The 57,322-nt window shown below is 72.5% G+C and carries 52 protein-coding genes and 2 tRNA genes (2 of these 54 running past the window's edge); 28 read left to right on the forward strand and 26 right to left on the reverse strand.

Translation table 11 applies throughout. From position 1 onward, the window contains the following. From malQ to LUM46_RS18010, 3 genes are all read right to left on the reverse strand, one after another. Positions 1–993 carry the beginning of a 4-alpha-glucanotransferase gene (malQ, locus tag LUM46_RS18000; RefSeq protein WP_274995869.1) on the reverse strand. 1,254 nt of this gene lie to the left of the window's left edge, so 993 of the gene's 2,247 nt are visible here — the first part of the coding sequence; it begins with the start codon at positions 991–993; its stop codon lies beyond the left edge, outside the window. Between the two features lie 152 nt (positions 994–1,145). Beyond that, positions 1,146–2,177, reverse strand: a complete 1,032-nt coding sequence (locus LUM46_RS18005; RefSeq protein WP_274995689.1) for a mechanosensitive ion channel family protein — start codon at positions 2,175–2,177, stop codon at positions 1,146–1,148. Between the two features lie 158 nt (positions 2,178–2,335). Further along, positions 2,336–2,569 (reverse strand): PTS sugar transporter subunit IIB, encoded by a 234-nt coding sequence (locus LUM46_RS18010; RefSeq protein WP_274995691.1) that lies wholly within the window; start codon positions 2,567–2,569, stop codon positions 2,336–2,338. A 144-nt stretch (positions 2,570–2,713) separates the two neighbouring features. Here LUM46_RS18010 and LUM46_RS18015 point away from each other — a divergent pair, with 144 nt between their 5' ends. Both LUM46_RS18015 and LUM46_RS18020 read left to right on the forward strand, forming a co-directional pair. Continuing rightward, positions 2,714–3,106: a globin gene (locus LUM46_RS18015; RefSeq protein ID WP_374726938.1), complete on the forward strand. Its 393-nt coding sequence runs from the start codon at positions 2,714–2,716 to the stop codon at positions 3,104–3,106. 29 nt (positions 3,107–3,135) lie between these two features. Then, entirely contained in the window at positions 3,136–4,095 is a 960-nt protein-coding gene (locus LUM46_RS18020) for an acyl-CoA thioesterase (protein ID WP_274995695.1), read from the forward strand. On the opposite strand, the gene LUM46_RS18025 is transcribed toward LUM46_RS18020, so the two are convergent. After that, entirely contained in the window at positions 4,092–4,742 is a 651-nt protein-coding gene (locus tag LUM46_RS18025; RefSeq protein ID WP_274995696.1) for a hypothetical protein, read from the reverse strand. The two genes, LUM46_RS18020 and LUM46_RS18025, sit on opposite strands and share 4 nt — an antisense overlap. A 113-nt stretch (positions 4,743–4,855) precedes the next feature. Here LUM46_RS18025 and LUM46_RS18030 point away from each other — a divergent pair, with 113 nt between their 5' ends. Further along, positions 4,856–5,350, forward strand: coding sequence for an acyl-CoA thioesterase (locus LUM46_RS18030; protein ID WP_274995697.1), 495 nt, complete (start codon positions 4,856–4,858; stop codon positions 5,348–5,350). 17 nt (positions 5,351–5,367) lie between these two features. Here the strand turns inward: LUM46_RS18030 and LUM46_RS18035 are convergent, their stop codons facing one another. The 9 genes from LUM46_RS18035 to LUM46_RS18075 all read right to left on the reverse strand — a co-directional run bounded on the left by LUM46_RS18035 (position 5,368) and on the right by LUM46_RS18075 (position 17,316). Then, the gene (locus LUM46_RS18035; RefSeq protein WP_274995699.1) at positions 5,368–7,122 is read right to left on the reverse strand and encodes a GTPase; all 1,755 of its coding nucleotides are present in this window, start codon (positions 7,120–7,122) and stop codon (positions 5,368–5,370) included. Further along, a complete protein-coding gene (locus LUM46_RS18040; protein ID WP_274995701.1) occupies positions 7,119–9,185 on the reverse strand; it encodes a dynamin family protein in 2,067 nt (688 codons plus the stop codon). The genes LUM46_RS18035 and LUM46_RS18040 overlap by 4 nt, the downstream gene beginning before the upstream one ends. A gap of 54 nt (positions 9,186–9,239) precedes the next feature. After that, complete coding sequence (locus LUM46_RS18045; protein ID WP_274995703.1) at positions 9,240–10,127, reverse strand: hypothetical protein; 888 nt, start codon at positions 10,125–10,127, stop codon at positions 9,240–9,242. 157 nt (positions 10,128–10,284) lie between these two features. Continuing rightward, a complete protein-coding gene (locus LUM46_RS18050) occupies positions 10,285–11,238 on the reverse strand; it encodes a phosphotransferase (protein WP_274995705.1) in 954 nt (317 codons plus the stop codon). Between the two features lie 196 nt (positions 11,239–11,434). Further along, positions 11,435–13,117 carry an energy-dependent translational throttle protein EttA gene (gene ettA, locus LUM46_RS18055; protein ID WP_274995706.1) on the reverse strand — a complete coding sequence of 561 codons (1,683 nt, stop codon included), beginning with the start codon at positions 13,115–13,117 and terminating at the stop codon, positions 11,435–11,437. A gap of 127 nt (positions 13,118–13,244) precedes the next feature. After that, the gene (locus LUM46_RS18060) at positions 13,245–13,799 is read right to left on the reverse strand and encodes a single-stranded DNA-binding protein (RefSeq protein WP_274995707.1); all 555 of its coding nucleotides are present in this window, start codon (positions 13,797–13,799) and stop codon (positions 13,245–13,247) included. Between the two features lie 53 nt (positions 13,800–13,852). Then, positions 13,853–15,433 carry a GTPase gene (locus LUM46_RS18065; RefSeq protein ID WP_274995708.1) on the reverse strand — a complete coding sequence of 527 codons (1,581 nt, stop codon included), beginning with the start codon at positions 15,431–15,433 and terminating at the stop codon, positions 13,853–13,855. Next, the gene (locus tag LUM46_RS18070; RefSeq protein ID WP_274995711.1) at positions 15,430–17,109 is read right to left on the reverse strand and encodes a GTPase; all 1,680 of its coding nucleotides are present in this window, start codon (positions 17,107–17,109) and stop codon (positions 15,430–15,432) included. Before LUM46_RS18070 ends, LUM46_RS18065 begins: the two co-directional genes overlap by 4 nt. Before the next feature lie 133 nt (positions 17,110–17,242). After that, a tRNA-Arg gene (locus LUM46_RS18075) sits at positions 17,243–17,316 on the reverse strand. A 227-nt stretch (positions 17,317–17,543) separates the two neighbouring features. On the opposite strand from LUM46_RS18075, the gene LUM46_RS18080 reads away from it, so the two are divergent. Further along, positions 17,544–18,227: a TetR/AcrR family transcriptional regulator gene (locus LUM46_RS18080; RefSeq protein ID WP_274995712.1), complete on the forward strand. Its 684-nt coding sequence runs from the start codon at positions 17,544–17,546 to the stop codon at positions 18,225–18,227. Beyond that, positions 18,224–19,108, forward strand: coding sequence for an alpha/beta fold hydrolase (locus LUM46_RS18085; protein WP_274995713.1), 885 nt, complete (start codon positions 18,224–18,226; stop codon positions 19,106–19,108). Before LUM46_RS18080 ends, LUM46_RS18085 begins: the two co-directional genes overlap by 4 nt. Here LUM46_RS18085 and LUM46_RS18090 read toward each other — a convergent pair. Beyond that, positions 18,995–19,459, reverse strand: coding sequence for a DUF2834 domain-containing protein (locus LUM46_RS18090; protein ID WP_274995714.1), 465 nt, complete (start codon positions 19,457–19,459; stop codon positions 18,995–18,997). The genes LUM46_RS18085 and LUM46_RS18090 overlap by 114 nt on opposite strands. Before the next feature lie 59 nt (positions 19,460–19,518). Between LUM46_RS18090 and LUM46_RS18095 the strand changes: the two genes are divergently transcribed. The 3 genes from LUM46_RS18095 to LUM46_RS18105 are packed head-to-tail and all read left to right on the forward strand — an operon-like array spanning position 19,519 to position 22,375. Further along, entirely contained in the window at positions 19,519–20,190 is a 672-nt protein-coding gene (locus LUM46_RS18095; RefSeq protein ID WP_274995716.1) for a MerR family transcriptional regulator, read from the forward strand. 8 nt (positions 20,191–20,198) lie between these two features. Beyond that, positions 20,199–21,206, forward strand: coding sequence for a hypothetical protein (locus LUM46_RS18100; RefSeq protein WP_274995717.1), 1,008 nt, complete (start codon positions 20,199–20,201; stop codon positions 21,204–21,206). Positions 21,207–21,235: 29 nt separating this feature from the next. Further along, complete coding sequence (locus tag LUM46_RS18105) at positions 21,236–22,375, forward strand: winged helix DNA-binding domain-containing protein (RefSeq protein WP_274995718.1); 1,140 nt, start codon at positions 21,236–21,238, stop codon at positions 22,373–22,375. A gap of 12 nt (positions 22,376–22,387) precedes the next feature. Here the strand turns inward: LUM46_RS18105 and LUM46_RS18110 are convergent, their stop codons facing one another. Together LUM46_RS18110 and LUM46_RS18115 are read right to left on the reverse strand one after the other, a co-directional pair. Continuing rightward, positions 22,388–23,203 carry an ABC transporter permease gene (locus LUM46_RS18110; RefSeq protein WP_274995719.1) on the reverse strand — a complete coding sequence of 272 codons (816 nt, stop codon included), beginning with the start codon at positions 23,201–23,203 and terminating at the stop codon, positions 22,388–22,390. Further along, positions 23,200–24,162 carry an ATP-binding cassette domain-containing protein gene (locus tag LUM46_RS18115; RefSeq protein ID WP_274995720.1) on the reverse strand — a complete coding sequence of 321 codons (963 nt, stop codon included), beginning with the start codon at positions 24,160–24,162 and terminating at the stop codon, positions 23,200–23,202. The genes LUM46_RS18110 and LUM46_RS18115 overlap by 4 nt, the downstream gene beginning before the upstream one ends. Before the next feature lie 94 nt (positions 24,163–24,256). On the opposite strand from LUM46_RS18115, the gene LUM46_RS18120 reads away from it, so the two are divergent. From LUM46_RS18120 to LUM46_RS18140, 5 genes are all read left to right on the forward strand, one after another. Continuing rightward, positions 24,257–25,366, forward strand: a complete 1,110-nt coding sequence (locus tag LUM46_RS18120; RefSeq protein WP_274995722.1) for a TetR/AcrR family transcriptional regulator — start codon at positions 24,257–24,259, stop codon at positions 25,364–25,366. 57 nt (positions 25,367–25,423) lie between these two features. Next, positions 25,424–27,010 (forward strand): ATP-dependent DNA ligase, encoded by a 1,587-nt coding sequence (locus tag LUM46_RS18125; protein ID WP_274995723.1) that lies wholly within the window; start codon positions 25,424–25,426, stop codon positions 27,008–27,010. A 142-nt stretch (positions 27,011–27,152) separates the two neighbouring features. Further along, on the forward strand, positions 27,153–28,184 hold the full coding sequence (locus tag LUM46_RS18130) for a ferric reductase-like transmembrane domain-containing protein (protein ID WP_274995725.1): 1,032 nt from the start codon (positions 27,153–27,155) through the stop codon (positions 28,182–28,184). A gap of 125 nt (positions 28,185–28,309) precedes the next feature. Then, complete coding sequence (locus LUM46_RS18135) at positions 28,310–29,623, forward strand: cytochrome P450 family protein (RefSeq protein ID WP_274995727.1); 1,314 nt, start codon at positions 28,310–28,312, stop codon at positions 29,621–29,623. A 126-nt stretch (positions 29,624–29,749) separates the two neighbouring features. Continuing rightward, positions 29,750–30,904: a sulfotransferase family protein gene (locus tag LUM46_RS18140; RefSeq protein WP_274995729.1), complete on the forward strand. Its 1,155-nt coding sequence runs from the start codon at positions 29,750–29,752 to the stop codon at positions 30,902–30,904. 58 nt (positions 30,905–30,962) lie between these two features. Here the strand turns inward: LUM46_RS18140 and LUM46_RS18145 are convergent, their stop codons facing one another. The 8 genes from LUM46_RS18145 to LUM46_RS18180 form a co-directional block, all read right to left on the reverse strand. Then, positions 30,963–32,687 carry a dipeptide ABC transporter ATP-binding protein gene (locus LUM46_RS18145; RefSeq protein ID WP_274995732.1) on the reverse strand — a complete coding sequence of 575 codons (1,725 nt, stop codon included), beginning with the start codon at positions 32,685–32,687 and terminating at the stop codon, positions 30,963–30,965. After that, positions 32,684–33,517 (reverse strand): ABC transporter permease, encoded by an 834-nt coding sequence (locus LUM46_RS18150; RefSeq protein ID WP_274995871.1) that lies wholly within the window; start codon positions 33,515–33,517, stop codon positions 32,684–32,686. Before LUM46_RS18150 ends, LUM46_RS18145 begins: the two co-directional genes overlap by 4 nt. Positions 33,518–33,522: 5 nt before the next feature. Then, positions 33,523–34,506, reverse strand: coding sequence for an ABC transporter permease (locus tag LUM46_RS18155; protein WP_274995735.1), 984 nt, complete (start codon positions 34,504–34,506; stop codon positions 33,523–33,525). Then, positions 34,503–36,167: an ABC transporter substrate-binding protein gene (locus LUM46_RS18160; protein WP_274995736.1), complete on the reverse strand. Its 1,665-nt coding sequence runs from the start codon at positions 36,165–36,167 to the stop codon at positions 34,503–34,505. The genes LUM46_RS18155 and LUM46_RS18160 overlap by 4 nt, the downstream gene beginning before the upstream one ends. Positions 36,168–36,303: 136 nt before the next feature. Beyond that, positions 36,304–37,218, reverse strand: coding sequence for a CPBP family intramembrane glutamic endopeptidase (locus LUM46_RS18165; RefSeq protein ID WP_274995737.1), 915 nt, complete (start codon positions 37,216–37,218; stop codon positions 36,304–36,306). A 161-nt stretch (positions 37,219–37,379) separates the two neighbouring features. After that, a complete protein-coding gene (locus tag LUM46_RS18170) occupies positions 37,380–38,837 on the reverse strand; it encodes a M15 family metallopeptidase (RefSeq protein WP_274995739.1) in 1,458 nt (485 codons plus the stop codon). 82 nt (positions 38,838–38,919) lie between these two features. Continuing rightward, positions 38,920–39,456, reverse strand: a complete 537-nt coding sequence (locus LUM46_RS18175; RefSeq protein ID WP_274995740.1) for a hypothetical protein — start codon at positions 39,454–39,456, stop codon at positions 38,920–38,922. Beyond that, positions 39,453–40,535 (reverse strand): helix-turn-helix domain-containing protein, encoded by a 1,083-nt coding sequence (locus tag LUM46_RS18180; protein WP_274995744.1) that lies wholly within the window; start codon positions 40,533–40,535, stop codon positions 39,453–39,455. The genes LUM46_RS18175 and LUM46_RS18180 overlap by 4 nt, the downstream gene beginning before the upstream one ends. A 220-nt stretch (positions 40,536–40,755) precedes the next feature. Here LUM46_RS18180 and LUM46_RS18185 point away from each other — a divergent pair, with 220 nt between their 5' ends. The 15 genes from LUM46_RS18185 (at position 40,756) to LUM46_RS18255 (ending at position 55,502) form a co-directional block, all read left to right on the forward strand. Beyond that, complete coding sequence (locus LUM46_RS18185) at positions 40,756–41,976, forward strand: toxic anion resistance protein (RefSeq protein WP_274995745.1); 1,221 nt, start codon at positions 40,756–40,758, stop codon at positions 41,974–41,976. A gap of 20 nt (positions 41,977–41,996) precedes the next feature. Continuing rightward, complete coding sequence (locus LUM46_RS18190) at positions 41,997–42,572, forward strand: hypothetical protein (RefSeq protein ID WP_274995746.1); 576 nt, start codon at positions 41,997–41,999, stop codon at positions 42,570–42,572. Further along, positions 42,569–43,978 carry an AAA family ATPase gene (locus LUM46_RS18195; RefSeq protein ID WP_274995747.1) on the forward strand — a complete coding sequence of 470 codons (1,410 nt, stop codon included), beginning with the start codon at positions 42,569–42,571 and terminating at the stop codon, positions 43,976–43,978. Before LUM46_RS18190 ends, LUM46_RS18195 begins: the two co-directional genes overlap by 4 nt. Continuing rightward, on the forward strand, positions 43,975–45,315 hold the full coding sequence (locus LUM46_RS18200) for a hypothetical protein (RefSeq protein ID WP_274995748.1): 1,341 nt from the start codon (positions 43,975–43,977) through the stop codon (positions 45,313–45,315). Before LUM46_RS18195 ends, LUM46_RS18200 begins: the two co-directional genes overlap by 4 nt. Further along, the gene (locus LUM46_RS18205; RefSeq protein WP_274995750.1) at positions 45,312–46,337 is read left to right on the forward strand and encodes a glutamate ABC transporter substrate-binding protein; all 1,026 of its coding nucleotides are present in this window, start codon (positions 45,312–45,314) and stop codon (positions 46,335–46,337) included. The genes LUM46_RS18200 and LUM46_RS18205 overlap by 4 nt, the downstream gene beginning before the upstream one ends. Further along, positions 46,334–47,437, forward strand: a complete 1,104-nt coding sequence (locus LUM46_RS18210) for a hypothetical protein (protein WP_274995751.1) — start codon at positions 46,334–46,336, stop codon at positions 47,435–47,437. The genes LUM46_RS18205 and LUM46_RS18210 overlap by 4 nt, the downstream gene beginning before the upstream one ends. Further along, on the forward strand, positions 47,434–49,716 hold the full coding sequence (locus tag LUM46_RS18215; RefSeq protein WP_274995752.1) for a serine/threonine-protein kinase: 2,283 nt from the start codon (positions 47,434–47,436) through the stop codon (positions 49,714–49,716). Before LUM46_RS18210 ends, LUM46_RS18215 begins: the two co-directional genes overlap by 4 nt. Before the next feature lie 119 nt (positions 49,717–49,835). After that, positions 49,836–50,948, forward strand: coding sequence for a PP2C family protein-serine/threonine phosphatase (locus tag LUM46_RS18220; protein ID WP_274995754.1), 1,113 nt, complete (start codon positions 49,836–49,838; stop codon positions 50,946–50,948). Between the two features lie 25 nt (positions 50,949–50,973). Next, positions 50,974–52,266 (forward strand): VWA domain-containing protein, encoded by a 1,293-nt coding sequence (locus LUM46_RS18225; RefSeq protein ID WP_274995757.1) that lies wholly within the window; start codon positions 50,974–50,976, stop codon positions 52,264–52,266. Next, on the forward strand, positions 52,263–53,114 hold the full coding sequence (locus LUM46_RS18230) for an FHA domain-containing protein (RefSeq protein WP_274995758.1): 852 nt from the start codon (positions 52,263–52,265) through the stop codon (positions 53,112–53,114). Before LUM46_RS18225 ends, LUM46_RS18230 begins: the two co-directional genes overlap by 4 nt. A gap of 156 nt (positions 53,115–53,270) precedes the next feature. Then, on the forward strand, positions 53,271–53,450 hold the full coding sequence (locus LUM46_RS18235; RefSeq protein ID WP_274995759.1) for a hypothetical protein: 180 nt from the start codon (positions 53,271–53,273) through the stop codon (positions 53,448–53,450). Positions 53,451–53,720: 270 nt separating this feature from the next. Beyond that, positions 53,721–53,870, forward strand: a complete 150-nt coding sequence (locus tag LUM46_RS18240; protein WP_274995760.1) for a hypothetical protein — start codon at positions 53,721–53,723, stop codon at positions 53,868–53,870. Between the two features lie 172 nt (positions 53,871–54,042). Continuing rightward, positions 54,043–54,678: an oligoribonuclease gene (orn, locus tag LUM46_RS18245; RefSeq protein WP_274995761.1), complete on the forward strand. Its 636-nt coding sequence runs from the start codon at positions 54,043–54,045 to the stop codon at positions 54,676–54,678. A 72-nt stretch (positions 54,679–54,750) separates the two neighbouring features. Next, positions 54,751–54,823: transfer RNA gene (locus LUM46_RS18250), tRNA-His, on the forward strand. Between the two features lie 121 nt (positions 54,824–54,944). Further along, positions 54,945–55,502 carry a DUF7010 family protein gene (locus LUM46_RS18255; protein ID WP_274995762.1) on the forward strand — a complete coding sequence of 186 codons (558 nt, stop codon included), beginning with the start codon at positions 54,945–54,947 and terminating at the stop codon, positions 55,500–55,502. Positions 55,503–55,699: 197 nt separating this feature from the next. Here the strand turns inward: LUM46_RS18255 and LUM46_RS18260 are convergent, their stop codons facing one another. Together LUM46_RS18260 and LUM46_RS18265 are read right to left on the reverse strand one after the other, a co-directional pair. Continuing rightward, entirely contained in the window at positions 55,700–56,596 is an 897-nt protein-coding gene (locus LUM46_RS18260; RefSeq protein WP_274995763.1) for an ATP-grasp domain-containing protein, read from the reverse strand. 68 nt (positions 56,597–56,664) lie between these two features. Beyond that, a protein-coding gene (locus LUM46_RS18265) for an ABC transporter ATP-binding protein (RefSeq protein WP_274995764.1) crosses the window boundary here: on the reverse strand, positions 56,665–57,322 show its 3' portion. 404 nt of this gene lie beyond the right edge of the window; only the last 658 of its 1,062 coding nucleotides appear in the window; the start codon falls outside the window, past its right edge — the gene reads right to left on this strand; the stop codon is at positions 56,665–56,667.

Below are 57,322 nucleotides of genomic sequence, written 5' to 3' on the forward strand. Positions count from 1 at the left end.
CAGCGCGGCCTTCTTGGCCTCCCAGATGGCGTCCCGGTCGATCGGCCCGGAGTCCTCGGACAGCTCCCGGACGGGCTCGCCCGCCCATTCCACGAGCGACCGGTCGGCCGCGGAGAGATACGCCGTCTCACGAATGTCCTCGACGCGGATGTACAGCGGCGACATGAACCGCCGCGACGTCGGCAGGTAGGGGCTCGGTGTCACCGGCAGCACCGGCTCGGTGGCGTGCAGGGGGTTGATCCCGACGAAGTCCGCCCCGCCGTTGTGCGCCGTCTGCCAGGCGAGGTCGCCCAGGTCCGCGAGGTCGCCCATGCCCCAGGAGTCCTTGGACCGCACGGAGTAGAGCTGGACCATGAAGCCCCAGGCCTGCTTGCGGGCCACCTTCTTGCGCAGCTCCAGCCGCTCGGGGGTGACCACGAGCGGGGTCCGCGCCGTCTGCCCGCCCGACTCGGCGTGCAGCGTGTGCCAGCCGAGCGGCAGGTCGGCCGGGACCGTGAACGTGGCCCGCGCGACCTTGCGGCTGTCCACGGTGCGGGGCTCGGCGTAGACGTCGGCCTGCCGCAGCTGGACCCGGGGGCCGCGCACCACGGCGAACGAGCCGGTAGCGGTCGCCTGCGGCGCCGTCACGCGCCAGGGAGTGGCACTCGCGGGCACCACGGGCTGCTCGGACTGCTCGAGCTCGATCCACGCCGTGACGTCCGCGCCCTCCGCGACGTGCACCGGGACCTGCACCTCCCGGCCCTCCCGCGTCACGACGGTGGGCGGCAGCATCGAGCGCCACTCGTCGTCGCGGACCCGGTCCAGGCTCGCCGCGACGGCGCCCGGCGTCGACGCCGGTACGTCGAGCGCCTCCAGCACCGCGACGACCGTCGACACGCTGACCTGCTGCAGGCGGCCGTCGTGGTCGGTGTACTCGCACTGCACGCCGAGGGCGGCAGCCAGCTCGGTCAGCTCCGGAGGCACGGTGGAGCCGTCTCCGGCAGGCCCGGGCATCGGTTCGTCGGTCACAAGGAAAGATCTTGCCATCAACCTGCGCTCACCGGGCGCAACGTGGGCGTGTCCGACGAATTGACAGCATCAGAGCCTGGCCCGGCCCGCCGGAGCGGCCGACGGCTGGACCGACGGCGCGGACGCTCGTCCGGAGGTCAGGCGGACCCGGCCTGGTCCTGCGCGGCCTCGTCGTACGGCACCGTCGACGAGGCCAGGACGACGCCGGCGTCCAGCAGGGCCGCGTGCGCCGCCACGCGGAGCGACCTGGCGACGAGCCACTGCTGCGCGGGGCGCACCTGCGCGTGCAGCGTGAAGGTCAGGCCCAGGGTGTCCACCGCGTCGACGCCCCGTACCGAGGGCGTCTCCAGGAGGCTGTCGGCGATCTCGGGGTCGTTCTTCACGCGGTCGACGGCGCGGCCCAGCGCGGCGCGGACGACGTCGACGTCGGTCCCGAGCGGGACCTGCACCGAGGCCACCGCGCGGCTCCACTCCTGGGTGCTGTTCCCGGCGCGCAGGATCTCGCCGTTGCGGACGTACCAGAGGGTGCCGTCGAAGGCGCGCACCTGGGTGAGCCGCAGGCCCATCGCCTCCACCGTGCCGACCACGCCGCCGCCGAGGTCCACGATGTCACCCACCCCGAACTGGTCCTCGATCAGGAGGAAGATGCCCGAGAGGAAGTCCTTGACCAGGCTCTGCGCGCCGAAGCCGATGGCGACGCCCGCCACGCCCGCGGTGGCCAGCAGCGGCGCGATGTTCAGCCCGATGGTCTGGAGGACGTACAGCACCATGATGGCGCCCACCACGATGTTGACCGACGAGTTGAGCACCGAGCCGACGGTCCGCGCGCGCTGGGCGCGCCGTTCGGCCGCCCGGGGGTTGGTCACGTTCAGGGCGTCGGCCAGGGCCTGCGGCGACATGAGCATGTTCTTGCGGCGCCGTTTGCCGCTCCCGCCGAGGGCAGGGGTGGCACCCGTGGTGGTACCGACCGGGTCGGCGACGTTCTCCACCACCCGCGGCTTCTGGCCGATGGCGATGCGCTCGGTGAGAGAGGTGATGACGCGACGCAGGACGTAGATCGTGACCATGCCGATCACGACGGTCAGGATCACCGTGAGGGGCTTGTCCAGGAACCAGGACCAGAAGTCCTCGGCGCTGTCGAAGACGGTGGCAGCAAGAGACTCGAACACGCCTGCCAACCTACTCGGGTCGGGATGTCGGATCGGACATCTCCGGCCGCGTGCGAGGGACTACTGCGCGATTTTCACAGGGCGTTCGCCTCACGGGCGCGTGCGGCAGCCCGATCGTGAGGCCGGTCACGGGCCCGGGTACGCCCGGGCCCGTGCCGTCACACCCTGAGCGTGTCGAGCTCCGCCGCGAGGCTGTCCGCCTCGGGCCCGACGATCACCTGGACCACCCGGCCGGACCGGACCACGCCGAACGCGCCGGAGGACTTCAGCCCCGGCTCGTCCACGAGGGACGGATCGCTCACCTCTACTCGGAGCCGAGTGATGCACGGCTCCAGCTCGACGACGTTCGAGGTCCCTCCGAGTGCCGCAAGGATCTGGTCAGCCTTGGTCATGTCTCAACTCCCACCGTGCGTCGCTGCAGGTCTACGACCAGCCTAGCGGTGCTGGCAAGCGTTTGGCCCCCGCGACTGTCGACTCGGTCACAAGAGACCGCGTTTCACACCGCCGTCATCGTGCTGTCACCGTCCAGTGGCAGGATGACGGACGTGACACAGGAATCCTTCTTCGACGCCGTGGGCGGCCACGACACGTTCGTGCGTCTCGTCGACGCGTTCTACGACGGCGTCGCCCACGACCCGGTGCTGCGTCCCATGTATCCCGAGGAGGACCTGGGACCGGCCAAGGAGCGTCTGACGATGTTCCTCGAGCAGTACTGGGGCGGCCCCACCACCTACTCGGCGCAGCGCGGTCACCCGCGCCTGCGCATGCGACACATGCCGTTCAAGGTCAATCCCGACGCCCGCGACCGCTGGCTCGCGCACATGCGGACCGCCGTCGACTCGCTCGGCCTCGCGCCGATCCACGAGTCGCAGCTGTGGGACTACCTGGAGCGCGCCGCCTTCAGCATGATCAACACGTTCGAAGACTGACCAGAGGAACGACGAGGAGACGCCCGTTCGTGGACGCCACCACCCCTGACCCGACCTCCGGCGGCACCGCGCCGGACCGCCAGCCCGACGCCCTCGACCGCCTGCTGCAGGTGCTCGACCTGCGGCACCTCGAGGGCTGGGGCCCGCGCGGCGAGGAGGACGTGCTGCGCGGCGACAGCATGCCCGGCCCCGCCAATCGCGCCTACGGCGGCCAGGTGCTGGCGCAGGCCATCCTCGCTGCCGACCGCACGGTCCCGGACGGCCGCCTGATCCACTCGCTGCACGGCTACTTCCTGCGCGAGGGCCGCGTCGAGGAGCCCATCGACTTCGCCGTCGAGCGGCTCCGTGACGGGCGCTCGTTCAGCGCCCGTCGCACCCACGCCATCCAGTTCGGCAAGCCGATCCTGTCGATGATCGCGTCGTTCCAGGACGACCAGCCCGGCTACGAGCACGCGATGCCGATGCCCGACGACGTCCCGCCGCCCGACGAGGTCCGCTCGGCCTTCGACGAGCTCTCCAGCCTGCCGGAGGGGGTAGCGGTCCGGGCCCAGTTCTGGACCGACTCGGCCTTCGAGCTGCGGCACGTGGGCGGCTCGCTGTACCTGCGCCCGGATACCGCGGTGGCCGACGGCGGTACGCCGCCCGCCACCCAGATGGTCTGGATGCGCACGCGCCGCCCGCTGGAGAACAAGGACCAGGCGATGCACCGCGCCCTGCTGGCCTTCGCGTGCGACCAGCTCATGCTCGAACCCGCGCTGCGGGCCGCCGGCAGGTCGTGGCAGGACGTCGGCGCCTCGGTGCCGATGGCCAGCCTCGACCACGGCATGTGGTGGCACCGCGACGTCCGGGTCGACGAGTGGATGCTGTTCGTCCAGACCTCGCCCACGGCCCAGGGCGGCCGTGCCCTGGGCACCGCGAAGGTCTACACGCAGGACGGCGCCCTCGTCGCCTCGGCGGGCCAGGAAGGCATGATCCGGCTGCCTGCCTAGGCGCCGAGCTCCGCCAGGCGGTCACGGGCCGCCCGGACCGCCTGGCGGGTGACAGCTACCTGTTCCGATCCGGCACCCGCCTCGACCCGCAGCTCCAGGGCCCGCTCGAACAGGGCCAGGGCCTCGCCGAGGAAGGGCCGTGCCTGGTCGGCGTGCACCTCGAGCGCCTGGTCGTACCGGCACGTGCCCCAGTGCTGCAGCGCGAGGTACTCGAGCCGGTGCGCGTGCTCGATGCTCGCGGCGTGCTCCCCGTAGTAGTGCGCCGCCTCCAGCGCCAGGCCGAACAGCAGGTCCGCCTCCGAGAAGCGGTGCCGCCACTGCAGCACGTGAGCCAGCCGCAACAGCGACGGGACGGCGCCGAGGGGCACGTCGGAGGCGTTCGAGTGCGCGGCCGCCGCGTCGTCGCCCGGCCCACCGTTCATCCGGACGGCGAGCCACCCGAGCCGCTCGGCCTCGGCCAGCTCGCGCTCGGGGTCGTCCGCCTCGACCGCGAGCGCACGGGTGAGCGGCACCCGTACGGCGAGGACGTCCGGCGTGTCACGGTCCGGGCGACGCGCCAGCTCGGCGCGGTACGCCTGGGCGGCGGGGACGTCGTCGAACACCTCGTGCAGCGTGACCGGGTCGACGTGGTGCCTGGGCAGATCCAACTGTTCCTCCGGGGCGAAGCCAAGGGGGATGAATCTACCAATTCGGACAGGCTGAAAACCACTCCGTCCACGGCCGGACCACGGGGCGTTTCGCGTGGAGGAAAATGAGCACCATGACACGCCTCCATGTCCCCGTCACGCTGCGCTGGTCCGACCTCGACGCCTATGCGCACGTCAACAACGTGGCGATGTTCCGCCTGCTGGAGGACGCCCGGATCACCGCCTTCTGGCTGCACCCCGAAGCCCCGGAGGGCGAGGCCTGGCCGACGGCGGTGGTCCCCACCGGCCCCGACGCCGACTCGCACACCCTCGTGGCCGGCCAGCGCATCGAGTACCTGCGGCCGCTGCTGTTCACCCGCACACCGGTGCGCGTCGAGATGTGGCTCGGCCGGATCGGCGGCGCGAGCGCCGAGGTCTGCTACGAGGTGCACGACGGCGTCGCCGGCATGGCGAAGACGGGTCCGACGTCGGGCGGCAAGCCCTATGCGCGCGCCACGACCACCCTCGTGTTCGTCGACGCCGCCACGAACCGGCCCCGGAGACTCACGGAGGGCGAGCGGCTGGCGTGGAAGCCCTTCGAGGAAGACCCGGTCACGTTCCGCCGCTGAGCGCGCGCAGGGTGGGGTCAGCTTGCGGCGACCGTCGCCGCCGTCCGACAGCTCGCGAGCTGGGAGAGCTCCTCCCCGACGGGCGCACGCACCAGCTTGTCCGCGACCGTGCCGACCGACTGCCGCAGCCGCCGTCGGGCGCCCATCGCCCGGCGGCGGGCGCCGAGCGCGCCGAACACCCGGCAGACCAGGGCGAGCAGCAGGCCGAGCGCCAGCCCGCCCAGCACCATGAGCGTGGGCCAGGGAATCCGGAAGGGGTCGACGCCGGGCCCGTCGTCCGCGCCGGACTCCGGCCCCCCGGGGAACACGACGCCGCTGTCCCCCGACCAGGTCGGCAGGGTGAGCACCGGCGTCGGCAGCGGCGGGAGCTGCAGGTACGCGAACCCGAACAGGACCAGCAGCCACAGCAGACCCGCTGCCACGACGGTGATCAGGGTCCACTGGACCACGTTGACCAGGGACCACCACACCGGGCGCCGGGACGCCTCCACCCGGGTGGTCGCCACCGCCTGGTCGAGCGCGTCAGGGAGCGCCTCGATCCCTGCCTGCCCGCGTGCGCGGGCCGCCAGGACCCAGGGGTCCGCGGCACCGCGCGTCACCTCCTCGACGTAGCGCCGCACGGCTGACGCAGCTGCCGACCGCACGGCGGGCCGGGCCGTCGGCAGCGACGTGCGGACCAGGTCGTCGCGGCCCGACGGCGCCCGGTGCTCCCGGTCCGTGGTCCGCAGCCCGAGCCGCCGCAGCGGGTCCTTGCGCAGCCGCCCGACCCAGCGGGTGAGCGGCCAGCCGGTCGCCGCGCGCGCGTCCCGGCGGGCGGAGGCCCGGACGGCGTCGACCACCGTCGGCACGCCCGCCGCCGCCTCGAGCGCCGCCACGAGCTCGCCCTTGGCCTGGTTCCCCAGGCGCGACGGCGGCGGCGTGCCGCACTCGTCGACGATCTTCTGTGCCACCGCCCGCTCGTCCGCGGCGAGCCGGGCGGTCGCCGCCTCCCGCTTGGCCGCCGCCTTCGCCAGCAGGCCCTGGAGGTCGTCCATGCCCTGGCCCGTCCTGGCCGACACGGCGAGCACACGCGCACCCTCCAGACCGTCCTGCGCCACCAGGCGCTTGAGGTCGGCCAGCATCGCCGACGTCTCATCCGGGGTGAGGCGGTCCGCCTGGTTGAGCGCGACGACCACCACCTCCGCCCGCCCCGCGAGCGGACGCAGGAAGCCCTCGTGCAGCGCGGCGTCCGCGTACTTCTGCGGGTCGACCACCCAGACCAGCAGGTCCGCGCGCTGCACCAGCCGCTCGGCCCGCATCCGGTGCTCGGTCACCACCGAGTCGTGGTCGGGCAGGTCCAGCAGCACGAGCCCCGTGGTGTCCCCCACCGGTGTCCGGCGGCGTGACGGCCCGGGTTCGACCGGCGGCGGTGACGGCTCACCCTCCGCGGTCGGCGCGCCCACCTGGTGGCGCCGCCCGACCTCCAGCCAGTCCAGGAGCGGGTCCGCACCCTCGCCCCAGACCGCGGCCATCGGGTGCGACGTCGTCGGACGCCGCACGCCCGGCTGCGCGATCGCGACGCCGGCCACGGCGTTCAGCACCGACGACTTGCCCGATCCCGTCGCGCCCGCCAGTGCCACCACGGTGTGCTCCGCGGACAGCCCGCCCCGCTCCCGCGCCCGGGTCGCGACGGCGCGCGCCTCGTCCAGCAGGGCCGGCTCGATGCGGCCCTCCGCGGCCTCGACGGCCGTCTCGAGGGCAGTGGTCCGGTCGGCCAGGTCGAGCCGGCTCATCGGTCGCCCTCTCCGAACAGGCGCTTCCAGAAGCCCTTCCGGGCCGGCTCCTCGGGGATGTCGCTGCGGCCCTTCGCGAGGTTGCCGCCCGCCGGCCGGGCCCGGACGCCGCGCAGGCCCCGGCCCTCGGTGAGGTCCTCGGTGACCGTCCCGGTACCGGTGTCCGGGCCGACGTCGGCGGCACGGGCCCGGCCACGACGCTCCGCCGAGGCGGCCGACGCGACGGCGGCGGCCGCCGAGCGCAGGCCGGCTCCGCCCGACTCCGCCGAACCCAGGGCGTCCAGCTGCGCCGTGTACCGGGCCGCCTGCCCGTCCATGACCGCCTGGATGCGGGCACGCAGCCGGTCACGGGCCTGCATGGCCAGGCCCCGCACGGCGTCCTCCCCGAACACCGCCTCCAGCAGGCGCTGGGCCAGGACCGCCGACCCGCCCGCGATCCCGACCTCGATGCCGGTGAGCCCGCCCGTCGAGGCGAACACGAAGATCATCAGGGCCACGCCGAGGCCGTTCACACCCAGCGAGAGGACCCGGGCGGTGCCACGCTTGGCCGCGCCCTGCTCCCGCACGAGCTCCAGGACGTCGCCCTGCCAGCCGCGGATCTGGCCGGCCACCTCGGCGCGGAGCGCCGCCGGCGTCCGCGACAGCTCCAGACCCTCCAGGAGCGCCGCACCGGCAGCGTCGCCCCGCCACGCCTGGTAGGACCGTTCGGCGGCGTCCTCGGCGGCGTCGAGCACCACGGACTCCAGGCCGTGGGCGATGGCCTGCTCGACCTGGGGCGCCTCCTTCGGCTTGCCGCGGAAGAATCCGGCCACGGCGTCCCGGAACCGGCCGATGCCCTCCTCGATCGCGCGGAAGAACTCGCCGGTACCCACGAAGTCCTGCCAGCGGGCGAGCACCTCGCCCCGCAGCAGCGCACCGTCCGACGTCGCCGCCGCCACGTGAGCCACCGCGTCCGCGTAGGCGCGGTCCACCGCGTGGCGCAGCCGGACGTCGGCGGCCTGCTGCTCGTCCGCGGCATCGGCCAGGGCCGCCGCCCGCTCCACGAGGGAGTCGACGACGCCGTCGCGGGTCGCCGCGATGACCCGCCCGCGCGCTTCCGCGTCGCCGCCGAGCCCGGTGAGCCAGCGCGACACGTCCGAGACCGCCTCCTCGGGCAGCATCCCGTCCACCAGCTCGGCCTCGGGAATGACGAAGAGCGCGCTCTCGGCCAGGCCCTGCTCCACCATCATGTCCCGCAGGTCGTCGGCGGTGGCCTCGGCGCCCGGGTCCACGCGGTCCAGCACCATCGCCACCTGCGCCTTGCGCCCCGCGGCCTGCAGCAGCAGGTCCCACGGCACCGCGTCCGCGTACCGCGCCGACGTCGTGACGAACAGCCACAGGTCGGCCGCCCCGAGCAGCTGCGCCGCGAGGTCCCGGTTGACCGTGTCCACCGAGTCGATGTCCGGAGCGTCCAGCAGGGCCAGGCCCTTCGGCAGCGCATCGCTCGGCACGAGGCGCAGGGTGCGGCTGGGCTCGGACGGCGTCCCGCCGTCGGACGGCGGTGCGGTCCCCGCCGCGCCGGACGTCGTCAGGCGGGCCATCCCCGGCAGCACCCGGTCCGTGGAGAACCAGCGCGCGTCCAGCGGGTGGTGCACCAGCACCGGTGCCTTCGTCGTGGGCCGCAGCACGCCCGGCTGGGTCACCATCTCGCCCAGCACCGAGTTCACGAGGGTCGACTTGCCCGCGCCCGTCGACCCACCGACCACCACGAGGAGCGGCGCCTTCTGGGCACGCAGCCGGGGCAGCAGGTAGTCGTCGAGCTGGTCGGTGGCGCGACGCTGGTCCGTGCGCGCCGTCTCCACGCCCGACGTCTCCAGCGGCAGCCGCAGCGCGCCCAGCCGGGCTCGTAGGACCTCCAGCGCGCCGACCAGGCCGGAGCTGTCGCCGGTCGCGTCGCCGGTCGCGTCAGTGGGCACCACCGCGGACCCGGAGGCAGTCCTCGGCTCGGCGGCTGCCGCCGGCTCGGAGGCAGCCGCGCGGTCCGGTGCGCCAGGTGCAGCGGAGTCGTCGGGCTGATCGGTCATGCCGCACAGTCTGCCGCAGACACGCTGGTCAGGCGCGATCGTGCGGCAAATATGTCAGCCGCCGAGGCGGGTACGCAGCCACTCGAGGGCCGCGTGCGCCACCTCGCGCTGCACGGCGCGGCCGTGCGGCAGGCCCGGCTGGGGCGGCCGCATCGACTCGAGCACGAGTGCGCCGGCGGTGACCGTCACCGCGCAGGTGAGCGCCTCGGGATCGACGTCGGGCAGCGGGTGCCGGTCCATGACCACCTCGGGCGGCGGGGCACCGTCGACCCGGAGGTGCGGCAGCAGCAGCACGACGTCGAGATATGACGCACCGCGGGAGGGCATGAACCAGTCGACGGCGTGGGCGCTGGTCGCGTCCCACCCGTGGTCGGTGATGAGTATCGACTCGCGGCTCAGGGCGCCGTGGACGAGGTTCTTGCCGGACATGGCCTCGTCGGCATAGCTCGCGATCTCGGCGAGGTGCTCGATCTTGTCGGACAGCCACGGTGTGAAGGCCGAGAGCCCTGGCGGTCGCATGGCGGCGATGGTGGCCCAGGCCTGGCTGTCGATCAGGTCGAGCGTGTCGGGCAGGTCCGGCGGGGCCTCGCTGGAGCCGATCTGGATGGCGAGCTCGACGGCCGCGGCGAGGTCCGCCTCGTCCCACGGGTCGTGCGGCGGGCGGATGGGCTCGTTGCGGTAGCCGAGCACCACCCACCGCCCGGCGCCCGGCAGCACCTCGTCGACGAACCACTCGCGCGGGAGCATCGGGACGTCGTCAGGCAGGGTGGCCACGGAGGCCGCCTCGGCGGCCATCCGGTCCTGCGTCAGCGGCGCCTCCGGCCCGACGGCACGCACGATCGACCGTCCGGAGGCCGTCTGCAGCACCTCCAGCGTCCCGGCCGGCTCGGTCCCGCTCATCGGAGCGGAGCCGATCACCCGTCCCCCCATGGTCTCGCTCACACGGGAACGGACAGAGGGGGGAAGATCGGACCACGCCGGCCGCCGGACAGCACTCATGGCCGGAGTTTGCCCAAGAGAAGTTCACCCTGCAAACCACAAACGGCGGTGCGTGCACCACATTCGTGGTGCGCCACCTGCAGTTTCGCCGGGAACGTCGTCAGAAACCGAGCCGGGTCTGGAGCCAGGAGACCGCGGTGCGGGCCAGCCGGTGCTGGTAGGAACGCAGCTCGGGCATGCCGGCCGGCGGGGGCTCCATCGACGACTTCACGTAGTGGCCGGCGAGCACCGCTATCCAACAGGTCACGGCGTCCGGCTCCGTGCCGGGCGGCACGCCGTACCGGCGCAGCGTCGCCTCGGGCGGCGGTCCGTCGCTGGTCCGGACGTGCACCAGCATCGACACCAGGTCGAGGTACGGAGCTCCGACGCTGCCCCGGATCCAGTCGGCGACCAGCGGCTTCTCGCCGGGCGCCGCGGGGAGCAGGACGTTCTGCACGCGGAGCGTGCCGTGCTGGAGGCTCGTGCCCGCTATCGCGTCGGGTGCGTGCGAGGCGATCTCCGCGAGCCCTTCCAGCCGGTGCATCAGCCACGGCGAGTGATTCGCGAGCCCGGCGGGTCGCGTGTCCGCGAGGATCTCCCACGAGTTCGTCGGGAACGCCTTCTCCTCGGGCAGGAACATCGGGTCGTCGGGGGCCTCGATCTCACCGATCGAGCGCACCACCCGGATCAGGGCGGCGACGTCCTCCTCCGGCCACGAGAGGTCGATCGGCCGCACCTTGGCACGCATCGAGTAGCCGATGGCCACCCAGGTGCCGAGGTTGGGCAGCACCTCGTCGATCGACCACAGCAGCTCGGGGTGGGGCGCGGCCTCGGGGAGCAGCGGCGACAGCGCGATCTCCTGGCGCAGGAAGCTCAGCGGGCCGGGCTGTTCCGTGCCCAGCGCCTTGACGAAGGTGTTGCCCTTCGTCGTCTGCACCTGGAACTGCGCACCCGGCAGGACTCCGGAGTCGCCGGGATGCCTGGAGCCGATCACGCGGGCGCCGAGCAGGTGGGTGATGCGGTCTCGCAGCGGAGGCGGAAGGTCACGCCACCCGGGACGCAGGGCAGGGCTCACTGCGGCATCTTGTCGAACATGTCCCAATGCGGCAAGGATGACCTTTTTAGTCATATCCCTTCGCGACGAAAGAGGGCTGTGGTCGGCGTTTGGAACGCCGACCACAGCCCTCTTCTCGTCGACCGACAGCGGTCAGTCTCGTCGACCGTCAGCGGTCAGTCGCGGTACGTGTCGCGCGACTTCCTCGGGCTCGTCGTCAGTCGCGGGTCAGCTTGCGGTAGGTGACCCGGTGCGGGCGTGCCGCGTCGGCGCCGAGACGCTCGACCTTGTTGGCCTCGTACGACTCGAAGTTGCCCTCGAACCAGTACCAGTTGCCCGGGTTCTCCTCGGTGCCCTCGTAGGCGAGGATGTGCGTCACCACGCGGTCGAGGAACCACCGGTCGTGAGACACCACGACGGCGCAGCCGGGGAACTCCAGCAGGGCGTTCTCCAGCGAGCCGAGGGTCTCGACGTCGAGGTCGTTGGTGGGCTCGTCGAGCAGCAGCAGGTTGCCGCCCTGCTTGAGCGTCAGCGCCAGGTTGAGGCGGTTGCGCTCACCACCGGAGAGCACGCCCGCCGGCTTCTGCTGGTCCGGGCCCTTGAACCCGAACGACGCGACGTACGCGCGCGACGGGATCTCGACGTTGCCGACCTTGATGAAGTCGAGCCCGTCGGACACGACCTCCCAGAGGGTCTTCTTCGGGTCGATGCCGCCACGCGACTGGTCGACGTACGAGATCGAGACCGTCTCGCCGACCTTGAGGTTGCCCCCGTCGAGCGGCTCCAGTCCCACGATCGTCTTGAACAGCGTGGTCTTGCCGACACCGTTCGGCCCGATGACGCCGACGATGCCGTTCCGCGGGAGCGTGAACGACAGGCCGTCGATGAGGACGCGGTCGTCGAAGCCCTTCTTCAGGTTCTCGGCGTCCAGCACCAGGGAGCCGAGTCGCGGCCCCGCAGGGATCTGGATCTCCTCGAAGTCGAGCTTCCTGGTGCGGTCCGCCTCCGCCGCCATCTCCTCGTAGCGGGCCAGACGAGCCTTCGACTTGGTCTGGCGGCCCTTGGCGTTCGAGCGCACCCACTCCAGCTCGTCCTTGAGACGCCTGGAGAGCTTGGCGTCCTTCTTGCCCTGGACCTCGAGGCGGGCCTGCTTCTTCTCGAGGTACGTCGAGTAGTTGCCCTCGTAGGGGTAGAGCCGGCCGCGGTCGATCTCGCAGATCCACTCCGCGACGTGGTCGAGGAAGTACCGGTCGTGCGTCACGGCGAGGACCGCGCCGGCATAGCCCGCGAGGTGCTGCTCGAGCCACAGCACGGACTCGGCGTCGAGGTGGTTGGTGGGCTCGTCGAGGAGCAGCAGGTCAGGCTTCTCCAGGAGCAGCTTGCAGAGCGCGACACGACGGCGCTCACCACCGGAGAGCACCGACACGTCGGCGTCCGGCGGCGGGCAGCGCAGCGCGTCCATCGCCTGCTCGAGCTGGGAGTCGAGGTCCCACGCGTCGGCGGCGTCGATCTCCTCCTGCAGCGTGCCCATCTCGGCCAGCAGGGCGTCGAAGTCCGCGTCCGGCTCCGCCATGAGCGCGGAGATCTCGTCGAACCGCGCCTTCTTGGCGAGGATCTCGCCGACCGCCTCCTGGACGTTGCCCAGGACCGTCTTCTCCTCGTTCAACGGCGGCTCCTGCAGCAGGATGCCCACGGTGTAGCCCGGCGAGAGCCGCGCCTCGCCGTTCGACGGCTGGTCCAGCCCGGCCATGATCTTGAGGATCGTGGACTTACCGGCACCGTTCGGGCCGACCACGCCGATCTTGGCGCCCGGCAGGAAGTTCAGCGACACGTCATCGAGGATGACCTTGTCGCCGTGCGCCTTGCGCGCCTTGTACATGGAGTAGATGTATTCAGCCACTGCCTGTGTTCCACCGTTCACAGAAGGTACTTCGGACGGGTGCGCTCACGCGGAGCGGGTGCCGGGCAATCCCTGCGCGGAGGTTCTCCCCCGGCACCCGCGGACCGCGGAGCACGACTGGCCCAGCCTACGCGTTCACCAGCTCGCGCTGCCCGACGCCGGAGCCGTCACCCTCGTTGCCCTCGTCACCGAGGAGCTCGTCGCCGTCCGTGGGCGCCAGGACGTCGAGGCCGAACGGGTCGACGTCGCCCGGCCGCGTCGCGGTCAGCCCGCCGCCGTCCACCGGGGTGACCGGAGCCCCGTCCGGCACCGTGTCGTGGTGCACCACCCGGGTGAAGCCGACCTTGCCGCGCGTCGCGTCGACGCCGATCGCCGTCGCGACGATCACCAGGCCCGCGCGCTGCTGACCGTCGGCACCTGTCCACTCGTCCATCTCGAGCCGGCCCGTGACGACCACCGGAACACCCTTGTGCACCGACTCGACGACGTTCAGCGCGGCCGTCCGCCAAGCCTTGACGGTGAACCAGAGCGTCGCACCGTCGGTCCAGTCCCCGTTCTCGTTCACGTAGCGCCGGGTGCTGGCCACGCGGAACGTGGTCCATTCCAGGTTCTTTGCCGCGTTCAGGTGCAGCGCCGGCGTGCTGCCGGCGTTGCCCGACACGGTCACCGTGACATCGTTCATCTCAGCCCTCCTGGGTCGACGGGCCGGCCCCAGCGGCCGACCCGCACCCAGCATCAGGCGCGAACGGTGCCCAGATCCGTGAGGCGGACGGCGCCTGGGGACGAAGCCCGCATCGAGCCGCTTGTGGTCGTGTTCTCTTCCAGGCGCAGCGGTGCGGAGGGGCCGTCGTCCCGCGCACTCTGTGCGAGCTCACGCACGGCACGGTGCTCGTCCAGCAGCTTCTGGGTGGGTTCACCGAGGGTCTGCTGCAGCACTCGTTCGATCGCCGCCCTGCCCGACGCGATGATGCCCTGCGCACGCCGGGCGGCCAACGTGCGCCGCAGCTGCACGGCCACGAGGAACACCACGAGCGCGGCCGCCGCAGCCACGACGGCGAGCACACCGAGCGCCGTCGTCCAGGACTCGTCCGCCGGCAGGACACCCATGGCGGCCAGCACCGTGGCGATCCCGAGCACCACGGCGACCAGCACCGCCCCGAGCGCGAGCCGGCGCGTGAGGCGCTGTGTCGTCGGGCCGCGGGTGTCCAGGGTGACGCCCTGCAGCGCTGTCGCCAACGCCGTCGCCACCTCCTGGGCGCTCGCCACGCTCGCCGCGAGCGACCGCTGCCAGCCGGGCCGGAGCGACTCCCCCGTCCCGCTGAGCCACCGCGACCGGGACAGGGCGATCGAGTCCGGGTCGGGCGTGCGGAACTCGGGCGAGCCGTACCCGTTGCGCACCGCGGCACCGACCTGGGCCGCGACGGACTCCAGCCCCGTCGCCCGCGACAGGGCGTCCACCTCGCGCACGAGCACCGTGTCGATGTGCCACGGCACCTCGGCCGGCGTCTGGCTCAGCAGCAGGGTGGCAGCCGCGTCGAGCTCGCCGGCGGCCCGGCCCGCCGAGACCGACCGGCGCGCGACCGTCTGCTCCAGCAGCCCACGCAGGTCGGCGATGCCGATGTCCGTCTTCGTCGACGCCGCCACCACCGGGACGTTCTCCAGGCCGTCGTCGCGCAGGAGCCGCTTCACGTCGTTGACCAGGTTGTCGCGCTGCCCCACCGGGACCGTGTCGATCTGGTTCAGCACCACCACGGTCGACGCCTGCATCCCCGACGAGTCGCGCAGGTAGCCCGTGTGCAGGGCGTCGTCGGCGTACTTCTGCGGGTCCACCACCCACACGAGCAGGTCGACCAGCGGCAGCACCTTGTCCACCACGTCCCGGTGCCCCGGGGCCACCGAGTCGTGGTCGGGCAGGTCCAGCAGCACCAGCCCGGCGAGGCCCGCCTCGTCCGCGGCGTCGAGCTCCCCCGCTCGCGTGATGCGGCGCTCGCGCTCGACACCGAGCCAGTCCAGCAGCGCCGAGGCGTCGTCGCTCCACGAGCAGGCGGTGACCTTGGCGGTGGTGGGGCGCTTCACGCCGACGTCGGCGAACGTGAGGCGGGAGATCTTGTTGAAGGTGCTCGACTTGCCGGACCCGGTACCGCCCGCGAGCGCCACCACCGTGTGGTCGACACCGAGCGCGAGTCTCTCCCGCACGCCCGCGACGGAGCTGGCGACCTTGCCGAAGACGGCGTCGTCGAGGCGCGATCCCGCGATCTGGAGTGCTCGTCCGAGGTCCTCGGTGCGCGCGCTCAGTGTCGCGTCGTGGCTCGTCATGTCAGCCTCCTGAGCTCGGCCAGCCGCACGCGGAGCGGAGCGGCCGCGTCGTCGGCTAAGGCGGGGACGTCAAGGGCACTCTGGACAGAACGGGCCTCTTCCGCAACCGCAAGCGCCACCTTGTCGGCAAGTTCGCCCTGTAGTTCCTCGATGGTCTCGCTGACCGTCTCGCCGAGAACCCGGTCGACGAGCCGTGCGGAGTCCTCGTTCCCGAGCGCGGTGGCCAGCAGGAGGGTCGCGAGGCCGGTGTCGCCGAATGTCTTCCGGGCACCGGCGGCGCGGCCCGCGGCGGCGTGCTCGGAGCTCTCCGCGGCCGTGGCGTCCATGCGCCGGACGATGTCGTCGGCCCGCGCGGCCCACCCGGCCGCGGTCTCCTGACCCCAGGCGAGGCGGTCCGTGGCGCGCTCAGGGCCGTTCGGGAGGATCGTCTCCCCGGCGGGAGGTGCGCTGGGGCCGGTGAGGAGGCCGCGCAAGCTCTCCTCGGTGCGGACGCCGGCGGCCACGAAGGCGCGGGCCGCGGTGGCCTCGACCTCCTCGCGCAGGCTGGCGAGCGCCGCCTCGCGGGCCTTGCCAGCACGCTTGGTGGTCCGGGCGACGCCGTCGCGGACCGTGACGCGGGAGATCCGATGGGTGCTCTCGAGCTCGGCGAACCGGGCGGCGACGCTGCCTTCGCCCGCCGCGCCGGACAGGACGGCGGTCCGTGCCGCCAGCTGCTCGTCCGGGACCACGGAGTCGACGGCGTTGCGCAGGTCGAACGCGGCGGTGCCCTGGTCCTCGACCGCGGCGACGAGCCCCATCACCCATTCGGGGAGGGCGCCGAGCGCGCCCTTGAGCGTGCGCAGGATGATCGTCCGTGAGCGCTCGGGTCCGGCCATCAGCCCGAGCCAGCGCTGGATCGGCTCCACCAGCTTCGGGTCGAGCAGCCCTTCGTGCGGCCCGACATCGGGCACGATGAACAGCGGGACGTCCTTCATGCCCCGTTCCTTCATCCGCGAGTTGAGGTCCGCGCGGATGGTCGTCAGGTTCTCCTTCGGGACCCGGTTGAGCACCATCGCGACGCTCGCCCCGCGCTCCTTCGCGCGGTCCAGGGCCTGCCAGGGCAGGGCGTCGCCGTACCGGGCGGCGGTCGTGACGAACAGCCAGAGGTCGGCGGCCTCGAGCAGCTGGTGGGCGGTCGAGCGGTTCTCCGACAGGAACGAGTCGAGGTCGGGCGCGTCCATCAGCGCGGTCCCGCGCGGCACGCCCTCGTGCTTGACCAGCCGGGCGAGCTCGGTGACGGGGCCGGGGGTGAGGGTGTCGACGTCGCGCGGGTGGACGCCCACGACGGGCTCGCGGGTCGTGGGTCGCAGCACCCCTGCCTCGGACACCTCCTCGCGCAGCAGGCTGTTGAACAGGGTGGACTTTCCGGCTCCCGTGGAGCCCGCCAGCACGACGACGGCGGGGCTGGACAGCTCGGCGAGGCGCGGCAGCAGGTGCTCGTCGAGCTGCGCCAGGAGTCTCATCCGGGAGGCTTCGGCTTCTTCGGCACTGTCGATGGGAAGAGGGAGGGTCGCGGACGCGACGTCGCGGCGCAGATCTCGGACGACGTCGTGCACCGTGAAGCCGAGCTGCTCCGCAACGTTCGGGTCCACACCACCCCGACGGCCGAGCACTGCGGAGCGTGTTCCTGGAGTCACGGCTTCATCCTGATAGGTCAAGATCGTTCTGCCAACCCGTGCCGCACTGTTGGTAGGCAGGAACACAGAGATTGTTGTAGCGACAGAGCGGGACGGAAAGGATGAACCATCGCGCTCCATGACAACAGATCGGTGCCCCCGGCAGGATTCGAACCCGCGACCTAGTCATTAGAAGTGACCCGCTCTATCCAACTGAGCTACGGAGGCAAGCGAAGCGAGTTTAGCCTAGGTCGGGCTGGCCTTGACCATGCCAAGTGAAGCGTCCGACAAGCCACGTCGACGAGCCAAGTGGCAGGTACGGAGTGTGTCGCAACGGCTCGAGAGCGGTCCGCTAGACCCGGCGCCATCACTTTCCGGCGATATCCCCCTCTGGGCCCGTGTATTCTTCGTAGTGACCAGAATTAATACTTGAGTCACTACGAGGAGCGCCCCACGTGCCACGCCCGCTCGTCGCCGACCGCCGAGGCCGCATCCTCACGGCCGCGCGGGACCTGATCCTGACCAAGGGCTGGGCGGAGGTCACGGTGGCCGACATCGCGGCCGGTGCCGGGATCGGAAAGGGCGCCGTCTACCTGGAGTTCCCGGACAAGCCGGCCATCCTCGCGGCGGTCCTGAACCGCAGCATGCGACAGCTGTCCGCTGAGGTCCACGGCCGGGTGCTCGCCGCACCCGGCCTCGTCGACCTGCCCGCCGTGTACCGGTTCGCCGTCGAGGCCCTGCTGGGCGACCCGCTGATGCGCGCGCTCTACCTGGGCGACCAGGCAGTGCTCGGCACGCACGTCCGCGACGTGACCGACGACCGCTACCTGCAGCGCCTCGGCTGGCTGACCGACTACGTCACCGGCCTGCAACGGGCCGGCGTGCTCGACCCCGCGACGCCCGCGGACACGATCGTCCGGGTCCTCAGCGTGTTCACGCTGGGCCTGGCCCATGCGCCCGGCGCGCTCGGCGCCACGTCCGCCCAGGACCTGGCCGAGACGGTCGAGCTGTTCGCCGGTCTCGTCGGCCGCGGGCTCGCCACGGACCTGCCGACCGATCCCGAGGCGGCCCGTGCGGCACAGCTGGCCCTGCTCGAACGCCTCGACGCCCAGCTCGACCTGCTCAAGGAGCCCACGTGACCAGCCTCTTCGAGACCCACACCGACCTGACCGTCTCCGGCGGGCCGGTGCGGCACCACCAGGTCGGTGACACGGGGCCGCCGGTCCTCCTGCTCCACGGCGCCATGCTGGACACCGCCCAGGGCGTGTGGCGGCGAGTCGCGCCCGCGCTGGCGGCCGACCATCAGGTGCACCTCGTCGACCTGCCGAGGCACGGCGGCAGCCGACCCTGGCAGGGCGTGCTCGACGACGCCTTCTACCGCCGGTTCCTCGACGAGCTGCTGGACACCCTCGACCTGCCGCAGGTGGCCATGATCGGGCTCTCGATGGGTGGCGGCATCGCGACCGGCTACGCGCTGGACCATCCGGAACGGGTCAGCTCCCTGATCGCCGTCGGGCCGGGCGGGATCGGGGCCCGGCGCCGGGCGCAGCTGCTCACCTGGCTGTTCCTGCGCGCGCCCGGAACCATGCGGCTGACCAGCCGGTACCTCGCCCGCCGTCCGGAGCTCGTCCGGAAGTCCATGCTCAGCAGCCTCACCGCCGGCGCGGACACCCAGGACTTCGAGGACATCGTCCGCCTGGCCACCGAGGAAGCCCGGGCGAAGGACGCGCACGGTGAACCAGGGCTCGACGACTGGCAGACCCAGGCCTACGGGCCGTTCTCGATGCGGCTGAACCTCCTGCTCGACCTGCCGAGGCTCGCCGTCCCGACGCTGTGGGTCCGGGGCGACCAGGACTCGCTCGTGGGACACGCGGAGCTGTCCGCCGCGGCCGCCGCGGCGCCCGGCTCACGCCTGGTCACCGTCGCGGACGCCGGGCACATCGTCACCTACGACCAGCCCGACGAGTTCACCCGGCTGGCCCGAGCCTTCCTTGCCGAGACGCTCGACCCTCGGGCGTAGCCGGCGGCGCAACGCCAGCTCCCGGATCCCGAGGAAGAGGGGGAGCGTGAAGGCGATGGCGACCATGAAGCTGAGCGGCACGAGGATCCAGACCCAGCGAGCCCAGCCGAGCCGGGCGCCCTCGACCAGCATGAACAACGACGCCGCAAGGGCGACGACGATGATGTCGACCGCCGCCGAGGAGCTCGCCGGGTTGGCGAACCAGCCCTCGAGGTAGCCGAGCCCTTGCGGGTCGGCCATGAACGCGACGTTGAAGCTCCAGGTTCCGACCAGGCCGGCCAGCGCGAGCGTGAACCACGTGACGGCGAGGGTGAGACGGCCCCGAGCGGGAACTCGTGCGGCTTTCGACATGGCAGCTCCTGGTGGAGATCGGTATTGATATCGACACTATCGATAGTTACACTATCAGCATGCGGATCTCGGAACTCAGCGAGCGCACCGGCGTCAGCCCTGCATCGATCAAGTACTACACGCGGGAAGGGCTGCTACCGGCCGGGGAGCGGACCGGCTACAACTCGACCGCGTACGACGAGTCCCATGTCGCACGACTCCGTCTCATCCGGGCGCTCATCGACACGGGCGGACTCACGGTCGCTGCCGCAGGCGAGGTCATCGCGGCGATCGACTCCCCCGACATCGACCTCGACCATGCCTTCGGCATCGCCCAGCGGTCGGTCCCGCGGGACGTCACGCCACCCTCGTCGACCGCGATCGAGCAGGTGCGCGCCGTCATGCGCGAGCGCGGGTGGGCGACGGTCGCCGACAACCCCGGTATCCCGCTCGCCGCAAGCGTGCTCGATGACCTCGCCACGACCCGCACCGACCTCAGCGCGGTGCTCCCCCGTTACGCAGAGGCGATCGACATCATCGCCGAGGCGGACCTCGACGCGGTCGCGGCGAGCGGCGACCGCGACCAGATGACCGAGACCGTCGTGGTCGGCATCGTCCTCGGAGACGTCCTGCTCGCTGGACTCCGCCGCATCGCGCAGGAGTCGCACACCCATCGCCGGTACCGCGGGGGCGTCGTCCCCGGCCAGGCGCACGAACCAGGCCAGGCGAACGAGACAAGGGAACTCACATGACCTCACCCATGGCTATCTCAACGCCCTCCTCCACGCCCACCGTCCGGGCCCCGCTCCCCCGCCCCGACCGATGGCACCGCCCGCTCATCGGCCTCGCCGTCGTGATGGCCGTGCTCACGGTCGCGACCGGCGTGCTCGCGATCGCCGATCCCCGAGAGATCCTCGGCCAGAACGCTTGGTTCAAGCCGCTGAAGTTCGTCCTCTCGACCGGCATCTACGCCGTGACCTTGGCCTGGCTGATCGGCCAGGTGCGCCGGTTCCGGCGGGCGGCCGACCTGCTCGGCACCCTTGCCGCGGTGGGCCTGCTCGTCGAGATCGTCATCATCGCCGGCGTCGCCGCGGCCGGCGCGACGAGCCACTTCAACGTCACCACCCCGCTCCACGGCGCGCTGTGGGCCGTCATGGCCGGCTCGATCGTCGTCGTCTGGCTCGCGAGCGCCGTCGTGGGCGTCACCGTCGCCCTCAGTCCGGGCCCGGACGCGGCACGCAACCTGGCCGTCCGCGGCGGAATCACCCTCGCCATGGTCGGTCTGGGACTCGCCTTCCTCATGACCAGCCCCACAGCGGAGCAGCTCGAAGACTTCCGGGGTGTCGCAGGCGCGCACGCGGTCGGTGTCGCGGACGGCGGACCCGGCCTGCCGTTCCTGGGCTGGAGCACCGAGGGCGGCGACCTCCGCATCCCACACTTCATCGGGATGCATGCACTGCAGGTGATCCCGCTCGGCCTTCTGGGACTCGAGCTGCTCTCCCGCCGGGTCGCGGTGCTCCGCCTCCAGCAGGTGCGGTTCCGGCTCGTGCTCATCGGTGTGCTCGCCTTCGCCGTGATGCTCGCGATCGTCACCTGGCAGGCGCTGATCGGCGAGCCGATCGTGCGGCCGTCCGCCCCGGTCCTCTTCGCGGGCGTCGCGACGGCGGTGGGGACGGCCGTATCGGCGGGAGCAGTGCTCGCGGTCGCCCGCCGCCCCCGGACGAGGAAGGGGGGCGCCACTGCCGAACGGGCGGCCACCACCCGGTGAGTGTCAGACGTGCCACGTAGCCTTCCCGCATGTCCACCGGACCAGCCGAGCTCTCCCCCGTCGCCGCGCGCCGGCTTCGCCTGCGCTGTCAGGGCCTCACCGTGCCCGACGGCGACGGGGGCCGCCCCGACGCATCCCCCGTCGACGTCGTCCGACGGATGGTCGCGCTCCAGGGGCAGGACCTGCCGGCGGTGCTGCGGGCGATCGCCGTCCGGTCCCGCCCGGGCACCACGCTGGACGACGTGCGTGCCGCGTTCGACGCCGGCGAGCTCGTACGCGGGTGGACCCAGCGCGGCACCTTGTTCGCGACGACGCCCGGCGACCTCGCCGCACTCCTCTCACTCACGGGCGCGCGCATGCTGCACACGGGCCGTCGGGTCCGCGAGACGGAGGGCCTGGACGACGACGTCGCGGCGCGCGCCGAGGCGATCGCCCGGGAGGCTCTCGGGTCGTCCGCCGGCGGCCTCACGCGCACCGCGATGACCGAGCGGTGGCAGCAGGCCGGCGTGCCCGTCGAGGGACAGCGCGGCTACCACCTGATCGCCATGCTGGGGGTACGCGGAGTGCTGCACTGGGGGCCGTTCGCCGGGGCGCAGCAGCTCATGGTCGCGACGCCCGGAGCCGGGCACGGCGGCGGCCCGGCCGAGGAGCCCGGCACCGCGCTCCGCCGCATCGCGCGGTCGTACATCGCCAGCCGTGGTCCGGTCACGCCGGACGATCTCGCCTGGTGGCTCGGCCTGCCGAAGGTGCCGGTGCGCGCCGCTGTCACCGCCCTGCGCGCGGAGCGACCGGACGCAGCCGCCGAGGTGCTGGTCGACGGCAGGGTGATGCTCGTCGGCCGGGAGCCGGGCGGCCCTGGTGCCGGCGCACCGCCCGGCCCCGGCACCGATCTCGCCGGGCCGTCCGGCGTCGTGCTCGTGCCGGGGTTCGACGAGATCCTGCTGGGCTACCAGGACCGTGAGCTGGTCGCGGACGCCGAGGCGATGCGGACCGTCGTGCCGTTCACCAACGGGATCTTCCGCCCGGCGGTCCTCCTGGACGGACGCCTGGTCGGGACCTGGCGCCGCGCACCGAAGCGGGACGAGGCGCCGTTCGAGCTCGTGCCGGGGATCCCGGCACCCGCCCGCGCGGCGGTCGACGCCGCGGTGGCCGCCTGGCACCTGGGCTGACGGTCGCGCCCGTCACTGCTGGCGGCTGTAGGCACGCACGGCCAGCGGGCAGAACACAAGGAAGAGCGCCGCGCACCAGACGAGTGTCGTGGTGACGGTGTCGCCGACCGGAGCACCGTTGAGCAGCGCCCGGCAGGCGTCCATGACGTGGGTGACGGGGTTGATCTCCGCCCAGGACCGCAGCCAGCCGGGCAGGGTCTCGACGGGAGCGGCGAGGCTGGTGCCGAGCTGCACCGGCAGGAAGCTGATGAAGCTGATCGCCAGGACGGTCTCGGCGCTCCTGACCAGCACACCGACGAACACGGTGACCCAGCTCAGGCAGAAGCCGAACAGGATGGCCAGACCGGCCGCGGCGAGCGCGCCCGCGAGCCCGCCGTGCACGCGGAAGCCGAGCAGCGCGCCGAGGGCGAAGAGGACGGCGACGGCAAGCAGGTACCGGACGATGTCGGCCAGCACGGAGCCGAGCAGGGGCGCCAGGCGGCTGATCGGCAGGCTCCGGAACCGGTCGGTCACACCGTTCTTGAGGTCGAGGTTGATGGCGCTGCCGGTCGAGACCATCCCGGCGAGCCCCGCGCCCATGACGAGGATGCCGGGAAAGAGGTACTGGAGGTAGGTGGCCGTGGAACCGGCGACCGAACCGCCGAAGAGGTAGACGAAGAGCACCATGAACAGTGCCGGGGTGACGACCCCGTTGATGACGGGACCGGGGTTGCGGGTCGTCTTGGCGAGGCTGCGGCCGGCGAGCACGAGGCTGTGGCGCAGCCACGCCATCGGTCGAGCGGGCGGCGGGGCGACGGCGGTGGACAGGGCGGGCGTGGTGGTGGTCATGATGCGGCCTTCGTCGGTTCGTGGTCGGTGGGCGTGCCGGTGAGGGAGAGGAACACCTCGTCGAGGCTGGGCAGTCGCAGCGACAGCTCGGAGACCCCGATGTGGTGCTCGCGCAGCCGGGCGGCGATCTCGAAGAACGCCTCGTCCCCCGACACGGGTACGACGAGCTCGTGCCGGCTGGAGCGCTCCGGCGCACGACCCGCGACGTCGGCCAGGATCAGGGCGGCCGCGTCCGTGTCGACCGGGTCGTCGGGTCGAAGCGCGATGGTGTGCCCGCCGACCTGGCTCTTGAGCTCCGCCGGGGTGCCGGAGGCGATGACCCGCCCGTGGTCGATGACCGCGACGGCGTCCGCGAGGGCATCCGCCTCCTCGAGGTACTGGGTGGTGAGGAGGACGGTGACGCCGTCGGCACTCAGCCCTCGGATCATCTGCCACAGCTCGTCCCGCTTGCCGGGGTCCAGCCCGACCGAGGGCTCGTCCAGGAAGACCACCTCGGGGTGCCCGACAAGGCTCGCCGCGAGGTCGAGGCGGCGGCGCATGCCGCCGGAGTAACCCGCGACGGGCCGCTTCGCCGCCTCGTCGAGGCCGAAGCGAGCCAGCAGCTCCGTCGCCCGCCGGACCGCCTGCGCGCGAGGCAGGTCCAGCAGCCGCCCGATCATGACGAGGTTCGCCGCGCCGGTCAGCTCCTCGTCGACGCTGGTGTGCTGACCCGACAGCGCGATCCGCCGCCGGACCTCCCCCGCGTGCCGCACGACGTCCAGCCCGGCCACCGAAGCGCGTCCGCCGTCCGGGCGCAGCAGCGTCGCCAGGATCCGGATCATCGTCGTCTTGCCCGCACCGTTGGGCCCCAGCAGGCCCAGCACCTGGCCGCGCGGGGCAGCCAGGCTGACGCCGTCGAGCGCGGTCACCTTGCCGAATCTCTTGGTCAGCCCTGCCGCTTCGAACCCTTGCTCGCTCACCGGTGTCGCCCTTCGCTTCGCAGGAATTTCAGATGCTGTGATCATCTGGATTTTCAGAGTATCTTAAGCACATGGTTCGAGGAAGGGAGCCGTGGTGGTCCGACTGACTCGCGCCGAGCAGCAGGAGCGCACCCGCAGGGCGGTGCTCGGCGCAGCCCGGGAGGAGTTCGTCGAGCACGGCTACGCCCTCGCGAAGATCGACCGGATCGCCGAGCGGGCAGAGCTCACCCGCGGCGCGGTGTACTCGAACTTCCCGGGCAAGCGCGCGCTGTACCTGGCGGTCCTGGTCGCGCTCGTCCAGGACCCCGAGGCGGCGGATCCCTCGCGGCCACCCGGCTCGCTGGCCGACGCGCTGGGCGGGTTCGCCCGGGTCTGGCTGGAGCGCCTGCCCCTGGCCGACGACACGGCGTCGGGGGGCCGCCTGCAGCTGCGCTCGCTCGCCGGCGTCGTCGACGACGAGCGGGGCCGGACCGTGCTGGCGCAGCTCGCCCGGGTGGAGGCGCTGCTGCTCGCCGTCGGGCTCGAGTCCTGTGCACCGGAGCGCAGCGAGCCGGCCCGCCGGGTACGGCTGGCCGAGCTGGTGCTGACGATGCTGAGCGGCTCAGCGGCGCTGGCCGAGATGGCACCGGGGTTCGGCGACCCGTTCGACCGGGCACGCGCGTGCGAGCACCTGGCCGGGCTCGATCTCGACGACACCTGGGCGCCGTCGTACCTCCCCCACGTCGAACCCGCGGAGCCGGTGCACGACGCGTGGACGCCGCCCGCCGGGCTGGCCGACGAGATAGCGGGCGGCGCCGTCGATCTCGGCGCTGACGGGCTGATCACGGTGCTCGGCGCTCACCGCCTGGGCGCCGTCGAGGAAGCGGTCCGTACGGTGCGGCCCGGCGAGCAGGCGACGGTCGTCGTCGTCGCGAGCGATCCTGCCGAGACGTCGAACCTCGTGCGGCTCCGGGTGGCCGACGCCGTCGGGAGCCTGCGCCGGGTCTTCGGCCCGGAGCCGTGGCAGCACGTGCGGCTCGTCATCGACGACGCGGCCGTGGCGGCGTCGGCCATCGGCCTGTCCGGGGTCGGCGACGACACCCAGGCGGCCGTGCTCGTCCGGGACGGCCTGATCACGGCCCGGGCCCAGGGGCTGGGCGCGGCGTACGCCGCCACGACCGCGCACCACCCGCCACCCTCGGCCACCTCACGGCGCCCCCGTTGACGGTGGCGGCCTGCTGCTCCGACCCGCACTCCGATCCCGGACGCGTCAAGATGGAGCATGCTGCTCGCCGAGGTCGCCGCCACCTCCGACGCCGTCGCCGCCACGCGCTCACGCCTTGCCAAGCGCGCGGCCATCGCCGACCTGCTGCGCCGTGCGGCCGCGGGTGACCAGGCGGCAGGCGACCGAGCCGCCCGCGACGCCGCCGCGGACATCGAGATCGTGGTCTCCTACATCGCCGGCACCCTGCGCCAGCGCCGTACCGGTCTCGGCTGGGCGGCGCTGCGCGACCTCCCGCCGCCGGCGACCGACGCCACGCTCACGGTGCGCGACGTCGACACGGCCTTCGCCGAGATGGCGGCCCTCGAAGGCCCCGGTTCCGCCCAGGCCCGATCGTCCGCTGCCGCCACGCTGTTCGGCGCCGCCACGGACCGTGAGCAAGCCTTCCTCCGCGGCCTCGTCGCGGGCGAGCTGCGGCAGGGCGCGCTCGACTCCGTGGTGGTCGACGCCGTCGCCGAGGCCGCCGGCACTCCCCCGGACGCCGTCCGCCGCGCCGTCATGATGCGCGGCGCGACCGGCCCGGTGGCGAGCGCCGCGCTCCTCGCGGAGGACCCGGCCGCCACGCTGGCGGAGTTCACGCTCGAGGTGGGCCGCCCCGTGCGGCCCATGCTCGCCCAGTCGGCGCCGGACCTCGCCGCCGCCTTCGAGAAGCTCGGCCCCGACGGGAAGACCGAGCTGTGCGTGGACGTCAAGCTCGACGGCATCCGCATCCAGGTGCACCGCCTCGGCGACGACGTCCGCGTCGTCACACGCTCGCTGGACGACATCACCGAGCGTGTCCCGGAGATCGTCGACGTGGTGCGGGCGCTCCCGGCCGATCGTCTGGTGCTCGACGGCGAGGCACTCGCGGTCGGGCCGGACGGCGTGCCGCGGCCGTTCCAGGAGACCGCCGCCCGCTCCGCCACCCGGGAGTCGACGCCGGAGGCGGAGCTCGCCGCGCAGCTCCAGCTGTCCCCGTTCTTCTTCGACGTGCTGCACGCCGACGGGCGCGACCTGGTGGACGCGCCGCTCCGCGAGCGCCTCGCGGTGCTCGACGAGGTGGCCGCGCCGCACACGGTGCGCCGTCTGCTGACCTCGGACGCCGACGCCGCCGCCGAGTTCTTCGCGGGCGCGCTGCGTGAGGGCCAGGAGGGTGTCGTGGTGAAGTCCCTCGACACGCCCTACGCGGCCGGACGCCGGGGCGCGGGCTGGGTCAAGGTCAAGCCGCGCCAGACGCTCGACCTCGTGGTGCTCGCCGTCGAGCGCGGCTCGGGCCGGCGCCAGGGCTGGTTGTCGAACATCCACCTCGGTGCGCGCGATCCCGAGGGCGGTTTCGTGATGCTGGGAAAGACCTTCAAGGGCATGACCGACGAGATGCTGAAGTGGCAGACCGAGCGGTTCACCGAGCTCAGGACCGGCGACGACGGGTGGGTGGTGACCGTGCGCCCGGAGCAGGTGGTGGAGATCGCCTTCGACGGGCTGCAGCGCTCGACGCGCTACCCGGGCGGCCTGGCGCTGCGGTTCGCGCGCGTGCTCCGGTATCGCGACGACAAGAGCGCGGCGGAGGCGGACACGATCGAAGCGGTGCGGACCCTGGCGGGGTTCTGACCGGGTCGGAGCGTCCCTCGGCACGGGGTCCGAGGGTTGGCACACGTCCCGCTTCTCCGTAGGTTGTGTCCTGCTCCGGGGCACGTCAGCGCGTGTGGACCGCCCTGTTCCGATGCGCCCGACGACGAGCGAGGGGAACCACATGAGTGACGTCCGACAGGTCCGCGGCTGGTTCGACGGCGCAGCGTTCCGACGGGATCTCCGGGCGGCCTGGCTCGACGCGTCGATCGCGCTGGTGGTCACGCTCGCGGTCTTCGCCTGGCTCACGTGGCGCGTGCACGCCGGGACGTCGGCGACGCTCGGCGTCATGCCGTACCTCGCGGGAGGTGCCGGGACCTACTGGATGTACTGGATGTGCCAGGCGTTCGGCTGGTCCGGCCTGCTCTGGGCCTGGATCACCGTCCTGCTCGGTCTGCTCCGGTCCAGCCGTCCGCAGCCCTGGCTCCGCCTGTCGCCGTCGACCGTCGAGAAGCTCCATCGCACCACCAGCCTGACGACCGTGGTGCTGATGTTCGGGCACGCCTTCTGGTTCTTCGCCGAGGAGGTGCGCGGCAACGCCGAGGGCCTCGACCCGGCCGGCAACCTCTGGTACGCCTTCGTGCGGGTCTTCGTGCCCGGCGCCTACCCCAGCGGTACGGGGGTCATCGCGATCCTCATCGGGCTGCTGGCCCTCTACCTGGCGATCCCGCTGGGACTGGCCTACTACGTGCGGCGACGGATCGGTGCCAAGACCTGGCGGGTGCTGCACGCCTCGATCATCGTCGTCTACGTCCTGAGCGTCTGGCACACGCTGCTGTACGGCACCAACGTCTGGTACGACGGCTGGTTCCGCACCACCGTGTGGTTGCTGCAGCTGCCCGTCGCGGCACTGCTGCTGGTCCGGCTCCTCGCCCCGGCACACCGGCCCGTCCATCGGCCCCTGGACACGGTGGGCCGCTGGGTGGCCCGCAGCGCGGTGGCGCTCTCGGTCGTCGTCGTGCTGGCCGTCGCGGGGACAGGGCGCGACGGCGGCCGGACTCCCGGCGTCGACGGCGCCGAGCTCAACGTCACTCCCGTCATGGTGTGGACCGGCCTGGTGGTGTTCGTCACGGTGGTCGGCATCACGGTGGTGCGGGCGCACCGCGCTGCCGCACGGCAGCGCACCGCACCGCGCGCGTCGGCCGACGCCGGCTGAGCCCCCGACCCGGCGTCCCCGCCGCCCGTTCCACCCGGATGCCGGGGCGGCCTCGACATATAGGTACATATCCGGCAGGGTTTGGCCAGGAACCACCACCTGTACCCGACCCAGACGGGGACTCGATGCGCTCGACCATGATCGACGGCGTCGCCGGCACGGACGGCGCCGTCAGCGGTGACTCCGCCGGCCGGCCCGTGAAGCTCTACGACCCTGCCACCGTCACAGCCGTCACCGAGCTGACCGGCACGCCCGACCCGGGCGTCGTCCACGCACGCCTGCGCGAGGAGTGGGGGGATGTCGCCCCTGTCGAGCTGGCGCCCGGCGCCCGCGCCTGGCTCGTGACGGAGTACCGGACCATCGTCGCGATGGCCAGGGGCCAGTTCCCCCTCACGACGACGACGCAGACCTGGAGCGGCCACGAGCGTCCGAGGCCGTCCGCCGACGCGCCGATGCTCCGGCCGCTGGCGGCCACCGACCGGCCGATGGTGGAGCAGACCGACGGGAGCGTGCACGACCGGCTCCGCACCCCGCTCGACGAGGTGCTGGGTGTGATCGACGACGCCGAGGTCGCCAAGACCACGCGGGCCCGGTGCGAAGAGCTCATCGACGGGTTCGCCGCGACCGGCGTGGCCGACCTCGTGCGCGAGTACGTGGCGCCGCTGCCCCAGCTGACGCTCGGCGCGCTCCTCGGCTTCGACCCCGCGACCGCGCAGCAGGTGTTCGAGGCCGCCGCGCGCCGAGCGGCGGAGCGTGATGCCGCACCGGCGGTGCACGAGGTGAGCTTCCTGCTCTCCGCACAGACGGCGGCCCGCCGGCCCGACGGCGGGCTCTCCCCCGCCGGGCGCCTCGCACGGCACACCGCCTACGCGAGCACCGCGGAGGCGGCGCACGGCGTCCTGTCGCTGACCGCCACCGCGGCCCTCGGCATCCAGGCCTGGCTCGCACAGACGCTCTACCTCTCGCTCACCGACGCACAGTTCGCCGGGCGGCTCGCGGGCGGACGGCTCGGGACCGACGAAGCCCTCGACGAGGTGCTGTGGACGGCATCGCCGGTCAGCTCCCTGGCGCCCCGGATCGCCGTCGAGGACTTCCTGCTCGACGGCAAGCTCGTGCAGGCGGGGGACGCGATGCTGCTTGCCGTCGGGGCAGTCGGCTCGGACCCGAGCATCCGCGGCGCGGGTCCGTGGGACGGGTCCGGCGGCAGCGCCCACCTCGCGTTCGGCGTCGGCACCCACGCGTGTCCCGCGCCGCACCTCGCCCGGCTGATCGTCCGGACGGCCGCCGAGACCTTGCACCGCCGCCTCTCGCCCGCGCTCTCGCTGCGGCCGGACGAGGCCCAGTGGGCGCCGGACTTCCGTTTTCGACTGTTGGAAGCGCTCCCAGTCGTCTTCACCCCCGAGCAATCATCACCGAGGCCCGAGCCGTTCGTCCGGTGAACCTTGACGAAGCCGCACGACACGCCATGCCGATCGCACGAGAGGGACACCGTGAGCCGTACGACCCGAGCCTCCAAGGTTCTCAATACCGTTCTCGCCCCTGTGGGCCGGGGGCGCGAGGATCCGATGAACGCGTGGGCGAAGGCCTCCGCCCAGGTCGAGAGGGACGCGGGCACGCAGGACCGGAAGTTCGCCGACGGCCTCGGCGCCGTGCTCTCGAGCATCGCCGCTGAACCGCGCCTGACGCCCCTGGGCTGGACGTTCGTCCTCAGCTCGATCAAGGACCGGTACGCCAACCGGCTGCGCATCAACAGGCTGCTGGTCGAGCACCCCGAGATCGCTGACGAGCCCATCGCGGACCCCGTGTTCGTGCTCGGGCTACCCCGCACCGCGACCACGCTCACCCATCGGGTGCTGGCCGCATCGCCTGCCCACCGGGGCCCGCTCATGTGGGAGATGTCCCACACGGGGCTCGAGGACGCGGCCGTCGCGGCACGCGAGATCAAGAAGCTCGACCAGGGCAGCCAGTTCGTCACCGGCCTGTTCGCGCCGGGGCTCAAGGACATGCACCCGAGCCGTGCCCAGCACCCGGAGGAGTCGATGATGCTCCTTCCGCACGGCACCTTCTGGTCGTTGCTGCACGGCAGCCTGCCCGCCTACCGTGGCTGGTACGCGCGCCGCAGCGCGGAGGACCTGGCCGGCGACTACGCGTACCTGAAGCGCGGTCTGCAGGTGCTCCAGCACGGACGCGAGCGCAAGCGCTGGATCGTCAAGTACCCCGGACACCTGAACGACATGGCGGCGATCCAGGAGGTGTTCCCTGACGCCACCTTCGTGTGGACGCACCGTGACCCGGCCACCGTCCTCGGCTCGACCTGCAGCCTCGTGGAGACCATGTGGTCGATGTACCAGAAGGACCCGGACCCCCTGGAGGTCGGGCAGCTCGTGCTGGAGACCATGGTCACGTGGGTGAACACCGCCCTGGAGTCCCGGCTCAGCCTGCCGCCGTCGTCCATCGTGGACGTGCCGTACCACGCGCTGAGCGCCGACCCGCACACCGAGGTGCCGCGGCTGTACTCGGCGATCGGGGCCACCTGGTCCGCGAGCGACCGGGCCCAGCTCGACCAGGTGCTCGCCCGGCCGGCGGGAACCCGTCCGCACCAGTACGACATGCGGCGCTACGGGCTGCAGCCGGATCAGGTCGAGGAAGCGTTCGCGGGGTACCTGCGCCTGCTGAACACCATCGACGTGCTGGACGCGAAGCCGCAGGCCGAGATGTGACGGCTGCCGTCGCGGGCCTGCGGGCCCGCGACGGCGCCACCTCCACCAGGATGCGCGGTCAGCTCCCGGGGGCTCTCCGGACGGCGATCGGTGCGGCGTCCCGCAGCTGCCGCACGTAGGGGTGTGCCGGCTCGTCGAAGACCGTCGCCGCCGGGCCCGACGCGACGATGCGGCCCTCCTGCAGGACGGCGATGTCGTCGCTCATGTGCAGCGCCACGCCGAGGTCGTGGGTGATCAGGAGGTAGGCGAGGTTCCGCTCGCGCTGGAGCCGGTCGAGCAGGTCGAGCACCTGTGCCTGGACCGAGACGTCGAGCGCGGAGACCGGCTCGTCGAGGATCAGCACGCGGGGGTCGGCTGCGAGCGCCCGGGCGACGGAGACGCGCTGGCGCTGGCCGCCGGACAGGTGCAGGGGGCGACGGGTGGCTGTTGCCGGGTCGAGGCCCACGGTGTCCAGCAGCTCCGCGATCTCCCCGCGGACGGATCCGGGACGGGTCGTCCGGCCCCGGGTGAGGGCGTCCGCGAGGACGGCGCCGACGGTCCAGCGGGGGTCGAAGGAGCTGAGGGCGTCCTGGAACACGGCGCCGACGAGGGGCCGGCGCGGGCGCCGTCGGGCCTCGGGCAGCGGGATCCAGGGTTCGCCGAGCACCGTGACCGTGCCGGCGTCGGGCCGCTCCAGCCCGAGGAGGAGGCGGGCGGTGGTGGACTTGCCCGACCCGGACTCGCCGACCAGCCCGAGCGTCCGGCCGGCGCGGAGCGAGAGGGACACGTCGTCGGCGGCGACGATCTCCCGCCCACCGACGTGAAAGCTGCGGCTGAGCCCCGCAGCCTCGATCAGCACATCGCCGAACGCAGGCTCGGTCGCTCCATCCGCGCCGAGGACGTCGAACGTAGGCTCCGTCGCCTTGTCGGCGGTCATGCCGCTACAACTCCTACGTTCGACGGCGGCGGTCGGCGCACCGTCCGCGTCCGAGAGGGGTGTGCCGCGGGGGCGGCCCGCCGGGACGGCGGCCACCAGCTTGCGCGTGTACGGGTGTCGGGGCCGCTCGAACACCTCCGCCGGGGTGCCCTCCTCGACGACCACCCCGTCGGTCATGACGAGCACCCGGTCGGCGATGCCCAGGACCACCGACAGGTCGTGGCTGATGAGCAGCACCCCGGTGCCGTCGTCGCGCAGCTGACCCAGCAGCCGGAGCACACCGGCCTGGACGGGCTGGTCCAGCGCGGTGGTGGGCTCGTCGGCGACGACCAGCCGCGGTTCACCCGCGATGCCGGCGGCGATGAGGGCGCGCTGCCGCTGCCCGCCGGAGAGCTGGCCGGGACGCTGGCCGGCCCGCAGCTCGGCGTCGGGCAGGCCCACCCGTCCCAGGAGCTCGATGGTGCGCGTGCGGCGGCCGGCTGCGTCGAGGCCGGTGTGCAGGGCGAGCGTGTCGCCGATCTCGCGGCCGACCGGCCGCAGAGGGTCGAGCGAGACGAGCGCGTCCTGCGCGATCAGGCCGACCGTGCCGCCGCGCAGACGACGCAGACGCCGTCCGGACAGCGAGAGCACGTCCTGCCCGGCGACGGTCAGCTCCGCGGCGGTGACCCGCGCCCCCTCCCCCGCGAGACCGACGATGCTGCGCGCGGTGACGCTCTTGCCCGAGCCCGACTCACCGACGATCGCCACGCACTCGCCGGCCGCCACCTGGAAGCTGACGCCGTCGACGACGCGGCGCTCGCCCCGCCGGTCCGGGAACACGACGACCAGGTCCTGGACGCTCAGCACCGGCTCGGTCGGCCCGCTCATGCGGCGCTCCTGTTCCGCTTCTGGATGCCGCGCCCGACGACGGTGGCGGCCGCGGCACTGGCGACGATCGCGAGGCCGGGGAAGAAGGTCATCCACCAGAAGTTCGCGATGTAGGTGCGGCCGGCGGCGAGCATCGCCCCCCACTCCGCGGCGGGTGGCACGGCGCCGAGGCCGAGGTAGCTGAGGGACGACACCCAGATGACCGCCTGCCCGAGCCCCAGGGTCGCGAGCACGAACAGCGCGGCGGTCACGTTGGGCAGGACGTGGCGGGTGATGATCCAGAACCGTCCGCGCCCCAGCACCCGGGCCGCCTCGACGAACTCGGCGGCCGCCGTCCGGCGGACCTGGGACCGGATGATGCGCGCGTACCCCGGCGCGGTGGCCAGGCCGACGGCGATGGTCGAGCTCAGCACGCCCGGTCCGGTCACGACGATGAACAGCAGCGCGAGCAGCAGGCCCGGGAACGCGAAGAGCACCTCGACGAGCCGCGTCGTGCCGAAGTCGAGCCAGCGCGGCCCGAGCCCCGCGACGAAGCCGAGCACGGTCGCGAGGCCGATGCCGATCGCCGTCGCGAGCACGCCGATCCGCAGCGACTCCGCCGCCCCGTGGACCACCCGGGTGTAGATGTCCCGGCCGGACTCGTCGGTCCCGAACAGGTGCGCGGGCGACGGCGGCCGGAACGCCTCGGCGCGCGAGACGGCGAGCGGGTCCCCCGGGGCGAGCAGGTTCGGCCAGAGCGCCGCGACGAGCAGGAGCGCCAGGACGACGCCCGCGATCGCCTCCGCGGCCGTGGGGCGGAAGGCTGTGGCCCGGACGACGGCGCCGCGCAGGCGGCTCACTGGGGCACCGCCCGTACGCGCGGGTCGATGGCCCGGTCGGCGAGGTCGGTCACCAGCGTCATGACCGTGTACGCGAGCGCCACGACGAGCACGATGCCGGTCACGAGCGTGACGTCGCGCAGCTGGACCGCCGACAGGAGGCTGCGGCCGAGGCCCTGGCGCGCGAACACCGACTCGACGACGACCGCACCGCTGATCAGCGACCCGAAGGCCCAGCCGGAGAGCCCGACGGCGGGGATCGCGGCGTGCCGCAGCGTGTGCCGCCAGAAGATCCGCGCCTCGCTCTCGCCCCGCGCCCGGGCCGTGGTGACGAAGGGCGACTCCATGGCGGTCAGGAGGGACTCGCGCATGACCTGCCCGAGGAATCCCGCCAGCGGGATCGCCAGGGTGAGCGCGGGCAGCACGATGCCGAGCGGCCCCGGCACACTGACCGGCGGGAGGATCCCGAGGGTGATGCTGAAGAACAGGATCAGGACCGTCGCGAGCCAGAAGTGCGGCACCGCCGCGGCGACCAGCTCGAGGCCGGAGCCGATGGCCCAGGCGATCCGGCCGCCCCGCACGCTCCAGGCGGCCAGCGCGCACGCGAGCGCCCAGGCCAGCGCGAGCGAGCAGAGGGCGAGGGCGAGGGTGGCGCCGAACTGCTCCCCGATCGCCGTCGCCACCGGCTTGTGCAGGGAGTACGACTGGCCGAGATCCCCGGTCGCGAGCCGCCCGAGGTAGGTCAGGTACTGCACCACGAGCGGCTGGTCGAGGCCGTACTCGCGGCGCACCTGGTCGAGCGCCTCGGGACCGGCCTGCGAGCCGGGCCCGCCGAGGATCGCCTCGGCCGGGTCGCCGGGGACCAGCCGGAGCGCGAAGAACGTGATGGTCGCGGCGGCCCAGAGCACGAAGACGACCCCACCGGCGCGCAGGAGGAGCCAGCGCCGGTTGCCCGGCGCCGGCCTCCTGCGCGCCCCGGTGGTGGGGACCGGAAGCGTCAAGACGCCAGCCAGGCCTCGGCGAACGTCGGCGTCGACACCGTCGGCATCGCCCGCAGACCCTGCACGGTCGACGAGTGGAGGAAGTGGTTCTGCTGGTCGTACAGCGGCAGGACGTGGTACCCCTCGAGGATGATCCGCTGGGCCTGCTCGTACAGGCTCTGGCGGGCGTCGGGGTCGCTCGTCGCCGACGCCCGGGTGAGCAGGTCGTCGAGCGCGGGGTCGTCCACCTGGGCGAGGTTCGCGAAGTAGCCGCTGGGCGCGGGCTCGATGCTGTCGGAGTGGTACAGGACCCGCAGCACGTCCGGGCCGACCTTCGTGTACGGGGCACTGACGAGGTCGTAGTCGTTCTCGGCGAGCGCTCCGTACCAGCTCGACAGGTCGAGCGGGTGGAGCCTGACCTCGAAGCCCGCCTCCTTGGCGTCCGCCTGGATCTGCTCGAACAGGGACTGCTCGGCGGGGATCGACTGGTTGGTGCTGACCGGGAAGTCGAGGGTGAGGCGCTTGCCGTCCTTGACCCGGTAGCCGTCGGCGTCCCGCTCGGTCCAGCCCGCCTCGTCGAGAAGGGCCGCCGCGGCGTCGGTGTCGACGGTGAAGAGCTCGGGCAGGCTCAGGCCGAGCGGCTCGACGCTGGACAGCGGCGAGTAGGAACGCTCGGCGGTCCCGAAGAACAGGCTCTCGATGCCCTCGTCGACGTTCACGGACCGGACGAACGCCTCGCGGACGCGCTCGTCGTCGAACGGTGCCTTGCCGGAGTTGAGCTCGATCCGGTTGGCGGCGCCGGGACGGGGTGCGTCCAGCTCCTGGATCGCCTCGTCGGACTCGGCCGACCGGATGGTGTCGGGCTGCGCGTTGTCGATGACCTGCGCCTCACCGGACTGCAGGGCGGCGTACCGGCTCGCGGAGTCGGGGATGAACCGCCACACGATGGTGTCGAGGTACGGGAGGCCGGTGCCGGCGTCGGCCGGCACATCGGCGGGCGGAGAGGTGTAGTCGTCGTTCCGGACGAGAGTCACCGAGTCCTGACGCTCCCACTCGTCGACGACGAACGGGCCGGTGCCGACCGGTGCGGCGCAGTTCTCCTCCTGGCTGCGCTCCAGGGCCTTCGGCGACTCCATCGCCACCCAGATCTGCGACAGCGACTCGAGCAGCGCGCTGTCGGGCATGCTCAGCTCCAGCCGGACCAGGTGGTCCTCGACGGCCACCACGTTCTCGATCTTCGCCAGGGCGAGGTAGCCGGTCGACGACGCCGTCGCCGGGTCCTGGACGTGCGCGATGTTGGCGGCCACCGCCTCGGCGTCGAACGGCGTCCCGTCGGTGAACTGCACGTCCTCACGGAGCGTGAACTCCCAGCTCAGGCCGTCGTCGCCCTCCTGCCACTCGGTGGCGAGCCACGGGATGACCTCGCCGCTCTCGTCGAGCGAGACGAGCGACTCGAGGTACTGGGTGGCGATGAGGGCCTGCGGGTAGTTGCCGCCGACGTGCGGGTCCAGGCACGACGGCTCCGCGTCACCCGAGGCATAGGTCAGGGTTCCGCCCTCGACAGGTTCACCGGACGGTTCGCCCGGCGTCCCTCCCCCGGGTGAGCAGGCGGCGAGCAGAAGGGCTACGGCTGCCGTGACGACGACGGCGGCACGCGGGCGGGAGAACCGACGCGAGGGCATGGCTTGGTGCACATCCTGTCTGGAGCGTTTTTCCGAACACTGGCGTTCATGCTCCCAAACCCCGGGCAGCGCTGGTGGTATTCCGCGTTCGACGCGGAGTGGGACGCACCACACCCGGGCGCCCGTCGGCGTCGCCTCACCCGGTGGTGACCACGTCGTACCGCCGCGCCAACCACCGTACGTACACGGGCAGCACGAGCATCGCGAACGTGGGCACCAGCAGAACCGGTCCCGTGACCGCCGCGAGGCCGCCGAGGCCGCCCGTCAGGATGGTGAGCGTCAGCAGCAGCGTGTTGCTCAGGCCGTGCACGAGCACTGCCGCCTCCAGACCGCCGCTCACGTGGGTCGCGGCCGAGAACCCCACGGCGGCCGCGAAGTAGTAGAGCAGTGCAAACGGATCGAACGAACCGTGGACGACCGTGAACAGTGCGGCAGAGAACACGGTGGACGCAACCACGGCGAGCCCGGTCCTGGCGAACAGGGATCCGACGGCACGGGAGACCAGACCGCGAAAGAGATACTCCTCCCCTGCTGACTGCAGCGGGACGGTCAGCACCGCGACGGCCACCAGCGCGAACGTCTCCGGGGAGAGCACCAGCGGCCCGGAGGGCAACGCCGTCCACACGAGGCACAGCAGGACCGCCCAGACGGGGGCGACATGGACCACCAGACGGCCGAACCACGTCCAGCGGAACCGCCCCTCGACCGAGGAGAGCCAGCGCAGGCGCACGCCGTTGCAGACCCGCTGCACCAGCCCGGACACAGGCACCAGGGCGCCCAGGAGGAGGTTGCCGACCAGCCAGAACCCGACGGTGACCTCGGGCCGCGCCGGGTCGAACGGTTCGAGGCCGAGGAGCCGGTCGACCAGACCACCCGAGGGGCCGGCCAGCACGAAGATCGACAAGGCGAGAACGGTCAGACCGGCCAGCACCGCCAGAGCCGAACGCCACCAGGAGAGGTGCGCGCCAGGCCGGGTACGCAGCCCCTGCACGTAGGGGGCGGGGCAGGTGCCCGCCGCACGGTCGGCAACAGGGGCGGGGTCGGTATGCATCGCGGGGGGACTCGTTTCAGTCGGGAGCATGTCCCTCGTGATTCGAAACCATGACGTAGCGTCGAGGTCAAGGTGCCCGGAGGCAGGTGCCACGCCGCCCGAGACCGGCGGGACCTGGAGAACGCCGTCGCCACAGCGATGACCGCCTGGCCGAGCCCGCCTCAGTAGCTGTTCGGCGCGTGGACCGACTGCCAGTGCCAGGGCTCGGGGTTGCGGCCGGACGGCTCGGCGAACGGCGGGTGCACCCAGCCGTAGGCCTCGGCGTTGGCCTTGAGCCACTCGTACTGCGCCGTCCCGAACGTCTGCACTCCCCCGCCGATGTCGATCGCCAGCCCCGTGCCGTGGTTCGAGCAGCCCGGCGGGGCCGCGGTCCTGGACGACGGGTCGTACAGCGACTCCTGCTGCGCGTACGTGCGGTAGGAGGAGTTGATGGTCATGCTCACGCCGAACTCGGCCACGTACGCCTCGTTCAGCTCGGCCAGGCCACCGACGACGTCCGCCCGCACCTGGTGGCTCGGCGAGAACGGGACCGCTGCCAGCTCGGACGGCGCCAGATGGCCGTTCTCCGCGGTCCACACCTGGTCCGGCTGCGGGCACGTACCGGCAGGTGCCGTGTCCGCGCCACCGTCGGCGCCGGCGTCCGCCGCGTCCGTGCCGTCGGCGGGGTCCCTGTCCGCGGCACCCGCGGCCGGTCCCGCGACGTCGGCCTCGACCTCCAGCGCCTCCTCCGGCACCGTGGCGAGGACCACGGCGACCGCCTCCTCGACCCGGGCCTGCACCGCGGACATGGCCGTGGCCAGCTTCCCGGTCCTGCCGAGCAGGCCCGCCACCTCGTTCCCGCGGGCGACGGGGCCGGACCGGGTCGGTGCGGCGGCCTGAGCGGTATCGGCAGTCGTCAGCAGGGCGTCCGCCTGCGCGTCCAGGTCCCCGGCCTGGTCCAGCACCGCGCGCAGGCTCTCCCGGTCCGTCGCGGCCGCAGTCTCCGCGGAGTCCGCGTAGACCAGCTCTCCGGCAGCCGCTGCCTCTCGCAGGTCCGCCTGAGCACCCGCCAGGCGCGGCAGGGCGCGTTCCAGCCGCACCGCACGCCCGGACTCGACCGCCGTCCGGGTCGCCTCGCGCAGAGTGGTGACCGCCGCTCCGGTGTCAGCGCGCAGCGTGGCCACGCGCTCCAGGAGCGCCCTGGCCTCCACGTCCGTGCCCGACGGTGACCAGGTCACCGAGCCGAGCGACGTCACCAGCCGCCGGGCGTCGTCGACCGCCTCGTCGAGCGCCAGGCGTTCCGGCTTCTTCGCGGCCCGCCCGTCCGGCCCTTCACGGACCGCCCGTGCGGACTCCACCTCGCCGGCCAGCTGCGCGCGAAGGGTCGCGCTCTCGGCGACGGCCGCCTGCGCATCCATCGCCGCCGCCGACGTCGCCGCGGCCCCTGTCAGCGGGTCGAGCAGCCCGAGCGCATAGGCACCGCCGGAGGCCGAACCCAGCCCCAGGACGACCGCGGCGGCGACCCACCACCGCCGTCTGCCTCGTCGTGTCCGCCGCTCCGCGGCACGCCGGGCGCGCGGCGACGACGGAGACTGCTGCGGCGTCGGCAGCTCCGGCCACAGCGGCGTCTCGGTCAGCACCGAAGAAATCTACGCCCCTTGTCGCGAGAAGGAGACGACGGAGCGGGTGAATTCCGGTTCGCCGGTCGCAGGCGGCTGGGCTTCAGGCCAGTTCGTTGCGACTGCCGGGCATACGGTGCACGTAGCGGTCCGCATGCACCATCTGTTCCAGCAGGTCGTACCCCGACTGGGCGGTCAGATCACCGTTCGCGATCATGTGCTCGACCAAGGTCCGCGTGCTCCACGTTGTCAACCCTGTACGGCGACCGTAGTCATAGGCCGCAGCGTCGTCAGTCATCCATACCGACCCTGAGAACTCCGCGCGGGTACGCAGCACGTGGCAGGTTTCCGCCTCGCCGAGATGCTGAAAGGGCCTGTCCGGGGTGCCACCGAAAGCGGCGATTCGGATCCGTTCGACCATCGCCGCTTCGACCTCGGTGGTCTCGACCGGCTCACCGAGCCACATTTCATCAATAACCCGTTGCAGATCGACCAGAAATGCTGTCGAGCGCTCAGCCTCATAGGCCACAGCAGCGGTCCATCGCCCACGGCCGACAAACTCCGCCTTCAGGAGGTCGGTCCGTGCGGTCGCGGCGAAGTTGCAGAGTACAGAGGTGTCCGGAAACCAGTAGCGGTTCAATGGCTTTGGCCCCCGGCAGCGAATGACTCGATGATCTGCTCAACCGGGACGCTGAGGAGGTCCGCAAGCGGTCTCGCAGAGGTCTCCCCCTCCTGATACGCATTCAGGTGTCCGACCACGATCCGTCGCGGGAACCTACGTGCTGCAGAATCGGTTCCGGCTTGGTGTGCCAGTTCCGGGCGACGCCCAAGGATGCTGCACGTCTCGGCGGTCAACGCGGCAAGCTCCCGCTGTTCGGACGGGCTGATCAGCCCGAGGTTGCGCGCACGCCAACTGAGAGCCACGGGCGAGACCTGCAGCAGGTTGACCAGCCGGATCGCTTCCGCTCGCACCAGGTGACCGGTCGGAGCAGCCGCCCGCAGAACCGTTTCAGGCATGAGGAACTCGGCGGCGAACTTGTCTGCGGCCTTCTCGTGGGGGTGCTTTCCATGCTGGCCCACATTCTCCGCCACGAGGTCGTGCGCATGACGCAGCAGGATATGACCGAGCTCGTGTGCGATCGTGAAGCGTTGGCGCGCCCAATAGAGGGTCATGCCAGCTCCGATCAGGCGAAGCGTCGACGTCTGCCACGCGAACCCGTCCAAGCCACCCGGGAACCTCTCGACGACCGTGTCGACGTCGAAGGCAGTGTCCAGGGCGTTGATCAGGTCCGGAGTGCTCAGAGCCTGCACGGTCAAGGACCGCTCAGCCAGCCGTCCGGTCGCCCACTTGGCCAGCCCAGAAGCGTCAAGTTCCAGCGGCACAGGCGTCAGTTCTCGTGAGCCCCTTAGCTGCTGCAACTGCTGGTCCGCCCGATGGAACCGCTCAGCGATGCTCTCGATGGTCGCTGTCGCATGGTCCGCGGATGCGCGCGCCGCCATAGCGGGGCGCTCCGGCTCACGACCTGTGAGAAGCCAGTCGACAGTAGTGCCTGCCGTCTCCGCAATGAGAGCCAGGTCCAGGGTGGTGAAGCGCCGAGTCCCGTTCAACGACTTGGAAAGCTTGTCAGGAGTCAGCCGAACCTTCGTGGCGAAGTCCGCCTGCGTCAGGCCAGACTTCTCGATCGCTTGGCGGACACGAGCGGGGAGTGATGTGTCCATGTAGCCATGATCGACGGTAGTTGCGATAAGCGCAACCAGCCAGCTCCCTGGGTGGACCAGAGAGCCCGAAGACTCGTCGCCACACGACCAGACGGTGACACCGGGAACTCTTGCCGGTGCCCCCACGTTCTCATCCCGCCGAGCCGCGCCTTCGCCCTCGGCGGCGGAGGCCCGCGGCATATACTCGCCGCGTTCGGACGCCCTATCGCGAGGAGCACCGATGACCGAGCCGATGCCGCTTCAACCGCCTGCCCCCGCAGCCGAACCCCTCGTGCTGAGCGCACCCGACCCGGTCCAGCCCGTCGCCGCCACCCAGGCGCCCAAGATGGCGCCCAAGGTCGACCCCGCGGCGGCACCCGCGCTCGACCAGAAGGTCAGCACCTACCTCGACGGCCTGCTCAGCGCCGACACCAAGAGCCCCGAGTTCGCCAAGCGCGCCGACGACGTGCGCACCATGGGCGACCAGGACATCCGCCAGGCCGCCGACTCCAGCAACCGCCTGCTCGCCACGCCCGTCCGCGCGCTCAAGGAGGGCGGCCTCGCCGACGGCTCCAAGGTGGGCCAGACCCTGCTGGAGCTGCGCCGCACCGTCGAGGACCTGGACCCGTCCGAGGCGAGCGTGGGCCGCAAGATCCTCGGGATCATCCCGTTCGGCGACAAGCTCCAGGACTACTTCCGCCGCTACGAGTCGGCCCAGGGTCAGCTCAACGCCATCATCCAGGCCCTCTACAACGGCCAGGACGAGCTGCGCAAGGACAACGCCGCGCTCAACCTGGAGAAGCAGAACCTCTGGGACACGATGGCGCGGCTCAACCAGTACATCTACGTGGCCGAGCGGCTCGACGCCCAGCTCTCCGCGAAGATCGCCGAGCTCCAGGTCGCCGACCCCGAACGGGCCAAGGCACTGTCCGAGGACGTCCTGTTCTACGTGCGCCAGAAGCACCAGGACCTGCTCACGCAGCTCGCGGTCTCGATCCAGGGCTACCTCGCGATCGACATCATCATCAAGAACAACATCGAGCTCACCAAGGGCGTCGACCGGGCGACCACCACGACCGTCTCCGCGCTGCGCACCGCCGTCATCGTGGCGCAGGCGCTCGCGAACCAGAAGCTCGTGCTGGACCAGATCGGCGCGCTGAACACCACGACGTCGAACATGATCGCCGCGACGTCCAAGATGCTCGCCGACCAGTCGGCCACCATCCAGGAGCAGGCCGCGAGCTCGACGGTCGGCATCGAGCAGCTGCAGTCCGCGTTCGCCAACATCTACGCCACGATGGACTCCATCAGCGACTTCAAGAGCCGGGCGCTCGACTCGATGTCGCAGACCATCGGCGTGCTCGAGACCGAGACCACCAAGGCCTCGGCGTACGTGGAGCGGGCACGGCGCACCAACACCGACGGCGTGGCGAGCGGTTCTCTCGACCTCAACACCCCGTGACGGCGGGCTCGGAGGCAGGCATGAGCTGGTGGCGGCGACTCTTCGGCGGCGGACGCACCGAGGAAGCGGAGCAGACCGTCACGATCCCGGCCCCGCCCACCACCGAGCAGATCGTGACATCCGTCGACGCCGTGCTGGAGCGTGCGACCGGCCGGGCGCCCGCCGCGGTGACCGCCCGGGTCCAGCGCGTGGCCGAGACCGTGCACGAGATGGCGCCCCGCCTGGACCGGCTCGGCGCCGGCTCCCAGCAGGCGCACACGGTCGTCGCCACCGCGACCAGCTACCTGCCCGAGGCCGTCGACGCCTACCTGCGCCTCCCCCGTGACTTCGCCGACCGGCGGGTCGTGGACCGGGGCAAGACGTCGCTCATGATCCTGTGCGACCAGCTCGACCTGCTGGGCGCCACCATCGACAAGATCTCCGACGCCGTGTCCCGCGCCGACGCCGTCGCCCTCGTGGCCCACGGCCGGTTCCTCGAGGAGAAGTTCGGCACCTCCGGCCTGACGCTCCCCGGCTCCGCACCGGGCTCGCTGCCCGCCCCCGGTACGTCCGGTCCGGGGACGACGGCGGGTCCCGCCCCCCTGGAGGCCCCGTGACCACCGCACTCGGCGCAGCGCTCGACGCTCTCGCCGCGACGGCCACCACCGTCGGTGTGAGCGGCGCGGCGGCGCGCGCCGAGGGGGAGCGACTGGCTGCTGCGGTCGCCGAGTCCTCCCCCGGCGCCCCGGCCGACTGGATCGCTGCCACGGGGCGTCCGACGTCGGGCGGCAGCCTGCAGCCGTTCTTCGACGCCGCGGTGGGCGCCCGCCGCTGGCGCTCCGCCCCGACCGACCTGCTCGCAGAGCTCGTCACCACCGGCTCGCCCCAGGCACAGCAGTATGCGGAAGTGCTGGCAACGGTCGTCGACGCCGCGGCCGCCCTGGGCGACCCCAGCATCAGCGCCATCGCGGCGGCCGAGGGCACCAAGGCGGTCCACCGCAGCGCGGCAGCAGGCCGCGACGCGGCACCGGCGTCGCCGCACGCGCCGGCACCCCTGCCGGCCACCCGCCCCTCCTCGACGCACTCAGGCGACTCCCGCGACCACCTCCCCTTCCCCACCGCGGAACGCGAGCGCACCGGACAGGCCGCGGGGCCCGAGGCCGCCCCTGCCGAAGTCCCCGAGCCCGCCGAAGAACGCACCCTGGAAGACCTCCTCGAAGAGCTCGACCAGCTCACCGGACTGACACGCGTCAAGGACGAGATCCGCCGCCAGACCGAGCTGCTGCGCATCGAGCGCCTCCGCGGCGAGGCCGGCCTGAGCGCCCCGACGCTGACGCGTCACCTGGTGTTCGTCGGCAACCCCGGCACGGGCAAGACGACGGTGGGCCGCCTCGTCGCCGGGATCTACCGCGCGCTGGGCCTGCTCGACAAGGGTCACCTCGTCGAGGTGGACCGCTCGGAGCTGGTCGCCGGCTACCTGGGGCAGACCGCCGAGAAGACGACAGCGGTGGTGGAGCGCGCCCTGGGTGGCGTGCTGTTCATCGACGAGGCGTACGCCCTGGCCGAGGACCAGTACGGCCGTGAGGCGGTGGATACCCTGGTCAAGGACATGGAGGACCACCGCGACGACCTCGTCGTGATCGTGGCGGGCTACCCGGGCCCGATGGCCCGGTTCGTGGCCACCAACCCGGGGCTGGAGAGCCGGTTCGCGCGCACCATCACCTTCGAGGACTACTCCGGCGACGAGCTGCGACAGATCTTCGCGAGCATGGCCCGGGCCGCCGACTTCGAACCGGAGGCCGCCACGCTGGAGCGCTTCGACCGCCTCGCGGCCCAGCAGGCGCGCGGCGAGGGCTTCGGCAACGGGCGCTGGGCCCGCAATGTGCTTGATTCCGCGATCGCCCGGCACGCCTGGCGCCTGCGGGACGTTGAACGACCGACGCTGGACCAGCTGCGCACGCTGGTCCCGGAAGACCTGGAGGATGTCGTGGACATCGGGACAGACAGCGAGGCCACCGCGTGACCGCACCGCTGACGACGACGAACCCGGCCGCGGCAGACCCCGGGCCCAGCACCACAACCAGCACCACACCCGGCACCACGGCCGCGCCCGTCACGCCGGCCGGCCGTCTCCGGGCGGGTCTCGCGACCACTCCGGGCCGCCTGGCACTGGCCACGACGGTGGCCGTGGTGGCCTGCCTGCTCCTCGGGGTGACCGGATTCCTCGCCGGGAACGGCCAGTCCGCGGCGCTGCAGGACGCGCAGCGGGACGCGGCCCAGCTGGTGGGTACGCAGGAGCTGCGCAACGACCTGGTGTCGGCCGACGCGACGGCGACCAACGCGTTCCTCGTGGGTGGGCTGGAGCCGACGGAGGCACGCGAGCGCTACGAGACGAGCCTGTCCGAGGCCGCCGAGGCGGTGCCGTCCCTGGCGGCGACCGCGCGGGGCGCCGGGGAGGCCGCGGACCTCGCAGCGGTCGCCGACTCGGTCCAGCGGTACGCGGGTCTGGTCGAGTCGGCCCGGGCGAACAACCGGCAGGGCTTCCCGGTCGGTGCGGCGTACCTGGACCAGGCGTCGGCGGCGCTGCGCGACGAGGTGCTGCCCACCATCGACGAGGTGGCGGTCTCCACGTCGCAGCGGGTCGACGCCGACATGGGTTCCGTCTCCCTGGCCCAGGCCCTCCTGCTGTTCGTGCTGCTGTCGCTGGTGGCTCTGGGCGCCGTCCAGCTCTGGCTCGCGCGGCGCACGCACCGCGTCCTGAACACCGGCCTGGCGGCCGCGAGCGTCGCCCTCCTCGTGGGCGGCGTGGTCGCGGCGGCAGCGGTGCTGGGCGGCAACGGCGTCGCCCGGTCCGTGGCAAGCGGCCCGTACGCGGCGACCGTCGCCACGTCGGAAGCCTTGTCGCTGGCCACGGACGCCAAGTCGATGGAGTCCTTCACCCTGATCAAGCGCGGGTCGGGGGGCGACTTCGAGGAGTCGTACCAGACGTCGCTCGCCGACGCCAAGGCCCTGCTTGCCGAGGCCGCCGAAGCGACCGACACCGGCTCCGACCCGCTGTCCCTCCTGAACGCGTGGGACGAGAAGCACACGGAGATCCGCGCGCTGGACGACGAAGGCAGCTGGGACGACGCGGTCAGGGCCGCGACGGCCACGGGCGACGACACGGCGGGCGCCGCCTTCACCGCGTTCTCCGACCAGGCCCACGCCGACGTCGAGGCCATGAGCGACGACGCGGTCGACCGGCTCGGCTCCGCGGCGACCACCGCGCAGGTAGCGGCCTGGATCGCCCTCGTGCTCGGGGTCGCAGGTGCCGTCGCCGCTGCCGCCGGGATGAACGTCCGCCTGAAGGAGTACCGATGAGCATGCGCACCGCCCGCAGACCGATCGTCACCGCCCTCGTGGCGCTCGCCCTCGTCGGCACGACGGCGGCGTGCGCGCCCGAGCCGACCACGCACCTGCTCACCGGCGCGGCCGGGGTGGGTTCGACGGCGCAGGGGTCCACGCAGGAGTCGGCCCCCGAGGCCGCGACCGGCGGAGCGGTGCCCAGCACCGCCACCGCCGCCCAGGACTGCAGCGACGGGCGGCCCGCCGTCGCGTCCATGGCCCCCGGCGGCAGTCCCGAGGTGACGTCCGGCTCCACGATGGCGGCCATCCGGGAGCGCGGTGCGCTCGAGGTGGGAGTATCGGCGGACACGCTGCTGATGGGCTCGCGCAACCCGTTCACGGGCGACATCGAGGGCTTCGACATCGACGTGGCCCGGCAGATCGCCGACGCGATCCTCGGCGACCCGGACAAGATCCGGTTCCGCGTGATCACGTCGGGTGACCGCGAGACGGTCCTGGCCGACCACGAGGTCGACATCGTGACGCGCGCCTTCACCATCAACTGCGACCGCTGGGAGAACATCGCGTTCTCGGCGGAGTACTACCACGCGGGCCAGAAGCTCCTGGTGCCCTCCACCTCCGAGGTCACCGGCATCGAGGACCTCGCCGGGCAGCGGGTCTGCGCGCCCGAGGGCACCACCACCCTGGAGCGGCTCGGGGAGTGGGAGGGCGTCGAGGCGGTGCCGGCCGCCACCCACACCACGTGTCTGGTCCTGTTCCAGCAGGGTGAGGTGGACGCCATCACCGGCGACGACACGGTCCTGGCCGGCTTCGCCGCGCAGGACCCGTACGCGAAGGTCGTCGGCGACGCCGTGAGCGACGAGCCCTACGGCGTCGGCATCCCGTCCGACCAGCCGGACATGGTGCGGTTCGTCAACGGTGTGCTGGAGGACATGGTCTCCGACGGTCGGTGGGAGGAGTCCTACGACCGCTGGCTGGGCGGGGCGCTCGGCCCGGCGCCCGCCGCACCCACGCCCGTGTACGGACGGACACCGTGAGCAGGACCGGACGTGCGCCGGCACCGCCCGGCGCCCTGGGGGTCGCGGCCGAGCCCGCGGAGCTCCTGAGCTACCTGTCGGACCTCCAGGCGTGGCTCGACGCGCGCCGTGCCGACCTGGACCGGCTCGACTCCGCGGCGCACCGCTCCGACGAGAGCTCCGTGACGGCCGACGTCGTGCTGGCCCTGACCCTGTGGCAGGCGGTGCGCACGCGCACCGACGAGCTGGTCGCGGTGTGGGACTCCGGCCGCGCGGACGCTGTCGCGCGCGAGCGCATGTCCCAGCTGATCTGGGGCCGCCTGGGCGGCGACCCGGCCACCTCGCTGCTCTCCCTGGTCGACGCCGCGCGCCTCTGCGACGCGCAGGCGGACCAGCTCGCCACCCGCCTCTCCTTCGACCCGCACGCCGCCGACGTCACGGCCCGCCTGCGGTCCGTGGCCGCCGGGATCGTCCGGGCCGAGGACGCGGCGCACGCCTCCGCCGACACCGAGGACGACGCCGTCGTCGCCCGCCTGCGCGACCGGCTGGCGCGCCTCACGTCCGACGCCGCCCGGGGTGCCGACATCACCGGACCGCTCGGCGCGCTCGAGGACGACGTCGCGCGCAGCGAGCGGGACCTCATCGTGGCCACGGCACGCCGCCGGTCGCTCGCCAAGGACCGGGAGCGCGCCGTCGCGCTGCGCACCTCCCTGGCGGACCGGGCACCCGTGCTCAACCAGGTGGCGGACCGCTGCCGCCGGGAGATCGCCGACCCGCCGCGGCTCGCCGTCCCGGACGTGGCCCGGCTCGGTGACGTGCCCACCGAGCCCGACCGGCTCACGACGTACGTCCAACGGCTGGGCGCCGTCGAACGCGCGATGGAGAAGGTCGAGGACGCCTACACGGCACCTCTGCGCGAGCGCGCCGAGCTGCGCTACCGCGTCAAGAACCTGATGACGAAGGCCCAGGGCAACGGGCGGGCGGCGTCGTCCACCGTGAAGGCGGGCGAGGACGAGGCGCGCGAAGCGCTGGACGCCACGCCCTGCGACCTGGCCCTGGCACGGCACTTCACCGAGCAGCTCGAGATGCTCGTGCGCGATCTCCCGGAGGGACACCGATGACGACACAGGCCTGCGCCGAGCCGGGCTGCACCGGCACCATCGAGGACGGCTACTGCAACGTGTGCGGCGCCCCCGCCGGCGGCAACCCCGCCGGCGGCGCGCTCGCCGCGGTGGCGGCCTCGTGGGGCGCCGACGACCCGACGACCCTGCGCGCCTCGGGCGGGATGCCTGAGATGTCGCAACCCTCCACCGGACGAACCAGCTCGTCCCGCCTCGCGTCCACGGCCCTGGGCTCGGCCCGCGTGGCGCCCGGCACCTACCAGACCCGGCGCGTCGGCACCGGCTCGACGCGGCTGCGCGGGCACCGGCTCGGCGCGGGCCTCACCACCGTGCCGCACACCCCGGTCGCCGACCCGCTGCAGGCCGTCATGACCACGCCCGAGCTCGCGGAGAACAAGCGGTACTGCCCCACCTGCGGCCAGCCGGTGGGCCGCGCCCGCGACGGCGTCCCCGGCCGCATCGCCGGGTTCTGCGGGCACTGCGGCGCGCGGTACGACTTCGCCCCCGCGCTCAAGGGGGGCGACCTCCTGGCCGGCCAGTACGAGGTGGTGGGCTGCCTCGCCCACGGTGGCCTGGGCTGGATCTACCTGGCGCGCGACCGCAACGTCAGCGGCCGCTGGGTGGTGCTCAAGGGCCTGCTCAACGCGGGCGACCGGGAGGCGTACGAGGCGGCGGTCGCGGAGCGCCAGTACCTCGCCGAGGTGGAGCACCCGCTCATCGTCGAGATCTTCAACTTCGTCCTGCACGAGGGCCTCGGCTACACCGTCATGGAGTTCGTGGGCGGCAAGTCGCTCAAGGACGTGCTCAAGGAGCGCCGCGACAAGGGCGGCGGGCAGGCCCGGCCGCTGCCCGTGGACCAGGCCATCGCGTACATCCTCGAGGTGCTGCCCGCGTTCAGCTACCTGCACGACCACGACCTGCTGTACTGCGACTTCAAGCCGGACAACATCATCGCCCAGGGCGACGGCGTCAAGCTGATCGACATGGGCGGCGTACGCCGCACCGACGACATGACGTCGGCCATCTACGGCACCATCGGCTACCAGGCGCCCGAGGTGGCGGAGATCGGGCCGTCGGTGGCGTCCGACATCTTCACGCTCGGCCGGACCCTGGCCTCCCTGGTGCTGGACTTCCGCGGCAACACCACCGTGTACCAGTCGTCGTTCCCGCCGGTCGCCGAGACCCCCGTCTTCCAGAAGTACGACTCCTTCTACCGCTGGCTGGCCAAGGCGTGCGCGCCGGCCCCCGCCGACCGCTTCGCGACCGTCGACGAGGCCCGCGTCCAGCTCCTCGGCGTGCTCCGCGAGGTGGTCGCCACCGACAAGGGCCCGGGGTACACCGCCACGACGTCCGCGGAGTCGGTCCTGTTCGGTGTACCGCCGCTCGACGGCGCCGACGGGGCGCTGGGCTGGCACGAGCTCCCCGTGCTCAAGGTGGACTCCACCGACCCGATGGCGTCCTGGCTGGCCGGCGTGAACGTCGCCGACCCGACCGCCCGCATGGTCGCGCTCTCCGGCGCCACGGAGCCCACCGTCGAGGTACGGCTCGCCCTGGCCCGGGCCGCCATCGAGGCCGGCGACCTCGGCCGGCTGCGCGAGACCGTCGCGCAGATCCTCGAGCACGACCCCTGGGAGTGGCGCGCCGCCTGGATGGAGGGCCTCGGGCACCTCTCGGCGGGCGACCCGGCAGCCGCCCGCGCCTCGTTCAACGCCGTCTACGGGCAGGTGCCCGGCGAGCCCGCGCCGAAGCTCGCGCTCGCCACGGTCTGCGAGGTGTCCGGCGAACCCGGCGTCGCCGAGCAGCTCTACGGCATCATCGCGCGCGCCGACTCCAACTACACCGGTGCCGCCGCATTCGGCCTCGCCCGCGTCCGGGCGGGCGGCGACGACCTCGACGGCGCCCTCCGGGCGCTCGACCTCGTCGGACCCACCCGGGGCTCCTTCCCCGACGCCCGCCTGCGGCGGGCCCGGCTCCTCGTCGGTGCGCGGCGCACCCTGCTCGACCTGTCCGACGCCGTCACCGGGCTCGACGACGCCCACGTCCCCGACCGCCCGAAGGCCGAGGTCACCGTCGACGCCCTCTCCGGCGCGCTCGGCCTGGTCACCCGCGGCGGTCCCGACCCGAGCGTGCGCGTGGCCGGCGCCGAGGCCACCGAACCCGCCCTGCGGGACCGGCTCGAACAGGCCCTGCGCGCGCTCGCCCGCCTCACCGACGACCGCTCGGAGCGCGTGGCGCTCGTCGACCGGGCAAACTCCGTACGGCGGTGGACCATGCGTTGAGCGGCCCGCCGAACCGGAACCGGTGCACCGAGGCACCGAACGGTGATCCGCTCACGGTGATCCGCTGAAAGACAGTCGCGGGGTGCGAACCCTGACGAGGCAAGGAGACCGACCCAGACATGAGTGCCGACGACAGTAGCCTCGCCCGCTGCCCCCACTGCGGAGAGAACGCGGCGCCCCGCGCCAGATTCTGCGAGAACTGCGGCACGCCGCTGGGCACCACCGCGGCGACCAGCCCCTCCGAGGTGACCCTCGAGCTGGCGCCCACCGTCGTGGACCCGGACCCGGCGACCGGCGACTCCTCCGCCCGCCGGTCCTGCGGGGCGTGCGGCGGCACCATCGCCCCGGACGGGTACTGCGCCGACTGCGGAACGCCCGGCCAGTCCGAGCGCGACCACTTCGAGGAGCGCCCGGCCGACTGGGTCGCGGGCGTCTGCGACCGGGGTGTGCGCCACGCACGCAACGAGGACGCGATGGCGCTCGCCGCGGGCAGCACCTTCGCGGCCCTCGTGGTCTGCGACGGCGTGTCCAGCGCCCCCGACTCCGACGTCGCCTCGCTCGCCGCGAGCCGGGCGGCACGGGACGTGCTCGTCGCCTACGGGCCGGAGGGGTCGAGCTCCGTGGAGGGCGCCACCAGCCGGCGCATCGCCGGCTGGACCGACGCGATGGTCGCCGCGTCGCGCGCGGCGGGCCAGGCCGTGCGGGGCGCCGCGGAACAGCTCGCCGCGACGAAGGGCACGAACGTGACGGACGACCCGCCGTCGTGCACCTTCGTGGCCGCCGTCGTGGACAACGGCCTGATCGTCGCGGGATGGCTGGGCGACTCCCGCGTGTACTGGCTGCCGGACTCCGGGCAGGCCGAGCAGCTCAGCGTCGACGACTCGTGGGCCCAGGAGATGATCGCGGCCGGGGTGCCGCGCGCCCAGGCAGAGACGTCACCCCAGGCGCACGCGATCACGCGGTGGCTGGGTCCGGACGCGCCGGACACCGACGCACGCTGCGCGGCCACCGTCCCGGCCGGGCCGGGCTGGCTCCTGGTGTGCTCCGACGGCCTCTGGAACTACTGCTCCGACGCGCACGAGATGAGTGACCTCGTGCAGCGGTTCGCCACCTCCGGCGACCCGCACACCACGGCCGCGGCGCTCGTGCGCTGGGCCAACGCACAGGGCGGGCGGGACAACATCACCGCTGCGCTCGCCCGTGTCTCCCCCGCTGCCACCGAGCAGCGATAGCCTGCCGTTACCGAGAGGAGCCACCGTGGCCGAGTTCTCCGCCGAGGTCTTTCAGAACGAGTTCCTGTCCGACGGTGCCACTGATGTGCACGCCGTCGTGTCCGTGACCTGCACGGGCGCGGGATCCACCGCCGACGCCGGTGCACAGCCGGGCGCCGCAGGCGTCGCCGAGATCGTCGCCGTCGACACGTCCGGGTCGATGCAGGGCCGCAACATGGACGCGGCGAAGCACGCCGCGGCAGTGGCCGTGGACCAGATCCCTGACGGCACCCTGTTCGCCATCATCGGCGGCTCGCACGTGGCGACCCGGATCTTCCCGTACCCGAACGCGCGCGTGCCCATGGTGGCCATGGAGCCGGGCGCCCGGACCGAGGCCAAGCGCGCCATCTCGACCATGGCCGCCGGTGGCGGTACCGCCATCTCGTCCTGGCTCCGCCTCGCCGACGACCTCTTCGCCACCGTTCCGGTGGCCCAGAAGCACCTGATCCTGCTGACGGACGGCAAGAACGAGTCCGAGCCGACGATGCACCTCGACCGGATGATCGCGGACGTCACCGGGCACTTCCAGTGCGACGCCCGAGGCGTCGGCGACCGCTGGGTGGTGGAGGAGCTGCGCAAGATCTCCACCGCCCTGCTCGGCACCGTCGACCTCATCGCCCGGCCGGAGGACATCGCCGAGGACTTCGCCGCCCTCGTCCGCAAGTCCATGGCCCGAGGTGTCGCCTCGGTGGACCTGCGCGTGTGGGCGCCGCAGGGGTCCGAGGTCCTGTTCGTGAAGCAGGTCGCGCCGGAGGTCGACGACCTCACCGGCCGCCGCACCCAGGTGAACGCCCTGACGAGCGCCTACCCGACGGGCGCGTGGGCCGACGAGACCCGCGAGTACCACGTGGCGGTCCGCGTGCCGGCGAAGCCGGTGGGCTCCGAGCAGCTCGCGGCGCGCGTCCAGGTCGCCGTGGGCGACGAGGTGACGGCGTCGGGCCTGGTCAAGGCCAAGTGGTCGGACGACTCCACGCTCACCGCCCGGATCAGCCCCGAGGTGGCGCACTACACGGGCCAGGCGGAGCTCGCCTCGGCCATCCAGGAGGGCCTGGCCGCGAAGGCCTCCGGCGACGAGGCGACGGCGACGGTGAAGCTCGGCCGCGCCGTGCAGCTCGCCGCCGAGACGGGCAACGACGAGGCGACCTCACGCCTGCGCAAGATCGTGGAGGTGGAGAACGAGGAGGAGGGCACCGTGCGTCTCAAGCGGAACACCGCCAAGCTGGACGAGATGGCACTCGACACCGCGTCCACCAAGACGACCCGGGTACGGCGCGCATGACGGTCGTCTGCCCGGAGGGCCACCCCAGCCAGGCCACGGACTACTGCGACGTGTGCGGTACGCCGATCCCGGCCGGCCGGCCGCCGGCCGAGCCGGACGCGCCCGCGGTGGACCCTGCCGCGGGTGCCTCTGCCGAGGCGTCGGCCGAGGGCTCCACCGCCGGCCCCGTGACCTGCCCCAACTGCGGCGACCTGTCCCCCTCCGGCTCCCTGTTCTGCGAGAACTGCGGGTACGACTTCACCACCGGTACGGCAGCGCCGCCGGCACCGCCGCCGTCCGCGCTGGACCTGAGCGGCCTGGGTACGGCTCCGCCGGCGAACCCTCCGGGACCGACCGCACCGTCGTCGACCTCCCCGCCGCCGAGCACGCCGGCGCCGTCGACGAGCGGGGTGCCCGCACCGTCGGCGGACGGTGGCGGGCTCAGCGCGCCGCCCGTCCCGGGCGACGACGCGTGGGTCGCGGAGATCTGGGTGGACCCCGACTGGTACGCGCACGAGCGCCCCGAGGACCCGATGCCGTCGGCGGGCCTGCCCGGCCTCGTGACGCTGCGGCAGCGCAGCCTCCTGGTGGGGCGGCCGTCGCAGTCCCGGAACATCCGGCCCGACGTCGACTGCGGCAGCGACCCGGGAGTGTCCCGCCGCCACTGCCAGCTGACGACCGACGGGCTGCGCTGGTGGGTGGAGGACCTGGGCTCGTCGAACGGCACGTTCGTCGCCGCCACGGGCGATCCCCTGCCCGACACCCCGCTGACCCAGGGGATCCGGCGGGAGGTCGAGGAGAGCGACCGGATCTACATCGGTGCCTGGACACGCCTGGTCATCCGGAAGGCCCTCCCCGGCGAGGCCTAGCCCCGGGACAAAAAAGCCGTGCGCTCCGTGGACCTCACCTGGGAGGCTCAGGGCACACCGCGGTGACGTCCGTCCGGTCCCATACCGGGCGGTGGAAGGGCCCGGCCAGGCCCATGTCGGGAGACCGACACATCCAGCGTCACGAAAGGCACTCACGTGCACACCGAGTACGACCTGGCGCTGTCCCTCCACCGGGACCGCCTCCGCGACGCCGAGGAAGACCGGCGTTCTCACCGGCTCCGTCAGGAGCAGAAGCGACGCAAGGCCGAGGTCCGCGCCGCACACCGCAGCGACAGCCGCGCACGGGTTCCCGCCCTGCGTGTCCGGTCGGCATGATCCCCGCGGCGCCCGCCGGAACCCACCGGCACCCGGCGCCCCTCGACACCCCCGAAGCAGAGCGTGGTCCCAGGACCCGCTCTGCTTCGGCGTCGTGCCCCTGACCTGCGCCAGGGTGCCGCACGTCACGCCTGTCCGCCTTGCGCGGTATTTCCGTGATCAGGGATGATGTAACACGACGGAAACACGCGAGGGACGTTCGAGCCGTGACCCGGCCGGCGCGCCCTTCCCCACCGTCATCCTCTCCCCACCCCTGGAAGGACCAGACACATGCATGCCCAGACCGCGTACTACATCGGCCGCGCACAGGTCGCCGAGATCGCCCGCCGTGCGGAGGTCGCCGGTGCCCAGGAGCGCGCCCTGCGTGAGCGTCCCGAGCGCCGCACCGCCAAGCGCTCCAAGCGGCTCCGCCTGATCTGACCGTCCGGTCCGGCCGCCCGTAGCTTCTGACGACGGTCCGTGACGCCGACCTCGAGGTCGGACACCCTGGCCCTTCCTCGGACGACCTCGGTCGCCCACGGGAGGGCCTTCCTGTGTCCGGACCACAGCCACGGCGTCACCTCGCCGCTCCGGACGCAATAGGCTGAGCGGCGTGAGCCTTCCCCACCCCAACGAGCGGATCGTCTGGATCGACTGCGAGATGACGGGCCTGGACCTGCGCGCCGACGCGCTCGTCGAGGTCGCCGCGATCGTCACCGACTCCGACCTCAACGTCCTGGGCACCGGTGTCGATGTCCTCGTGAAGCCCCCAGCCGAAGCGCTGGCGCAGATGAACGACTTCGTCCGCGCCATGCACACCACGTCCGGCCTGCTCGACGAGCTGGACGGGGGACTGACGCTCGAGGAGGCGCAGGAGCAGATCCTGGCCTATGTCCGGGAGTGGGTACCCGAACCGGGCAAGGCACCCCTGGCCGGCAACTCCGTCGGGACCGACAAGACGTTCCTCGACCTGCACATGCCCGAGCTCGTGGAGCACCTCCACTACCGGATCGTCGACGTGTCGTCGATCAAGGAGCTCGCACGCCGCTGGTACCCGCGTGTCTACTTCGCGTCGCCGAAGAAGGGCGGCGGTCACCGCGCGCTCGCCGACATCCTCGAGTCGATCGACGAGCTGCGCTACTACCGCGAGGTCCTGTTCCCCACCCAGCCAGGACCTGACACGGCCACCGCACGCGCCGCGGCGCAGCGCGTCGCCGAGACGTCCGTCACGAAGCAGCTCGCCCCGTAGTTTTCAGTTCGGTCCGGGGCCACCGAGCATGTATGCTTTTCGACGGCCGCCGGTCCACGATCGGCGGGCATGGTGGGCGTAGCTCAGCTGGTAGAGCATCGCGTTGTGGTCGCGAGGGCCGCGGGTTCAAGTCCCGTCGCTCACCCGGACGAACGAGGTTCGGACGTCACTCGAGGAACATTCTCGGGTGATGTTCGGACCTCGTTCTTGTTGCGGGGCGCATGTCGGGAGCCGTCACCTCGCCGCCAGATGCCAGCATGGTGGCCATGGAGCTGGTCGAGTCGCTCGGGCTCCTCGCCGAGCAGAACATGTCCGGGCTGGCCTTCTTGGCTGCCTATGGCGTCACGTGGGTGGTCTGCGGCGTCGTCTGGCTTCGCGCGTCAGAACGCGTGGCCGCCTTCGCCACCCTCTTCCAGGGCATGGTCGCCCTCCCGGCCGCTCTGGGCCTCTCGGCACTGATCGGGGCGATCGGTGGGGAACGGCCGGTGCCCGACGAGATCACGCAGCTCTCGGTGCTTGTCGGGACCTCACAGCTCCTCGGGCTGCCGTTCCTGGTCTTCCTGGTCGTCAAGCACCGGTACACCCTCGTGCCCTTCGCCTTCGCGGCGATCACGTCGATGCACTTCGTGCTGTACTCCTGGCTCTACCAGACACCGGTCTACCTCGTGATGGCAGTGCTGATCTCCCTGGGCACGGCCACGGTGATGTTCGCCGCCGCGGAGCCGGAGCGGCGGACGACGCCTGCCCGGGTCAGCTTCCTCACCGGCGGCCTCCTGCTGTGCACAGCACTGCTCTTCCTGGGACTTCACCTGCTCGCCGGATAGCCGGAAACAGGTTCCCGGTCGACCGAGAGGTCGGCTGCCCGCTGAAGGCACGGCCTCTGGCCGCCGTTCGCGTGGTGGATGCTGCTGGACTCGTTGTCCGGCGGCTTCGATGATTCGCCGCCGGACCGATGCTCGCACCAGCCCCAGGCAGTCCGTCAGGAGATTCGGCGACGCCCGAGATGCCCGGCCTGGATTCTTCAGCCCAGCAGCTTCACCACGGCGTCCGCGAGCTTGCCTTCGACACCCGTGCCGTACTTCATCCACAGCGACGGCTCGGTGAGCTCCAGCTCGATGACCATCGGGACTCCGTCGTCCCCCGAGACGAGGTCCACACGCGCGTAGGTGAGCTCCGCGCCTGTGGCCTCCCGGGCCACCGCGAGCGCCCGCTCGGCGACCTCGATCTGCGCGGGCGTGGCCTCGAACGCGGACTTCTCCTCCTCCGCGTAGAGCTCGCTGGTGTCCTCCGCGGGGCCGGTGAGCACCGCGTTCTTGCGGACGGCGTGGGTGAGCTCGCCGTCGATGAAGATGAGGCAGGTCTCGCCGGTGGTGTCGACCGAGGTGACGTAGGGCTGGATCATGACCCAGCGGCCGTCGTCGAGCAGCCGGACGGCGTGGGCGATCGCCTTGCCGCGGGACTCGGCGGACACGGGCTGGTAGCGCCCGGTGTTCTTGGCGCCGGCGCTCACGACGGGCTTGACCACGAAGTCACCGAACGCGGGCATGCGGGTGTGCACCGCACGCTTGGACAGGTGCCGCGCGGGGTCGAGCCAGATGGTGGGGATCACCGGGATCCCGGCCTCCTCCAGCACGCGGAGGTAGCGCTTGTCGGTGTTCCACTCGATGACGTCGGCGGAGTTGGCGACCTGGGGCAGCGACCGCGCCCACGCGAGGAACTCGTCGTGGCGCGGCGAGTAGTCCCAGGTGGAGCGGACCAGGACGAGGTCGTAGGACTGCCAGTCCACGGCGGGGTCGTCCCACACCGCGGGTTCGGCCGTCACACCGCGCTCGGCCAGCGCGCCGATCAGCGGCACGTCGTCCTTGTCGAGGTCGGGCAGCTGGGAGCAGGTGGCGAGGGCTACACGGGCGTTGGTCACGCACCGAGACTATCGGGACCGGTTCGGCCGGGGTCCCGCGCCGGACGCCGCGTGAGGAGCGGCGTCGGTCACACTGCCGGTTCGCGGCCGGGCGCGTCCTCGGGAACGCCGCCGACGGCGTCCTGGGCGTCCGGGCCGGCTCCCGCCGCGTCCGCGGCCCGGCGCAGCGCGCCGAGGATGCCGTCGGCGGTGAGCGAACCGACGACGTCGCCCGACTTCCCCACGACCGGCACCCGGCCCATCGCCGAGCCCGGCAGGGCCGCGACCGCCTCGAACGCGTCGGTCAGGCGGGCGCCGAGCCGGACGGGCGCGGGAGCCGGCTGGACGATGTGGTCCGCGCTCTCCAGGTCGGCCGCCTGCACCTGGGCGAGGGCGAGCATGCGGGAGGCGGAGCCGTCCCCGATGAAGTCGCGCACCCGGTCGGACGCCGGGTGGGCCAGCACCGCGAGCGGGCTCGCGATCTGCTCGAGCGTGCCCCCGCGGGACAGCACGGCGATCCGGTCGCCGAGCCGCGCCGCCTCGTCGATGTCGTGCGTCACGAGGATCACCGTGGTCCCGGTCTCGCGGTGGATCCGCGCGAACTCGGTCTGCAGGTGCCGACGGAACTCCGGGTCGACGGCGCCGAACGGCTCGTCCATCAGCAGGACCGGCGGGTCGGTGGCCAGCGCCCGGGCCACGCCGATGCGCTGCCGCTCACCGCCGGACAGCTCGTGCGGGTACCGCTTC

This window comes from Promicromonospora iranensis (assembly GCF_028994805.1).
Taxonomy (GTDB): domain Bacteria; phylum Actinomycetota; class Actinomycetes; order Actinomycetales; family Cellulomonadaceae; genus Promicromonospora; species Promicromonospora iranensis.

What these genes read in the sequence shown, in the direction of transcription:
- LUM46_RS18040 (WP_274995701.1), bottom strand. Translation starts at nt 9,185, where the DNA reads ATGACCGATCAGCCCGACGACTCCGCTGCACCTGGCGCACCGGACCGC.
- LUM46_RS18105 (WP_274995718.1), top strand. Translation starts at nt 21,236, where the DNA reads ATGTCCACCGGACCAGCCGAGCTCTCCCCCGTCGCCGCGCGCCGGCTT.
- LUM46_RS18010 (WP_274995691.1), bottom strand. Translation starts at nt 2,569, where the DNA reads ATGACCAAGGCTGACCAGATCCTTGCGGCACTCGGAGGGACCTCGAAC.
- LUM46_RS18015 (WP_374726938.1), top strand. Translation starts at nt 2,714, where the DNA reads ATGACGGACGTGACACAGGAATCCTTCTTCGACGCCGTGGGCGGCCAC.
- LUM46_RS18065 (WP_274995708.1), bottom strand. Translation starts at nt 15,433, where the DNA reads ATGACGAGCCACGACGCGACACTGAGCGCGCGCACCGAGGACCTCGGA.
- LUM46_RS18185 (WP_274995745.1), top strand. Translation starts at nt 40,756, where the DNA reads ATGACCGAGCCGATGCCGCTTCAACCGCCTGCCCCCGCAGCCGAACCC.
- LUM46_RS18135 (WP_274995727.1), top strand. Translation starts at nt 28,310, where the DNA reads ATGCGCTCGACCATGATCGACGGCGTCGCCGGCACGGACGGCGCCGTC.
- LUM46_RS18215 (WP_274995752.1), top strand. Translation starts at nt 47,434, where the DNA reads ATGACGACACAGGCCTGCGCCGAGCCGGGCTGCACCGGCACCATCGAG.
- LUM46_RS18240 (WP_274995760.1), top strand. Translation starts at nt 53,721, where the DNA reads ATGCATGCCCAGACCGCGTACTACATCGGCCGCGCACAGGTCGCCGAG.
- LUM46_RS18100 (WP_274995717.1), top strand. Translation starts at nt 20,199, where the DNA reads ATGGCTATCTCAACGCCCTCCTCCACGCCCACCGTCCGGGCCCCGCTC.
- LUM46_RS18190 (WP_274995746.1), top strand. Translation starts at nt 41,997, where the DNA reads ATGAGCTGGTGGCGGCGACTCTTCGGCGGCGGACGCACCGAGGAAGCG.
- LUM46_RS18180 (WP_274995744.1), bottom strand. Translation starts at nt 40,535, where the DNA reads ATGGACACATCACTCCCCGCTCGTGTCCGCCAAGCGATCGAGAAGTCT.
- LUM46_RS18095 (WP_274995716.1), top strand. Translation starts at nt 19,519, where the DNA reads ATGCGGATCTCGGAACTCAGCGAGCGCACCGGCGTCAGCCCTGCATCG.
- LUM46_RS18205 (WP_274995750.1), top strand. Translation starts at nt 45,312, where the DNA reads ATGAGCATGCGCACCGCCCGCAGACCGATCGTCACCGCCCTCGTGGCG.
- LUM46_RS18090 (WP_274995714.1), bottom strand. Translation starts at nt 19,459, where the DNA reads ATGTCGAAAGCCGCACGAGTTCCCGCTCGGGGCCGTCTCACCCTCGCC.
- LUM46_RS18030 (WP_274995697.1), top strand. Translation starts at nt 4,856, where the DNA reads ATGACACGCCTCCATGTCCCCGTCACGCTGCGCTGGTCCGACCTCGAC.
- LUM46_RS18125 (WP_274995723.1), top strand. Translation starts at nt 25,424, where the DNA reads ATGCTGCTCGCCGAGGTCGCCGCCACCTCCGACGCCGTCGCCGCCACG.
- LUM46_RS18220 (WP_274995754.1), top strand. Translation starts at nt 49,836, where the DNA reads ATGAGTGCCGACGACAGTAGCCTCGCCCGCTGCCCCCACTGCGGAGAG.
- LUM46_RS18255 (WP_274995762.1), top strand. Translation starts at nt 54,945, where the DNA reads ATGGAGCTGGTCGAGTCGCTCGGGCTCCTCGCCGAGCAGAACATGTCC.
- LUM46_RS18165 (WP_274995737.1), bottom strand. Translation starts at nt 37,218, where the DNA reads ATGCATACCGACCCCGCCCCTGTTGCCGACCGTGCGGCGGGCACCTGC.
- LUM46_RS18140 (WP_274995729.1), top strand. Translation starts at nt 29,750, where the DNA reads ATGAACGCGTGGGCGAAGGCCTCCGCCCAGGTCGAGAGGGACGCGGGC.
- LUM46_RS18130 (WP_274995725.1), top strand. Translation starts at nt 27,153, where the DNA reads ATGAGTGACGTCCGACAGGTCCGCGGCTGGTTCGACGGCGCAGCGTTC.
- LUM46_RS18110 (WP_274995719.1), bottom strand. Translation starts at nt 23,203, where the DNA reads ATGACCACCACCACGCCCGCCCTGTCCACCGCCGTCGCCCCGCCGCCC.
- LUM46_RS18160 (WP_274995736.1), bottom strand. Translation starts at nt 36,167, where the DNA reads ATGCCCTCGCGTCGGTTCTCCCGCCCGCGTGCCGCCGTCGTCGTCACG.
- LUM46_RS18060 (WP_274995707.1), bottom strand. Translation starts at nt 13,799, where the DNA reads ATGAACGATGTCACGGTGACCGTGTCGGGCAACGCCGGCAGCACGCCG.
- LUM46_RS18035 (WP_274995699.1), bottom strand. Translation starts at nt 7,122, where the DNA reads ATGAGCCGGCTCGACCTGGCCGACCGGACCACTGCCCTCGAGACGGCC.
- LUM46_RS18145 (WP_274995732.1), bottom strand. Translation starts at nt 32,687, where the DNA reads ATGAGCGGGCCGACCGAGCCGGTGCTGAGCGTCCAGGACCTGGTCGTC.
- LUM46_RS18230 (WP_274995758.1), top strand. Translation starts at nt 52,263, where the DNA reads ATGACGGTCGTCTGCCCGGAGGGCCACCCCAGCCAGGCCACGGACTAC.